Genomic DNA, 57,671 nt, shown 5'->3' with positions numbered 1-57,671 from the left:
AAGCCGGGCTTCGAGGGCAAGGGCTTCAACTGGCACTCGGACTTCGAAACCTGGCACGCCGAGGATGGCATGCCGGAGATGCGCGCGGTCAGCGCCTCGATCATCCTGACCGACAATCACCACTTCAATGGTCCGCTGATGCTGATCCCCGGTTCGCATGAAGTCTTCGTGCACTGCCTGGGCGAGACGCCGGATGACAACCACAAGTCATCCCTGCAGACCCAGAAGGTCGGTGTGCCCTCGCGCGAAGCACTGAGCGAGCTGATCGCCGAGCGTGGTATCGAAGCACCGACCGGTGCCGCCGGTGGTCTGTTGATGTTCGACTGCAACACGCTGCATGGCTCCAACGCCAACATGTCGCCGGACCCGCGCAGCAACGCCTTCTTCGTCTACAACCGCGTCGACAACGCGATGCAGGCGCCCTTTGCCGCCGCGCGTCCGCGCCCGGAATTTCTCGCGCACCGTCTCGATGGTGGCTGGGACGAACTTGAAGACTGAAGTTGAAGACTGAGCTGGAAAACTGAACTTGAATACCTGGGTTGAAGATCTGGCCTGAAGACCGAAGTGGACTGAACTGCACAACGCCGGGTTGCGCTCAGGCGGCGAAATCTCGGACGTTGGTGTGGTAGTGGCAGGCTGTCGGGGCGACGTATCATTGCGATATCTCTCATTGATCCTCCATCACGCCCCGACAGGAGTTCGGCATGCCGCTTGCTCAGCGTTTCACCCCGCGTTTCAGCGATGGTCGCGTCTTCGCTCATGACCTCGGCAAGGTGGTCTGTGTCGGCCGCAATTACGCAGCCCATGCCGCGGAGCTCGGCAATGAAGTGCCCAGCGAGCCGCTGTTGTTCATCAAGCCCGCCACCAGCGTGACACCGATGGACAAGCCATTGGCGATCTCGCGGCGGCGCGGCCAGTACCACTATGAGGCCGAGCTGGCGCTGCTGATCGGCAAGCCGCTGTGTGAAGCCAATGAAGCAGAGGCGCTGGAAGCACTGGCCGGCATGGGCCTGGCGCTGGACCTGACCCTGCGTGAGCGCCAGAGCAAGCTCAAGGCCAAGGGCCAGCCGTGGGAGCTGGCCAAGGCCTTCGATGGCAGCTGTCCGCTGTCTTCCTTCGTGGCGCTGGATGGACCACGTTGGCGTGATGCCGATGGCGAGCTGCACGATGTGGATTTCCAGGCGCTGCATTATCGCTTCGCCATCGACGGCGAGCAGCGCCAGCAGGCGGATACCAGCCTGATGCTGTTCTCCGTCGCGCGACTGCTCAGTGAAATCAGCCACAGCTTCACCCTGCTGCCCGGTGATGTGGTGCTGACCGGCACGCCGGAAGGCGTCGGCGAGCTGAATCCGGATCAGGCGCTGGCACTGGCGCTGGATGCCCCGGATGGCAGCGGCGAACTCTTGCGTGTCGAGACATGCACGCGCGGCGTGGCATGACGTATGGGGCTGATTCAGCCCTGAGCGAGTAACAGCAGCCTTGAGCGTGTTGACAGCAGCCCCGAGCGGGTTAAAAAAGAAAAGCCCCTGCCGGGTCACCGGCAGGGGCTTTTGCTGTCTGGATTTCAGCTTTTGACGCGGACTCGGCTCAGGACACCAGGCCCCAATCTCGGCAGCGTCTCAGCTCTCCAGGTAGGTGTAGCCGTCGAGACCGGCCTTCAGGTCTTCGAGCAGGTCTGCCTGTTCCAGCGCATTCAGGTTGGATGACTTGAGCTGACGCGCGAGGCGCGCGGCCAGCTGATCCGGGTCGAAGTTCACGTAGCGCAGCACCTGCGCCACGCTATCACCTTGAATGGCATGGGAAAGCTGCCACTGACCATCGTCGTCGAGGCTGGCATCCACGGAATCGGTATCGCCGAACAGGTTGTGCAGATCGCCGAGGATTTCCTGATAGGCGCCGACCATGAAGAAGCCGAGCAGCTTCTCTTCATCGGCATGCCATTCCGGCAGCGGCAGGGTGGCGTCCAGGCCCTGGTCATCCACATAGGTGTCGATGCGGCCATCGCTGTCACAGGTGATGTCCTGAATCACGCCACGACGTGTCGGCGCGCGGTCGAGACCGGTCAGCGGCAGGATCGGGAAGATCTGCTCGATGCCCCAGATGTCCGGCAGTGACTGGAACAGCGAGAAGTTGACGAACAGCTTGTCGGCCAGCTTCTCGTTGAGCTCATCGAGCACCGCGCGGTGCGAACGCTGACGCGCATCGAGACGCCCGGCCAGGCTGCGACACACGTTGGTGTAGATGGCCTCGGCCTCGGCGCGGATGGCAATGCTCGCCAGCCCCATCACGAAGCGCTCCTGCACCTGATGCTGGGCGTGCACCACGGCGTGGTAGATCTCCACCAGCTCACGCGGCTCCAGCTGACCCTCCAGTCGTGCAGCCTGGGCCCACAGCGCGGCGATCTGGGCATCGTCCTCGCGGCGTGCGGGCAGCGGCAGGTTCACGCACTCCTCGCCGATCACGTCCGTTATCAGCACCGCGTGATGGGCGGTCAGGGCGCGGCCGGATTCGGAGATGATGTGCGGGTGCGGCAAATCATGGGCATCACAGACGGCGTGGAAGGCGCCGACCACGTAGTCGGCATATTCGCGCATCGAGTAGTTGAGCGAGCAGGCGCTTTCCGAGCGGGTGCCTTCGTAGTCCACCCCCAGGCCGCCACCGACATCGACGATCTCCACGCCGGCGCCTGCTTCGTGCAGACCCTGATAGAAGCGCGCGCACTCGGCCAGACCGCGCTGGATATCGCTGATGTCCGCGATCTGGGAGCCAAGATGGAAGTGGACCAGCTTGAGGCAATCCAGCGCATCCACTTCGCGCAGACGTTCGACCAGCGCGACGATCTGGCTGGCGGTCAGGCCGAACTTGGACTTCTCGCCGCCGGTGTTCTGCCAGTTGCCCTTGCCGATGGTGGCCAGGCGCGCGCGCAGGCCGATGCGCGGGCGCACGCCCAGACGCCTGGCCTCTTCCAGCACCAGTTCCAGCTCGCTGGCCTTCTCGACCACCAGATGCACGCGGTGGCCGAGCTTCTCGCCCATCAGCGCCAGGCGCACGTATTCGCGGTCCTTGTAGCCATTGCAGACGATCACCGACGGGCCGCTGTCCGACAGCGCCAGCACGGCGAGCAGTTCCGGCTTGCTGCCGGCTTCCAGCCCGACACGCCCGCGTGAGCGCTCGCTGGTCGCCAGCAGCTCTTCGACCACGCGACGCTGCTGATTGACCTTGATCGGGTAGACGGCGGTGTAGCTGGCGCCATAGCCGCGCGCACTGATGGCGGCATCGAAGGCAGCGCACAGCTGCTCGACGCGGTCATGCAGGATATCGGCGAAGCGAACCAGCAACGGCAGGCGCAGGCCCTGGGCGCGCGCCTTGTCGATCAGCGAGATCAGTGGCAGCGCAGGCGTGCCCGGCTCGCCATGCGGGCGCACCAGTGTCAGGCCATCCTGGCCCACGTCGAAATAGCCACTGCCCCACTGGTCGATGTTGTAGGTGCGGCGTGCTTCGGCTGCAAAGGAGGTCATCGCGGTCTCCGGAGATGGACGGCGTGAAGGCAAGCCCGGCGGTGCTCAACAGATGTGGGCAGCGTCGGAGAAGACAATGACGCCCGCAGGAATGCGGGCGCTCAGAGGGCGCATTATGCCTGCTGGGGGCCAGCAGGCAATTGCTTTGACGACTCGGTCAGTACGCAAGATGCCGATCAGGCCGGTTGTGTGGCCTCGGGCAGCGGCAGAGCGCCTTCCTCGATGCGCCGACCCAGCAGCTGGCGGTATTGCGCCGGGTCCTTCGGCGTCAGGTTGTGGGCGGGCGGGTCCACGTAGACCACCAGCAGGCGTGACAGCCAATAGCGCAGCGCGGTCATGCGCAGCATGCTCGGCCACAGACGGCGTTCGTCGGCATTCATCGGGCGCTCGGCGAGATAGGCGCTGAGCAGGGCGTCATAACGCGCCTGGTCCAGACGGCCATCGTCATTGGAGCACCAGTCATTGACCAGAATCGACAGATCGAAGATCAGGTCGCCGGTGCAGCCGTTGTAGAAGTCGATGATGCCGCCGAGGCGATCGCCGTCGAACAGGGTGTTGTCGCGGAACAGGTCGCCGTGCAGCGCGCCCTGCGGCAGCTCGACACCACTGAAGACGTCTTCGCAGACATCGATCTCGTCGGCCATCAGCGCCTGGTCTTCCGGGCTCAGATACGCCAGCACCTTGTGGTGCATCGGCTTGATCCAATGCAGGTCACGGGTGTTGGGGCGGTGGCCGGTGAAGTGCTGCGAGACGGCATGCATGCGCCCCAGCGCCGCGCCGATCTCGCGGCACTGTGCCACGTTGGGCGAGACCGGCCAGCTGCCCGGCATACGCGGGAACAGCAGCGCCGGCTTGCCTGCCAGCACCTTGAGCGCCTGGCCGTCGCGGTCGTGCAGCGGGCCCGGCACCGGCAGCTTGTGGCTGGCGAGGAAGTCGAGCAGCTCGACGAAGAAAGGCAGTTCCGCATGCTCGCCCTGCTCGAACAGGGTCAGCACCATCTCGCGGCGCTCGGTGGTGACGAAGAAGGTCGAGTTCTCGGTGCCGTGCGCGACATCCTCAAGCGATGTCAGTGTGCCTGCGTCGTACTCTGCCAGAAATTCTGCGACCTGAGCGTCGCTCAGGGGGGTAAAGACTGCCATGGGTGACTCTTCTCGCCGAAATGTGTCCGCCCCGCCAGTGGCGCGCCGCCGGAGCGAAGCGGCGGCAATGCGCTGACAGGAGTTGTTGTAGGTATGCAGGAAGGATACCGCCACGCCCGGGGGCAAGCGATATGCCGCGGGCGTGACGCCTGTCGCTGCTGGTTCAGCTCTCGCGTGAACCAGATGCCGAGCTTATCACTTTTTCAATGCCCAGCCGGGTACCTTGAGCTGGTTGGCACTGGTGACGCTGGACTTGATGAAGTTGCCGTTGCCGTCACTGTCGAGCAGGAAGAAGGGCGCGCCGCCCTTGGGGATGATCTCGATGGCATAGAGATGGCCATTGACGCGGTATTCGCGCAGCTGGCGGTCATCCTGCTGACGGCTGGTGATCTGCGGCTTGGGGGTCTCGCTCTCGGCGACGGCCAGCGGCGCACTCAGGGCGGTGACGGCCAGCAGCAGCCCGGTGGCCAGCAGCGTGGGCAGGCGCAGCAGGGAATGCGGAGCAATGGAAGCAGTCGAGCGCATGACAATCCTCCTTTACACAAGCGCAGCCTGTCTCAGGTTCCGCGTGCGAAAGTTCTGTGAGCAAGGGGTCTGCAAGCAAGAGCACGATGCGTATCTGTGCAGAAGACAAGCGAATCGGCGCTGGCCTGAAACCTTGCCTGATGGGCGCAGTTTACGTCCCTTGCGGGCAGTGTGCACGACTTCCCGCCATCAATGCCGGGCGCAGAAGACACACGCGCCGAGGGTGGCGACTGTGCCTCGCCGCAGCCCTTGCGTATCATGACAGCCATAGCTGCCGAGAGGTTTTCGGCCCCGACTCTGCTTGCCCCAAGCTCACCCTTCAGCCTACGGATGCGACTGCTCATGGCCGCCACGCCGATCGTTCTCGTCGATGGATCTTCCTATCTCTATCGTGCCTTTCATGCTCTGCCGCCGCTGACCACCTCCAAGGGCCTGCCCACCGGCGCGGTGAAGGGCGTGATCAACATGCTCAAGAGCCTGATTCGCCAGTACCCGGACAGCCCCATGGCAGTGGTCTTCGATGCCAAGGGCAAGACCTTCCGCGACGACATGTACCCCGAGTACAAGGCCCAGCGTCCGCCGATGCCGGATGACCTGCGCCTGCAGGTCGAGCCGCTGCATGCCTGCGTGCGTGCCCTTGGCCTGCCACTGCTGTGCGTGGAAGGTGTCGAGGCCGATGACGTCATCGGCACCCTGGCGCGCATGGCGACCGAAGCCGGGCGTGACGCCGTCATCTCTACCGGCGACAAGGACATGGCCCAGCTGGTGAACGAGCACATCACCCTGGTCAACACCATGAAGAACGAGACGCTGGATGTGGACGGCGTCACCGAGAAGTTCGGCATTCCGCCGAACCTGATCATCGACTTCCTCGCGCTGATGGGCGACAAGGTCGACAACATCCCCGGCGTGCCGGGCGTGGGTGAGAAGACCGCGCTGGGCCTGCTGCAGGGCATGGAAGGCGGCCTCGACACCATCTACGGCGATCTCGATCGCATCAAGACGCTCAGCTTCCGTGGCGCCAAGACCCTGGCCAAGAAGATGGAAGCGCATCGTGAAGATGCCTATCTCTCCTATCGCCTCGCCACCATCAAGCTGGACTGCGAGCTGGAATATGGCCTGGATGACCTCGCCATCGCCGCGCCGGATACCGCAGCGCTGGTCGAGCTCTATCGCGAGATGGAGTTCAAGGCCTGGCTGAAGGAGCTGCTGGAAGGCGGCGACATGGCGGCCACGCCGCATGCTGACGAGAAGGACAGCGGGGTCGCCGGCAGTGACCTGTTCGGTGACAGCATCGCGCCGGTCGCTGAAAAGGCCTCAGGCAAGGGCAAGACCGCCACTGCGCCAACCCCTGATCTGGAAGCGGCGGAAGAGGGCGACGAGATGCCCGATGCGCTGCCGCCACGTGAGGAGCGCAACTACCGCGCCATCACCGAGCAGGCCGAGCTGGATGCGTGGCTCGAGCGCGTGCGCAACGCCACCTCGCTGTGCTTCGACCTCGAGACCACCAGCCTCAACTACATGGAAGCCGAGATCGTCGGCATCGGCATGGCGCTGGAAGTCGGCGAGGCCGTCTACATTCCCGTTGCCCACAGCTATCTGGATGCCCCTGCGCAGCTGGAGCGTCAGGCCGTGCTGGAAGCGCTGACGCCGATTCTCGCCGACACCGCCATCACCAAGATCGGCCAGAACCTCAAGTACGACATCGAGGTGCTGGCGCGCTATGACATCGCGGTGGCCGGCCCGCTGGCCGACACCATGCTGATGTCCTACGTGCTCAACTCCACCGCGACCCGTCACGACATGGACTCGCTGGCGCTCAAGTATCTGGGCGAGAGCACCATCAGCTTCACCGACATCGCCGGCAAGGGCGCCAAGCAGCTGACGTTCGATCAGATCGCGCTGGAAGAGGCGATGCCGTATGCCTGTGAGGATGTCGACATCACCCTGCGCCTCGCCGCGCTGCTGATGCCGCGCATCGAGAAGCTGGGACGCCTGGGCGAGGTACTGCGTGATTACGAATACCCGCTGATACCGGTGCTGGCGCGCATCGAGCGCAACGGCGTCGCGATCGACCCCGAGCGCCTGCACGCTCAGACGCGTGAGCTGACCGAGCAGATCCACGACATCGAGAAGCAGGCATTCGAGCTGGCGGGCCGCGAGTTCAACCTCTCTTCCCCCAAGCAGCTGGGCGAGATCCTCTTCGAGGAGCAGAAGCTGCCGGTCAAGAAGAAGACCCCCAAGGGTGCACCGTCCACCGCCGAAGCGGTGCTTGAGGAGCTGGCGCTGGACTACCCGCTGCCCAAGCTGATCATGCGTCATCGCGGCATGACCAAGCTCAAGAGCACCTACACCGACAAGCTGCCGCAGCTGGTCAACCCGACCACGCGCCGCCTGCACACCAGCTACCATCAGGCTGTCACCGCCACGGGCCGCCTGTCGTCGTCAGACCCGAACCTGCAGAACATTCCGGTGCGCAGTGACGAGGGCCGTCGTATCCGTCAGGCCTTCATCGCGCGCCCCGGCTATCGCATCGTCGCGGCGGATTACTCGCAGATCGAGCTGCGCATCATGGCGCACCTCTCCGGTGACAAGGGCCTGCTCTCGGCCTTCGCCGAGAATCGTGACGTGCATGCTGCCACCGCCGCGGAAGTCTTCGGCACCGAGGAAGCGAAGGTCAGCAGTGATCAGCGTCGCAGCGCCAAGGCCATCAACTTCGGGCTGATCTACGGCATGTCCGCCTGGGGCCTCTCGCGTCAGCTGGATATCGACCCCGGCCAGGCCAAGACCTACATCGAGCGCTACTTCGAGCGTTATCCGGGCGTCGCCACCTACATGGAAGACACGCGTCAGCTCGCCGCCGAGCAGGGCTACGTCGAGACCATCTTCGGCCGTCGCCTCTACCTGCCGGAAATCGGCTCGCGCAATCATGCGCGTCGTGCTGCCGCCGAGCGCACCGCCATCAACGCCCCGATGCAAGGCAGCGCCGCCGACATCATCAAGCGCGCCATGATCGACGTGGACGCCTGGCTGGCGGGCAATGACGGTGACAAGGCGTACGACGCCATGATGGTCATGCAGGTACACGATGAACTCGTCTTCGAAGTCGCCGAAGCGCAGGTCGAAGACTTCATGAAAGACGTCGCACAGCGCATGCAGAACGCCGCCTCCCTCGACGTCCCGCTGCTCGTCGAAGTCGAGCAAGGCGACAACTGGGAAGAAGCTCACTAAAATTTGATTTGATCAAGAAGCCATGACCTTCCAGCGACGCTGGAAGGTCATAATTGTTTAAATGTAAGTTATAATATCAATGTTACGAAAGGTCCTCCATAACCCCATATTACCGTACCAACAATGCCGAGCATAATCTCTATATTGGAATATCTTTTTCTTTTCTTTCTAGCTGTTCGTTTTCGAGCCTCGATATCATAACGAAAATGCACAACGTATTCTGGGTTTTCAATCTGATTGATCTTGGCTAATGATATAGTGCTGTTTTTGAACTTGTTTTCTTTCTCTATTATTTCTTCTGTTTCTTTCTCATAGCTATCTATATGGTCCCGCCAAAAAAAGCAAAGCGACAACACGATAATAAGTGATCATGATCTTTCAAACCATTGTATGTCTTTTAAGGTTATAGAGCTTATAGCGCCGAATGCGATGCAACTTAGGAATAATGTAAGCATTTTCCATTCGCGCTTATCTTTAGGCCACATAGATCACTCTCTATAATGTATCTAGTTTGTTTTTAAGTCGACTGATTTTTTTATATAGTTCATCTTTAAGTTTATGTGCATTTTTTCCATAGTGTAGCTCTTTATGGCAGTTCGGACATATCGCTATTGTATTGTCAATTGTATCTCTGCCTCCAGAAGCTAGCATTTCAACATGATGTACTTCTAGGTATGGATAGCCATCAGAGTTTTGGAATGGTGCATTTCTGCCGCAGCATTCGCATTTACCATTGGACTCTTTAAGAATATACGCGACGACTTTAGGATCTCTGTAATATTGCGTAATTGTTACTTTTTTCTCTATTGGCTTTATTTTTCCTCTAGGAGGGGGAGTTAATTCCTGAAAGGGGATTTTTGATGCTGTTAGAATAAGTTTCTCTCGATCTAGTAACATTTCTTCTATTGTTTCTTTGCTTAAGTCAATATATTTCTTTTCTGTGTTTTTAAAATGATTGTATATCCACTCGTCCGTAATTCTTTTTATATCCAGCATCTTAATATTAATCCAGCCTAAAGATGGCGAGAGTAAGGGAGCGTTTTTTTTATCACAATTTCTCCAGCGAGCTTTATGCTGCGATTCATTTTTGTTTTTAGCTTTGTTTACTTTAAATGTTTTTCTTTCGTTATTTAAATATGCAGTCTGAATTGATTTTATGGCTGTTGTGTATTTGTCTTCTAGTGGAGCTGCCTTGTAACCATGACGGTACTTTCCTTCAATTCCCTTAAAAGGTAGGAAGGGTCTCGCCGTATTTTTAGTTTTACCTTTTGCCACTGGGATCCATATGTAGTCGTCACCTTCTTGAAAGACTTTTATATGCATTTTTATACCTACCTGAATTTTAAATGAAATTTATAGCATTTTATTTGTGTTATTTGTAGCTTCTACGACCACTGGCTACGTTGATCCTTGGCGGTGGTAGGCCGATGCTGTGGGTGGTGTCCGGTTTTCCGGACGCTGGCTGCGTGATGGCGCAGCTCATAACAATCAGATCCGGCGGGTGTTGGTGGCAGCATGACGGCTACCCACGATGATCGGACACGCCAAGGGAGAGCGGTGATGGCTCAGCAGATGCCTGTATCAGGTGCGGCAGGGGAAGCGAAGGCGGCTGCCCCGCTGCGCAACGATTCACCTGCCACCTCGATTCATGTCGAGCGGGGGCGCCGCGAGTTGCTGCGTGCCGCGATGGATGCGGTGGAGGAGTGGGTGGTGGTGGTGGATGCCCAGGGCGGTATCCAGTTTCTGAATGCGCCCTATGCCGAGTTTCTGGATGTGGATGCCGACGAGGTGCTGGGACGTGATGTCAGCGAGGTGATCGAGAACACCCGCATGCACGAGGTGCTGGAGAGCGGGCGCGCGGAGCTGGCCCAACTGCAGTTGATTCGTGGCCACCACATGATTGCCCACCGTTACCCCATCTTCCGCGACGGCGAGCTGATCGGCGCCATCGGCTCGGTGCTCTATCACGACACCTGGGAATGGCGGCAGGTGAATGCTCAGGTTCAGGCGCTGGAAGCGGAGGTGGACTACTACCGTCAGGCGCTGGAATCCCCCAACGGCGCCCGCTGGCAGCTGAGTGACATCATCGGCGATTCGCCCGCGATGCGGGAGTTGGCCTGCAAGGTGCGCAAGATCGCCCCCGGCGGCGCCTCGGTGTTGATCCGTGGCGAGTCCGGCACCGGCAAGGAGCTGTATGCCCATGCGCTGCACCGCAGCTCGGCGCGTGCCAAGGGCCCCTTCATCAAGCTCAACTGCGCAGCGATTCCCGAAGCGCTGCTGGAAGCGGAGCTGTTCGGCTATGAAGAAGGCGCCTTCACTGGCGCCAAGCGTGGCGGCAAGCCCGGCAAGTTCCAGCTCGCGGATGGCGGCACGCTGTTTCTCGATGAGGTCGGTGACATGCCGCTGGCGATGCAGGCCAAGCTGCTGCGCGTGCTGCAGGACCGCGAGGTCGAGGCGGTCGGCGCGACCCGTCTGGTCAGCGTCGATGTCCGTGTCATCGCCGCGACTCACCGTCCGCTGGAAGCGCTGGTCGAGAGCGGCGAATTCCGCGAAGACCTCTTCTATCGCATCAATGTGGTGCCCTTGGAGGTACCGCCACTGCGCGAGCGCCGCGACGACCTGCCGTCCCTGGCCACGCACCTGCTGTCACGCCTGGCGCGACGCAGTGGCCGCCGCCCGCCGATGCTCTCCGAAGCCGCCCTCGAGCGCCTGTGTGCCCATCACTGGCCCGGAAATGTGCGCGAGCTGGAAAACGTGCTCGAAGCCGCCTTCTATCTGGGCGGCAGCCATATCCAACCGACCGATCTCCCGGATGCCATCGGTGCCCGGCATGGCGTTACCCATCAAAGCGACTTGTCCACACCCGCTTCAGCGCCCGAGTCGTCCACAACCGCCCGGGAACCACACACCACACCGGCCTCGCTGCGTGAGGCGATGGCCCAGGCGGAGCGCCAGCTGATCGAGGATGCGCTGCGCGCTGCCGAGGGCAATCGCACCCGTGCCGCCCGTCAGCTCGGCATCGCCAAGTCCTCGCTCTACGAGAAGCTCAACCGGCATGGGCTATTGGCCGAAGCGCCCTGATCGACAGACATTCCATCTTTCCTCCCCAATGAGTGGCCAGAGCGTCCGGAAATTCGGTCGGTGACCGGAATTCCGGATGCTTTGCGTTTCCCGTCACCTCATGGCCTGCACACCCGCGTGGGGTCTGCATTCCTCTATCGGCATATTCGACTGGAGTCGTAGACAGACTGCATGACAGCGCGCGACCTTGGTCGCAGCCTCGGCGACCGAAGTGTCCGGTTTTCCGGACGCTGTCGTGAGCCGATACTGCCGCGCAGCGCGCGGTGGGTCGGTTCTCGCGGGCCTTGTTCTCGTAGCTCTCTGAAATCATTGACGTTGTTGTGGCGTGGTCAGCCGCTTGCGTTGTCTTCGGGTAAGTTGACGTAAGCGTCATCTTGCAACGTGGTTCATGTCCAGCAAGCCACAAGCCGTACAACCAGCGAGCACAACAACAAATCAGGGAGCCGCACCATGTCGCAACACGCCACGCCGTATCAATCGACGCCGACCCGCCGCCTGCGCCTCGGAGCTGCCATTGCGGCGGCCGTGGCCACCACCACCTTGATGGCCGCCGCGCCGGCTCAGGCGGAAGGGCCGAAACAGCTCGACGTCGCCAGTACCTTCTCGACCAAGAACTTCCTCGGCGCCGGTGCCGTGCGGCTGTCAGAGGAACTCAAGAGCGCGACCGGCGGCGAGGTCGGCCTGCGCGTGCACGAACCGGGCGATCTCGTTCCGGCCTTCGAAGTCTTCAACTCCGTCTCCTCCGGTGCGGTACAGGCCGGTTGGGACTGGATGGGCTACTGGGCCGGCACGGTGCCGATCACCAACCTCTACGGCGCACTGCCGTTCGGCCCGAGCCCGGAAGCCTTCATGTCCTGGATGTGGGCCGGTGAGGGTACCGAGCTTGTGCAGGCCGCCTACGACCCCTACGGCGTGAAGGTGCTGCCGTGCTTCATCTCGCCGCAGGAAACCGGCGGCTGGTACAACAAGGAAATCAACTCGCCGGAGGACTTCAAGGGCCTGTCGATGCGCATCTCCGGCCTCGGCGCCAAGGTGCTCAACAAGCTGGGCGCTTCCACCCAGCTGGTGCCGGGCAGCGAGATCTACCTCGCGCTGGAGCGTGGCCGGGTCGATGCCACCGAGTTCTCGGTGCCGCAGGTCGATCAGGCGATGGGCTTCAATGAAGTCGCCAAGTATTACTACTTCCCGGGGTGGCACCAGAGCGCCAGCTGGTTCTCGCTGCTGATCAACCAGCAGGTGTGGGACAGCTACAGCGATGAGCGCAAGGCGCAGTTCCAGACTGCCTGCCGCGCGACCCTGCAGTGGGCGATGGCCGAAGCGCCGCCGGCTCAGGTACGTGCGATCCACGAGCTCGAGGAGAAGGGTGTCGAGGTCAAGCGCTTCCCGGAACCGGTAATGACCGCGCTGCAGGAAGCCTGGGGTGAAGTGCTGGCCGAAGAGAAGCAGACCAATCCTGACTTCGCCAAGGCCTACGATTCACTGATGAAGCACGCCGCTCTGATCGACGAATGGTACGAGCTGCAGGCCATGCCGCAGCCGATGGCCATGAAGCAGGCAGACAACGCTGACGAGGGTAGCGCCCAATGACCGACCCCCGCCTTGCGCCCTGGCGGGCACAGGGCGGGGCGGTGTGTGACGCCCTGGGCCGACCGCTGGTCGGCCTGGGGCTTTGGGTGGGTCGCCTGACCAGCTGGTTGGGTCTGGCGATCATCCTGGCCGTGCTCACCACCGTCACGCTCAACGCCCTGGGCATCAATGAAATCGCCAACTGGGGGTCGCCCGACGTGCTGCTGTTCGGCACCGCGATCACCATCAATTCCGTCACCGAGTTGCAGTGGCACCTGTTCGGTCTGCTGACGCTATTTGGTGGCACCTATGCCCTGCACAGCGATACGCATGTGCGGGTCGACCTGTTCTATCAGCGCCTCTCGCCGCGCGGACGCGCCGTGGTCGATATCCTCGGCCACCTCATCATGCTGATCCCCTTCTGCCTGCTGATCGCCTGGCTGTCCAAGCACTTCGTCACCATGTCCTACATGTCCGGCGAGAAGTCCAACTATGGCGGCCTGGTGGACCGTTATCTGATCAAGGCGATGCTGCCGACGGGGCTGGTGTTCCTCGCCCTCGGTGCGCTGGGGCAGATCTTCGAGAATCTGGCCTGCCTGTTCGACCCGGCGCGCACCCCTGAGCGCCTGAAAGACCACGAGATTGCCAGTCTGGCCGGCCTTGCGGATCAGCAGAATGCTGCGCAAGCGACAACCGACGCCACGGCACCCCAGAATCATGCAGACGGGAGCCATGACAATGCTCGCTGAATACGCCTTGCCCATCGCCATGGTGGTGGCACTTCTGATCGGTATCTTCTCCGGCTACCCGGTGGCCTTTCTGCTCGGCGGGCTGGGCATCCTGTTCGCCTTCATCGGCGACATTCCGCTGCCGTTTCTCGGCACCGTCGGCTCGCGCATCTTCGGTGGCGTGATCGAGAACTGGCTGCTGATCGCGATTCCGCTGTTCGTGTTCATGGGGTTGATGCTGGAAAGCTCCGGCGTGGCGCGCAATCTGCTGATGACGCTGCAGCGGCTGTTCGGCCGCGTGCATGGCGGTCTGGCCGTCTCGGTGGCACTGCTGGGCGTGGTGATGGCCGCGAGTACCGGCATCATCGGTGCCTCGGTGGTCATGCTGGGCCTGCTGGCGCTGCCGGTGATGCTGGGGCAGGGCTACAAGGCCGAGATGGCCTGCGGGGTCATCGCGGCCTCCGGCACCCTGGGTATCCTGATTCCGCCCTCGATCATGCTGGTGTTGATGGGCTCCATCCTGCAGATCTCGGTGGGTGCGCTGTTCAAGGCGGCGCTGATTCCGGGGCTGATGCTCGGCGCGCTCTACGTCGCCTATCTGCTGATCACCGCCAAGTTGCGCCCGGACTGGGCACCGCTGCCGGACCAGTCGCTGCTCGGCACCGACAAGACACCGCTGCCGCTGGCATTGCTGCGCGACCTGCTCGGCCCGATGGTGCTGATCGTCGCGGTGCTGGGGTCGATCATGACCGGTATCGCCACGCCCACCGAGGCCGCGGCCATCGGCGCGGGCGGCAGTCTGCTGCTGGCGCTGGTGATGGGCGGACTGTCCTTCTCCACCCTGCGCAACACGCTGCGCGATACCTCGCGGACCAGCGCGATGATCCTGTTCGTCGTCATCGGCGCGACCTGCTTCTCGGTGGTCTTCAAGCGCCTCGGCGGCGACTACCTGATCGAGGATGTCATCACCGGCACCGGCCTTGGGCCCTACGGCCTGCTGTTGCTGCTGATGGGGCTGATCTTCGTGCTCGGCTTCTTCCTCGAGTGGATCGAGATCAGCTTCGTGGTGCTGCCGCTGGTGGCGCCGGTGGTCGAGGCGCTGGACTTCGGGCTTGGGCTTTCCGGCCAGGGTCTGCTGGTGTGGTTCGCGATTCTGGTCGCCATCAACCTGCAGACGAGTTTCCTGACGCCGCCCTTCGGCTATGCGTTGTTCTATCTCAAGGGCATCACCGCCGGGCAGGTATCCATCGGCACCATCTATCGCTCGATTCTGCCCTTCGTCGGCCTGCAGCTGGCGGGTCTGACCCTGTGCATGCTGTTCCCGGCGCTGGTGCTGTGGCTGCCGGGGCTGATGCCCTGACGCACGCCACTGAGGCATCACAGGGAGGTGATGTCTGGGTGAGAAGAGCGGCACAGTACGGCGTGAGGCACGCCGGGGCGACCCGGCGGAGGTTCTATCAGGGAGAATGAGATGCTGCCACGACGCAGGGTATTGATCGCGGGGCAGGGGGAGTGGCTGGAGGCCATGGCGCGCACCTTCCTGGAAGATGGTGCCATCATCGCCCTGATGGGCACCGCGCCGGCGGACCTCGAACGCGTGCTGGATGCATTGGGCGGCGAGCAGTCGGACCGCTTCGGCCAGGTGGTCGGCGAGGGCTGCTTCGAGACACTGGTGGCGCGTCTCGGGCGCCTCGATGTGCTGGTCTGCATGCCACCTCAGGCCATGGCCGGGCAGTCGCTGGAGGCGTGTCTGGTCGCGCAGGTCGCCGGCCCCGGCGCCTTGCTCAAGGCGGCCTGTGCGCGCATGTTGCGCCACGGCGGACGCCTGCTGGCCGTGGCACCACCGCTGCCCTCGCAGCCGTCGCCGTCCTCGCAGCTGTCCTCTCGGGACCATCACGGCACTGCCATGGCACAGGCGGCGCTGAGTGAGCTGATCCAGCGGCTGGCATCACGCGCGCCGGACAAGGTACGCGCCAATCTATTGTGCCCCGAGGGCAGCCGACCGGACGCCGTGGCGGAATGCGCGCGCTTTCTGGCCGGTGGCGCCGGGCGTTCCCTCAATGGTCAGGTGCTGCACCTGAGCGACTGATCTCCTGACAGACGTTTGACAACACAAGCGGCCGTGGCATTGCCACGGCCGCTTGTTGTCGTCTGCTGGTCTGACATATGGCCAATTTGATCAAATATACGTCCAATTCCATCAATCTGCTTTGGCTGAAGTGATTAAGGTAAAGGGAGACTCAGCGTCGCACCAGCATCCGCGAGCAGGCACCTGCCCGGTAAGACAAAAGTGCCGCTCCCTCAGCCGTGGAGATCATCGAGTGCCCAGCAGACCGCATTCCGTCAGCCTGAAAGACCATGGACAACAACTGCATCTGAGCCACGCCGAGGGCGATCTGACCCTCGAGGCGCTCTGGCTGCGAGAGCGGAGTCCCGATGAGACGACACTCGATTCCCTCACCGGTCAGCGCCTGATCGAGGCGGCGGACCTGCCGCTGGACCTGAGCCTGACTCAGGCGCAGCTGGATGGCGATACGCTGTCGCTGGCCTTCAGTGACGGCCATGCGGCGAGCTTCTCGCTGGCGGCCCTGCTGGCGGAGTGTCAGCCGTGTGAGGCCTATCAGGGCATGATCTTCTGGCAGGGGAGCCTCGCCCAGCTGCCCGAGGCCGACTTCGCTGCAGCGCTGGAGGATGACGCGGCACTGCTGGACATGCTCGAGCAGTTGCAGCGCTTCGGCTTCGTGCGGGTCAGCGGCGTGCCGGACACGGAGGACGGCATGCAGGGGCTGATCCACCGTATCGGGCCGCTGCGACGCACCAACTGGGGCGGTATCGCCGATGTGAAATCCGTCGCCAATGCCTATGACCTCACGATGACCCAGCGCGGGCTGGAGCCGCATACCGACAATCCCTACCGCGACCCGATTCCGGGTTATATCTGGCTTCACTGCCTGCGCAACGCGGCCCAGGGCGGCGACAGCATGCTGGTGGATGGCTTCAGCGCGGCGGAGCACCTGCGCCGTGAAGACCCCGAGGCCTTCGCCTGCCTGACAGAGGTCAGTCCCGGCTTCCGCTACCACGACGCCACCACGCGTCTGGAGAGCGAAGGCCCGCTGATCGAGCTGGACAGCCGTGGCCAGGTCGCCCGAGTACGTTTCTCCAACCGCACCGAGCGGGTACCGGCGCTGCCCGGCGCGACCCTGCGTCGCTACTATGCTGCCCGCCAGGCGTTCTATCGCCTGATCTCCGGTGACGACTTCACGCTGCACCTCAAGCTGGCACCGGGCCAGATGCTGATCATGGACAACTATCGGCTGTTCCATGGTCGCAGCGCCTTCCAGCTGGAGGGCGGCATCCGCCATATGCGCCAGGGCTACGTGGACCGCGATTCTACCGCCAGCCGCCGTCTGCTGCTGGCCGATCAGCTCGCCGGTCAACTCGAGGGACAGCGCGACGGTCAGTTCGCCAATGAGGAGGCCAGCGCATGAGCGAACAGGCCCGCTTCCGCAGTTTCGAGGAAAGCACGCATGCCGAGTGGGCGCTGATCGATGCGCGCTTCCGGGAATATCAGTCCGATGCCTGCCGGCGTGTGCTGGAACACCTGGGGCGGCTCAAGGGCGATCACCACGGCTATCCAGTCGATCGCTACGAACATTGCCTGCAGACCGCTACCCGCGCGTTGCGTGATGGTGCCGATGAGGAGATGGTGGTCTGCGCGCTGCTGCATGACATCGGCGATGATCTGGCACCGGCCAATCATGCCGAGATCGCCGCCGGTATTCTCGAGCCCTTCATCGACCCGCTGAACACCTGGATGATTCGTCATCACGAGCTGTTCCAGGGCTATCACTACCGCGAATTCTTCGGTCAGGACCGCCACGCCCGCGAGGCACATGCCGGGCATCCCGCCTATGAGCGCACTGTGCGCTTCTGTGACGAGTGGGACCAGACCAGCTTCGATCCCGAATACGACACCCTGCCGCTGGAGCATTTCATCCCGATGCTGGAGCGCGTGATGGGACGCGCGCCCTTCGGCGGCTTGCCGGATCTGGTGCCGGAGCCAGCACTTGAGACAGCACTTGAACCAGCGCCGAGCAGGCAGGCCAGTGCTCGCTGAAGGCGCACTCCGCCGGAGGATAGAACTCTCTTGAAGCAATCTCTTGCGACGCAGCCAGCGGGGCGGCAGGGCGGAGGAGACGCAAGCACCCGACCATGACAGCGCCGCGAGCGATGGACACGCACGACGACCGCCATCCACGAAACCTTTCAGCCCCGACAACAACAAGGCCCGGCGCGACCGGAACCGACAAGGACAGACACGATGACCACCACCCCGTACCCCCTGACATGTACGACGAAGCACGGCGCCCGCCGTGGCCTGCTTGCCCTCGCGACCCTGTTGCTCAGTACGGCAAGCCTGGCAACCCCCGCCCAGGACAAGGATGACGAGCTGACGCTGATCGTGCCGCCCTGGCCCGGCGTCACCGTCAAGAGCGAGATCGTCGCCCAGATTCTCGCCCCGCTGGGTTACGACGTGGAGCGACAGGAGGTCAGCTCCACCGTCGGCTACAACACCCTGACCACCGGCGACAGTGACGCCTTCCTCGCTGGCTGGCTGCCTGCTCAGAAGGACAGTTATGACGCGGCCATGGCCGCCGGCGCGATCACCGATCTCGGCAACAACGTCACCGGCGCCCGCATGGGCTTCGCGGTGCCGGGCTATGTCTACGAGGCCGGCATCCACAGCGCTGCGGACCTTGCCGCCCACGCCGAGCGATTCGACGAGACCGTCTACTCCATCGAAAGCGGCTCCACCGTCAGCGACATGCTCAATGGAGCCATCGACGATGATGTCTATGGCCTGGGCGACTGGGATGCGATGGAGTCCTCGACGCCCGGCATGCTAAGTGAGGTGCGTGCCGCTCAGCGCGAGCAACGCTGGATCGCCTTCTACGGCTGGACACCGCACTGGATGGTGCCGGAATTCGACACCCACATCCTGGAAGATCCTGAGTCGGTGTTCGGCCCCGACAATGGCGCCAGTGACGTCAAGACCGTGGTGCGCACCGCCTACGCCGAAGCCAACCCCAACCTCGCTCGCTTCCTCGATCAGCTGGTCTTCAGCTCCGAAGAGCAGAGTGCCTTCATCCTCGACTACAGCCTCAAGGAGCGTGACCTCGATGAGGTGGCGCACGACTGGCTTGTCGCCAATCCAGATCGGCTGGCGGAGTTTCTCGCTGGCGTGACTACACGCGATGGCGAGGATGCCCTGGCTGCCGTGAAGGCCAGCCTGCAAGGCTGACGTAGCCTTGCTGCCACCTTGACGGCCTGGGCGGGAGCCGAGGGATGGCTCTCGCCCAGGTCTTGTTGCGTCCAAGGCGTGCAATCCGTGAATCACGACCCTGCTTGCCGTGCCCCTGGCGTGGAAAGTCGCAATGTGGAACGTCTCTTGCTATACAAGTGTATCAATAGTCGTTCGCTCGATTGCAGCTCGATCGCCGGTTGCACAGCCCACCGTGGCCCGTGGCGGCAAGAGAGGCGTCATCCGCGCATCATCCGTCAGGCTCGGCAGCATCACTCTGCACCAGCAGGGTGCGTCACGCCGCTATCGGCCGCACGATTGCTCATTTCACGCCAGCCACAGCCACCCACTTGTGAGTCGCTCATGACTATCTCGCCCTCGAACGTATCTCCCATGACCCGCTCGATGAATGCAGACAGTGAAGGCATCTCCCAGCCTCAGCAGGCGCGCCCGGACGGCCAGGCAAGACCCGCGCGTGCTGCCTCGAATCGGGTCGTCGTCGAAGCCAGCAACATCGTCAAGCACTACGGTGATCTGGCGGTGCTGCACGACGTGTCATTGCGCGTGAAGGAAGGCACCGTCACCACCATCATCGGCGCCAGTGGCTCCGGCAAGAGCACCTTGCTGCGCTGCATGAACCTGCTCGAGCGCCCCGACCGGGGCGAGCTGTCGATCGCCGATGAGCATGTGCGCTTCGACCGCGACAGCCGCGGCGGCCTCATCGGGCTGGATCGTCGTCAGATCCAGCGCCTGCGCTCCAAGGTCACCATGGTCTTCCAGCAGTTCAATCTGTGGCCGCACCTGACCGTGCTCGGCAATGTCACCGAGGCGCCGATGCGCGTGAAGGGCATGTCACGCCGCGAGGCGACACGCATCGCGGAGCACTATCTGGAGCGTGTCGGCATGCTGGAACGCGCCGACAGCTATCCGGCCTTTCTCTCCGGCGGCCAGCAGCAGCGGGTCGCGATTGCGCGTGCGCTGGCGATGGAGCCGCGCGTGCTGCTCTTCGATGAACCGACCTCGGCGCTGGACCCGGAGCGGGTCAGTGAAGTGCTCGGCGTCATCCGCAGCCTCGCCGATGAGGGCCGCACCATGCTGATGGTGACCCACGAGATGGCCTTCGCCAGAGAAGTCTCCGATCAGATCGTGTTTCTCGATGAGGGCAGGGTAGGCGTGGCCGGAAGTCCCGAGGAGGTCTTCGAGCAGACCGAGCACGAGCGCTGCCGCCGCTTCATTGCACCGGCGGCCTGAGCCCGCCTGCAACACCCCGTCATGGACCTCCCCGCCATGACGTAGATGGACCCACAACAACAGCCAGGAGATGGCCTGATGACCTTGATGAACGACGCTGGATTCGCTGCCAATACCCCTTCACTGACCGCACGCGGGACGCGTTCTGACTCTGTTTCCACTTCTGTTTCCACTTCTGCTTCCACCTCTGCGCTGCGCAAGCTGGCCGGTGCATTGATGATGGGGGGACTGACGCTGGGCGCCGCTCAGGTGCATGCCGCCGACACCCTCAAGGTCGGTATCTCCGCCGAACCTTACCCGCCCTTTACCTACACCTCTGCCAGCGGTGAGTGGACCGGCTTCGAGGTCGAGCTGGCCGAGGCGATCTGTGACGCCATGCAGCGTGAATGCGAGATCACCCCGACCGGCTGGAGCGGCATCATTCCTTCGCTGAAGGCCGGTCGCATCGACATGATCATGAATTCGATGACCATCACCAAGGCCCGCGAGAAGGTCATCGACTTCAGCATCCCCTACTACAACTCGCCGGGTGCCTACGTGGCCGCCAAGGATCTCGAGCTCGAGATTCCGGACGGCCTCGACGGCAAGATTCTCGGTACCCAGGCGGCGACCACCCATGCCAACTTCGCCCGTAGAGCGCTGCGCAGCACCGGCGTCGATGTGCGTCTCTATGATCAGCAGGAGCAGGTCAACAGTGACCTGCTGTCCGGGCGCGTGGACGTGATTCTGGCCGACGAGATCGCCATGAGCGCACTGGTCAAGCGTGACGAGGCCAGCAACTTCGAGATCAAGGCGACCACGCCTCAGCACGAGGCCTACGGCATCGGGGCCGGTATCGGGGTACGCAAGGAAGATGGCGCGCTGAAAGAGGCACTCGATGGCGCCATCCACCAGGTCTACGCGGACGGCACCTGCACGGCGCTCTCGAACAAGTACTTCGATACCGACGTCTGCCTGGGCTGATCCTGCGCGTGCTGGCCGAACGGCCGAGATCGCCCGGTCAGCACGCCTCGCGTATCGCAGCCGCCATTTCCTCTTGATACGAGAAGGACGCTGATCATGTCCCAGTTCGCCCAGGAAGGGCTCGCCGATTGGGCGGCCCCGATACTCGCCGGTGCTGTCACCACTCTGCAGATCGCCTTCGCCGCCTATGCCATCGGCTTGCTGCTCGGACTGGTGGGGGCGGCATCACGACTCAGCCCCTGGGCGCCGCTGCGCGCGCTGGCCACCAGCTATTCGACGGCCGTGCGCGCGGTGCCGGAGTTGCTGTTGATCATCCTGCTGTATTACGGCGGCTCCCAGGCGCTTACCGCCCTGATGAATGCGCTGGGTGTCGCGGGCAAGGTCGAGATCAGCGGCTTCGTCACTGCCGTCGGTGTACTGGCCTTCGTGCAGGGCGCCTACATGACCGAAGTCTTCCGCGGCGCCATCCTGGCCATCCCCAAGGGTCAGCTGGAAGCGGCCGATGCCTACGGCTTCTCGCCCATGGCGCGCTTTCGCTACATCACGCTGCCGGGCATGTTGCCCAATGCACTGCCGGGCATGTCCAACCTGTGGCTGATCCTGATCAAGGACACCGCCCTGATCAGCGTCATCGGCTTCAGCGAGCTGTTCTTCACCGTGCAGCAGGCGGCCGCCAGCTCGCGCGCCTATTTCCTGTTCTACAGCGTGGCGGGGCTGCTTTATCTGCTGATGACCCTGACCTCGAGCGCCGCGTTCAGTCGTCTGGAACGCTACGTGCGCCGCGGCGAGCCCGATATTTCAGCCCAGGAGGCGTGACATGGATTTCAGCTGGTTATCGGACCCCTACTATCAGGAGTCGCTGTGGACGGGGCTGATCAACACCCTGGTACTGCTGGTGGTATCGGCCGTGCTCGGCTTCACGCTGGCGGTCGGCATGGCGATGGCGCGCATCAAGGGTCCCAGGCCTCTTGCCTGGCTGGCCAGCGGCGTCTCCATCGTGATGCGTGGTACGCCGCTGCTGGTGCAGCTGTTCTTCTTCTATTACGGCATCGGCCGGCTGCTGGAAGGCATTCCCGGTATTCGCGAGAGCATGTTCTGGGGAATCCTGCGTGATCCGTTCTTCTACGCCACCCTGACCTTCACCCTCTCGGTGGGCGCCTACACCGGTGAGGTGCTGCGCGGGGCGCTGCTCAGCGTGCCGCCGGGCGAGCGGGAAGCGGGGCGCGCCTTCGGCATGGGGCCGTTCCAGGTCTTCAGTCGCCTGTGGCTGCCGCGCGCCATCCAGCTGTGCCTGCCGACCCTGACCGGCGAAATGATCCTGCTGCTCAAGTCCGTGCCGCTGGTCTCGACGATCGCCATGATGGACCTGCTGCAGGTCGCCAACATCATTCGCGACGAGAACTTCCTCACCTACGAACCGCTGCTGTTCATTGGCGCCATCTATCTCGTGCTGACCATCCTGCTGACCCTGTGTCTGCGCCAGGTCGAACTCAACTTCCCTGGCGTGCGCGCCCAGGCCCGCAGCGGCGGGTGGTTGGCGCGCCTGCGCCAGCCCAGACCCGCCTGAGGTCACTCGCCTGGCGGCCATCGCTGGTTTCCTGCCAGGTATCTCTCCTGCGCGTGCCTGTTCACGCCTGCACACGAAAACGCCGAGTCAGTCGATTCGGCGTTTTCGTGTGCTTTCTTCGGAGTGCACTTCTGGTCACTCGCATACTTACCTGTATGGGCATCCACGCCGGCTGCACAGCGTGAAGGCATCGCCCTGATTGCATAGGGAATCAAATTGGCGCTGATTTGATGCGATATGGAATCACCTCTAGACCATCGGCGTAGCGACCTTGGGAGGGGGTCTGAAAATAATGCCAGCAATATCAGCAGGTTGTAAGGCGAATGGAGCTGGCATGGCGCTTGCTATCCACAGTGACAAGAGACGCGGTCAGCGGATTCATCTCGTCACTCACCAAAGGATATCGCCATGAGTATCGCCAGCTTCAAATCTGCCAATCGTCTGATCACCGGGCAACAAGCCTCGACCCGCCTTGCCGAGGAGGTCGTGCGACTGGGCATGCATTCGCCGATGCTGGTCACCGACCCTGGTGTACTGGGGTCCGGAACACTGGAGCCGATCAAGGCTCAGTTGGATGACCTCAAGGCCAGAGGACACCTGACGGACTATCGCATCTTCAGTGATGTCAGCGCCGAGCCTGAAGTGCATATCGTCGAGGACTGCATGAGCAGCTACCGCGAGGGAGGCTGCGATGGCCTGATCGCGGTAGGGGGTGGCAGTGCGATGGATATCGCCAAGTGCGTGGCGGTGTATGCGACCCATGATGGTGACCTCGAGAGTCTGTTTGGCGAGAACAAGGCGCGTGTCCGCGGTGCACCACTTGTCGCCATGCCGACGACATCAGGCACCGGGTCCGAGGTGACCAACATCGGAATCCTGTCTGATACCGAAGCGAGGATGAAGAAAGGCATCGTCAATGATTACTTGCTGCCGGATGTCGCCATCGTTGCCCCGGAGCTGACGGTGAGCTGCCCCCGTCATGTCACTGCTGCCAGCGGTGTCGATGCGCTCGTCCACGCCATCGAAGCCTATCTTTCCAATTTCGCCACGCCGATCACTGATGCACTGGCCATCAAGGCCATGCGCCTGATCATCAAGGCCTTGCCCAAGGCCTATGCCAATCCTGCCGACCTCAAGGCGCGTGAAGACATGGCGACCGGCAGTCTGCTGGCCGGGATGGCATTCGGCAATGCCGGTGTCGGGGCGGTGCACGCCCTGGCCTATCCGCTGGGAGGGCGCTACCACCTGCCACATGGGGTAACCAATGCACTGCTGTTGCCCCACGTGATGCGCTGGAATGCACTGGCTTGTGTCGAGCGCTTCCGGGACATTGCGGAGGCCCTCGATACCCCACATCGCAAGCTCAAGGATGAAGCGACTGCCGAACTGGTCGTCGAGCGACTGCATACGCTATGTCGTGATGTGGACATCCCCGGCGGCCTGCGTCATTTCGACATCCCCGAAGAGGACATTCCCTCTCTTGCGGCAGATGCCTTCAAGGTCGAACGCCTGCTGCGCAACAATCCACGTCAGCTCAGCCAGGCCGATATCGAGAGTATCTATCGCGCGGCCTACTGAAGCGCTGAATCTTCTTTCTGAACACCATCTCCACCAAGGGTGCAGATGCATAACGATAACAACAGGAACGCCATCATGAGTCACTGGAAAACCCGCCAGCCCGGTGAGGAAAGCCCCTACTTCGCGCTGGGGCCCTTCAAGATCCGTCTTCCCTTCCTGCACTACCGTTTCGAACTGCCCGACTACCTGCAAGGGTTGTTGATGTGCGCGGTGGATCTCGCCGCCATCCCGTTGATGACGGAGCTCCTGGGCATGCCGTTCGAGGCCGCACTGGCCATCGTGATGCTCAATGGTCTGCTGTATCTGGTTCACCACCTGCTGGGCGACCCGGTCATCCCCGGCTGGATCACACCGGCCATTCCACTGTTGATGGCCTATGTGGCGACCTTCCCGGAGGGGGAGACGCGGGTGCATGCCTTGATCGCCTTCCAGCTGATGCTCGGGATACTGGCCATCGTGCTCGGGCGAACGGGGCTGGCCAGCAAGGTGGTCAACATGATCCCCTCGGCGATCAAGGCTGGCATCATCATGGGGGCTGGGTTGGCCGCAATCAGCGTGGTCTTCAAGGAAGGCGGGCGCTTCGACACCTATCCCATCACCATCAGCATCGCGGTGGGTCTGGCGTTCTACATCATCTTCTCGCGTCATTTCGCCAAGCTGAAGACCACGAATCCGTTCTGGAGCAATCTCGGCAAGCTGGGCATCTTCCCGATCATCCTGCTGGCGATCGTCGTTGCTCCGCTGGTGGGCGAGGCCGCATGGCCGGATGTGCAGTGGGGCTTCAGCCAACCTGATTTCGTGACCATGTTCAGCCAGTACACTGTCTTCGGTGTCGGCTTGCCGCCGCTGGCGATGTTCCTGACGGCGCTGCCGACCGTGCTGGCTGCCTATATCGTGCTGTTCGGCGATGTTCTGCAGTCCAAGGCACTGGTCGAGGAGGCTGATGAATCGCGCCCCGACGAGAAGATCGACTACAACGCCAACCGTGCGCACATGATCTTCGGCGGGCGCAATACCCTGATGAGTCTCTTCGGCCCGGACGTCACCATGTGTGGCCCGCTGTGGGCTGCCATGCAGGTGGTGGTGGTCGAACGCTACAAGGAAGGCAAGCAGGCGATGCATTCGCTGTTCGGCGGCTCGGGCTCATTCCGCTGGGGTACCAATACCGGGCTACTGCTGTTGCCCATCGTCAGTCTGGTCCAGCCCATCCTGGGGATAGCATTGGCGCTGACGTTGTTGATCCAGGGCTATGTCAGCGTGCGATTGGGCATTCTGGAAGCGCGTAGTCAGCGCGACCTGGGCATTGCCGGGGTGATCGCTGCCGTACTGGTCATCAAGGGGGCTGCCTGGGCCTTCGGGATCGGCATTGCGCTGTGCCTGCTGATCTACGGCAAGCGCTTCTTCTCCGGCGAGATCGATGAGACCTTCAGTCGTGATATCGGCAAGTCGGATATCGCGCCGGCCGACAGCAAGACGGCAAGCCTGTCCTCGACAGGTGCCGCCTCGACAGACTCCCCGACGTCCTCGCATTGACGTATCGTGACCCCATGTCCCCCCGCCGCCTGAGTGCGCGGGGGTTTCTGCCGGGGGAGTCGTCAATGCAGAACGTGGAGCAGGATCTCAGGCTGGAAGCAGCGTTGGCGATGCTGGAGCGCCAATCATTGGAGGCCGTCAAGGTCATCGATACACGTGGTGAGGTGATCGGTGTCTTGACGCGTCAGGAGGTGGAGTCCGCCGCGGAACTCAAGGAACGCCTCGCGCTCTCCAGGCAGCGGGGCAGCGCCACCGGGAGGAATGCCACGGAGGCTGGCGCCGGTCCGGCGTCTGATCTGCTGGCTCAGGTGCCGACCCAGCGTCTGCTGGATGCCCTGCATGACGGTGTCTACATCACCGATGGGCGCGGCGTGACCGTCGCCATCAATCAGGCCTATGAGCGTATTACCGGGCTCAAGCGCAGTGACGTGCTGGGGCATCATATGCAGGAGCTGGTGCGCCGAGGGTATATCTCCAAGTCGGTGTCATTGGAGGTCATCCGTGACGGCAAGCCCGTCACCCTCGTGCAGAGTCTGCGCGATGGCCGCAAGATTCTGGTCAGCGGCCTGCCGATGCTGGCCCACGACGGGACCTTGAGCCACGTGGTCACCAGCGTGCGCGATATCACCGAGCTGCTGCGCGCCAAGCATGCGCAGGAGCAGCTGCGTCAACTGCACTCCCTGCATGACACCTACAGCGTCAGCTCCGGGACGGATGAACAGTCGCTGGAACTGGTGACCAGTGACGCCACTGCCGACTGTTTCGCGTTGGCGGAACGCGTGGCTGCCACTGATGTGAAGGTGCTGATCCAGGGCGAGACGGGCACGGGCAAGACGCTGCTGGCCCGCTATCTTCACGAGCACAGCACGCGTGCCGAGGGGGTATTCCTTGAGCTCAACTGTGCTGCATTGCCGGAAGGGCTGCTGGAAGCTGAGCTGTTCGGCTATGCGCCCGGCGCCTTCACCGGGGCAAACGCACGTGGCAAGCAGGGGCTTCTGGACGTCGCCAATGGTGGCACGCTCTTCCTGGACGAGATCGGTGATCTGCCGCTGTCATTGCAGGCCAAGTTGTTGAAGGTCGTCGAGGAGCAGCGTTTCATGCCTGTCGGCGGGACAGAGCTTCGGCACACCAACGTCCGTCTGCTGACCGCCTCGCATCATGATCTGGCTGCTCGGGTGAAGGAGGGGTGCTTCCGGGAAGACCTCTACTATCGCCTGAGTGTCGTGCCCATCACGCTGCCACCATTGCGTGAGCGGCGCAGCGAAGTGATTCCGCTGCTGCAGCATTATCTCCGCCATTTCTGTCAGCGTCATGCTCTGGTCCGGCGCCTTGATCCTGAAGTGCTCGAGCTATTGGGCGGCCATGCATGGCCCGGTAATATCCGTGAGTTGATCAATCTGGTGGAGCGCCTCGTGGTGACCACCAGCGGCGAAGTGATCACATCCGATGTCCTGCCGGCAGAGTATCTTGCGGCGCATGCCAGTTCAGGGTGGGAGGATTCGATGATACCCGACGTGATGACCGCCCCGGGGGATGGCACACCGGAGCGCACGCTGAAGGAACATACCGAAGCTCTGGAGCGGCGCTTGATCGAGCAGGCCCTGGAGAAGCACCGCACCACTCGCGCTGCGGCGGCATCACTGGGAATCAACCAGTCGACGCTGGTCAAGAAGATGCAGAAGTTCACCCACACGCCCTGAAGCCGGCAGTGCTGCCCGGGCCTTGGCTCATCCTCGCCCCTCTCTTTTCGCCTCTTCAATACTCCCTCGAAGAGCGTGTCACCGTTTTTCTTTCATGGCTTGTTCCTCAGGCACCGAAACCTGCCAGAAAGACGCGCACGCAGCGTCTGACATGTGGGCGGAGTTGTTCGGGGCTTGCGGTGTCGGGTGGGCAGCCGAGCAGGGCGTCGACATGCAACGGGTTGAGCAGCATGCCGGTGAGCAGGTTGGCGGCGGCCAGCGGTTCCTGGCCGAGGCCGGTGGGCGGCAGGTGGCCCTGGGCGACCTGACGCGACAGGTAGCCTGCCAGGCGTTGTCGGGTCAGCTTGGGGCCGTTGTCGAGGAACAGCTTGCCGAGCTGCGGATTGCGGCCGCTCTCGAAGGCGAGGCCACGGAACAGGCGGATCAGCTCGGGCGCGAGGGCCAGCGCCAGCATCGCCATGCCGAAGTCTTCCAGCGCTTCCTCGACACTGCGTGTCTCGTTGGCTTCGTGGTCCATCACCGACCACACCGTCTGCGCCTCCTGCTGCATCACGGCCAGAAACAGGCCGTCCTTGTTGCCGAAATTACGATACAGCGTTGCCAGTGATCCGCCAGCCTGCCGGGCGATCTCATTGATGCTTGTCGCGGCAAAGCCGTGTTCGAGGAAGTGTTCACGCGCGACTTCCAGCTGGCGTTTGCGGCGTGCTTCCCCGCGCGGTGAGGCGCGAGTCACGGTGCTTCCCGAGTCAGGGCCGTTCTCTGATGAGGGCGAATCAGTCATGTGAGTGTCCTGTCTGTGATCCGGGAACCGCCTGAAACAGGCAAGGTTGCGATATTGCGAACGAGAGACGCTGTCTGTCGAAACTGTCGGGGCTGCCTCAAGTAAGTGTAGTATTTATTACACTTTGTGGCGATGCAAGATGACTGCCGTGGCCTGGGCGCTCGCAAGCGCCGTGGCGGCCTCATCCGCAGCGTCGGACAGATTACACGCCTGTCCCCGACAGGCAGCAAGAGAGAGTCACCGAATGAACAAGGCTGGCAAGGGTGTCGTGGCACTCATCGTGGTGGCGGGCGTGATCGCTGGCGGAGTGATGGGGGTCGAATGGTGGCAGGTCGGGCGCTTCATGCAGGAGACCGACAACGCCTATGTGCGTACCGACAGCGTCGCGGTGCGCTCCGAGATCACCGCGCGGGTGACGCGCATGCTGGTGCATGACAACCAGCCGGTGAAGAATGGGCAGCTGCTGGTGCAGCTGGATGACGAAGATGCCAAGGCCAATCTGGACCAGGCCAGTGCCGCGCTGGACAACGCCCGCACCGGGGAAGTCCAGGCCGAGCGTCAGCTGGACCTGCAGGGCGCGAAGATCGACGAAGCCAAGGCAGCGCTGGCCTCGGCCAAGGCCGAACGCGATCAGGCGGCGTTGCATCTCAAGCGCTCCAGGAGTCTGGAGAGCCGTAGCTACGCCTCGCGTCAGACCTATGAAGATGATCAGGTCACCCTGCGCACCGCCGAGGCCAAGGTGGCGCAGCAGAACGCTGCACTGGCGTCCGCGCGTCAGCAGCTGGAGGTCTACAAGGCGCAGCTGGAGTCGGCGCGTGCCCAGGTGGTGTCGGCGGCGGCGGATCTCGCCTACGCGCGCCACCAGCTGGAGAAGACCTCGATCTACGCGCCGCAGGATGGCGTGGTCGGCAATCGCAGTGTCGAGGTGGGCACCATGGCCAGCGCCTCGCTGACCCTGATGCAGCTGGTGCCGGTGAAAAGCGCCTATGTGGTGGCCAACTACAAGGAAACCCAGACCGAGCGCATGCGCGTCGGTCAGCCGGTCAGTCTCGAGGTGGATGCCTACCCGGATATCGAGTTCGAGGGCGTGGTGGATAGCCTGGCGCCGGCGACCGGCACCGAGTTCAGCCTGCTGCCGACCGACAACGCCACCGGCAACTTCAACAAGATCGTCCAGCGCGTGCCGGTGCGCATTCGCCTGACCGGCCCTGTGGATGCGCTGCCGCGTCTGCGTGCTGGCCTGTCGGTCATCCCCAGTGTCGATACGCGTGAACTGCCGGACACCGGCACCTATGCCGTCGATACCCTCTCCAGGGACGTCATCGCGCCCGATGCCGCGCAGGTCGCCAGCGCTGATCGCGGAGCGCAGTAAGCATGACCGAGACGACCCAGTCCTCGGCCCAGCCCCCGAGACAGACCCCGAGACCGCCCCCCGCGGGCACCGCCAGTGACATGCCGACGCGCCGCCAGCAGATCGGCTTCGTGGCCGCGGTGTTCGGCATGTTCATGGCGATTCTGGATATCCAGATCGTGTCCAGCTCGCTCAACGAGCTGCAGGCGGGCCTGGCCGCCAGTCAGGACCAGATCTCCTGGGTGCAGACCAGCTATCTGATCGCCGAGATCGTGATGATACCGCTCTCCGGCATGCTGGCCCGCATCTTCTCGACGCGGCTGGTACTGACCGTCTCGGCGCTGGGCTTCACGCTGGCGAGTCTGGGCTGTGCGCTCTCGACCTCGCTGGAGGCCCTGATCGTGCTGCGCGCGGTCCAGGGCTTCATGGGCGGGGCGATGATTCCGCTGACCCAGGCGGCCAGCTTCTCGATCTTCCCGCGGCGCATGATGGGTAGCATCCAGGCGGTGATCGGCCTGGTGGCGACCATGGCGCCCTCCATCGGGCCGTCCGTCGGCGGCTACATCACCGAATACATGAGCTGGCATTGGCTGTTCCTGGTCAACCTGGTGCCGGGCCTCATCGTGGCGACACTGGTGTGGCGCAATCTGGAGATCGACAGCGGCGACCGCGGCCTGCTCAGCCGTCTGGATACGCCGGGACTGGTGCTGATGGCGGTCTTTCTCGGCAGCCTCGAATTCGTGCTCGAGGAGGGGCCCGGCGATGACTGGTTCGCCAGTTCGCTGATCCTGTTCTGGAGTGTGGTGTGCACGGCGTCGGCGATCGGCTTCTTCTGGCGCGTGCTGACGACCCGCAATCCCATCGTCGACCTGCGGGTATTCAAGGACCGCAACTTCGGGCTGGGGGCGATCATCGGCTTCTGGATCGGCGTGGTGCTCTATGGGCTGGTTTATCTGGTGCCGCTGTTTCTCGGTTCGATCTCCGGCTTCTCCAGCGTGCAGATCGGGCAGGTGATGTTCGTCAGCGGCGTGGTGATGTTCCTGATGGCGCCGGTGGCGGGCAAGCTTTCCGACCGCATCGACCTGCGCCTGATGCTGTGCATCGGCCTGGTGCTGACCGGTCTCGGCACCGGCATGAACGTGCACCTGACCTCGGACTCGGGCTTCGATGACTTCTTCTGGCCGCAGGTGATCCGCGGCGCGGGCCAGATCATGGTGCTGCTGTCGGTCTCCCGGCTGGCGATGGGGCGTCTGGCGCCCCACGAGATAGGCAACGGCAGTGGCCTGTTCAACGTGATGCGCAACCTGGGCGGCGCGGTGGGGCTGGCGCTGATCGACACCCTCCGTGAGCTGCGTGAGGACTATCACTGGAACCAGATGATCGGGGCCATCGACCAGAGCCGTCAGGTGGTGATCGACCAGCTGGCAAGCTACCAGTCGACCTTCGCGGGGCTGGCTGATCCCTGGCAGGCCGGTGTGCAGATGATCGCCCAGCGCATCAGCATCCAGGCCGAGGTGCTGGCCTTCGACAATATCTTCCTGTGGCTGGGCGCGGTCTATGTGCTCGGCAGCGTGGCGGCCTTCCTGTTCCGTCGACCGGAAAACCCTGCCAGCAAGGCGGATGCCAGCGAAAGTGGCGAACAGGGCCCAGCGCACTGATGGTGCCTTGAAGGCTCCTTGATCGAACTTCGAGAAAACGCCGCATGTCGCTGAAACACGAAGACCCGCCAATCGGCGGGTTTTCGTGTTTCAAACCTTGGTGTGTCAGGCCATGAGCCTCTGTCAGTCAGCCAGCATTCAGCCAGCAGGGCGTCACCAGCCCCAGAACATCAGATACCAGATGCCCAGCGCGGGCAGGCAGGCCAGCGCGACACTCGCGGTGCCGACCAGCCGTGCAGCGTTGCCGGCGAGCAGGCCGCCGTTGCACTGCTCACCGGTAATGCGCCAGGCCAGCCGCAGCCCCCACAGGCAGGCCAGCACCAGCAGGGTGGCGCGCAGATCATTGGCCCAGCTGAGATTGATGCCGTCGCCGCGCAGCAGCGTCATGGTGGTGGCGGAGAGGCCGAGAAACACGCCCAGCCCGCCCAGCGGAATCAGACTCAGCGAGAGATGCCACAGGCGTGACAGCGTCGCCTTGCCCCCCATCAGCCAGTTGCCCAGCAGCAGCGGCAGGCTGGTGAGCGCGCCCAGCAGGCCGCCACCGACCACGATCCACAGCGTGATCAGGCTGCCATCGAGCAGGTTGAAGACATCGTTGTGCTCGGGGTAGTTGGTCAGGATCCAGGTGGGCAGGGTAGTGGTCAGCGGCCACATCAGATCGTGCTCGATCAGCCAGACCGCCAGCTGCTGCTTGAGCGCGACGAACCACGGGCTGGCGCTCCAGCTGAAGGCACCGATGGCGATGCCGAGCAGGCCGAACACCAGCACCGAGTAGTGGGTGAAGCGCACCGGCTGCGGCGGCTCGACCAGCTCTACCCCCGGCGCACGCCACTCCAGTTGCATCGCGTCCTTGTAGCCGCTGCAGCGTCCGCAGACATGGCAGTCACCGGCGCTGTCGAGCTGCTTGAGCGGAATCAGCGGCGCGCAGTCAGGGGCATGCATGCGTACGGCGTTGCCCTGGCGGACAGCCTGATTGTGGGCGTTCCAGCGGGCCTGGTCGGTACGGAAGTGGGTCGGTGACAGGCGCGCCAGCAGATTGAAGACGCCATTCACCGGACACAGCTGACGGCACCAGACGCGCGTGCCCTTGCCGTAGATCAGCCCGACGATGATCGCGGCCACCGTCGAGCCCCCCAGTACCACCAGCGCGCCCAGCGGGTACTGATAGACGCTGGCCAGCTGACCATAGAGCGTGGTGCCGAGGAAGGCCACGAAGGGCCAGCCGCCCCAGCGCATCCAGCCGGGAATCGGTCGGCCGAGGCCGATGCGGCTGGCGGCTTCGGTCAGGGTGCCTTCGGGGCAGAAGACACCGCACCACACGCGCCCCATCAGCACCATGCTGATCAGCACGAAAGGCCACCACAGCCCCCAGAACACGAACTCGGCGAACACCGTCAGGTTGGTGAGGATATGCGCCTGGTAATCCGGCAGCGGCAACAGGGCCGGCACCACCAGCAGAAAGGCATAGATGCCGACCACCAGCCATTGCACCAGCTGGATCAGACCGCGCCGCTGCTGCATCGCCTGACCGAAGCGCGCGATGCGCGTGGCCTGACGGCCAGGCGAGGTGCCGCCATCACTGGCGATGAGGTTGGCGATGTCGCCGTGGGGACTGGAACCGCAATTGGCCATGGCTGTCGTTTCTCCTGGCTGGCAGATCGCGTGAACAGGGCTCAGCTGCGCGCGCGGGCAGTGAGCTGACGGCGCTGGTCGACGCGCTCCCTCTTGCGCTGACGCTTCATGAGGCTTGCGACGATGACCCAGTAGCCGAGATAGCCGACTACCATCGTCGCGGCAGGCCAGGCGCGATAGCCGGCGAAGGTCGCCAGCAGTCCGCCGAGGCCGCTGCCATCATCGAGCAGCCAGCTGGAATCCCACAGCGGATCGAGGCCTGCCGGCAGATAGCCGAGGCCGATCAGCTGTTCGAGGCCCGACATCAAGAGCGACGCCGCCAGCAACAACAAAAGGATTTCGGTCACGCGGAAGAACAGCTTCCACGAGAACAGGCGTGAACCGAGCTGCAGTGCCATGAAGGTCGCCACCGCGAGGGCGAAGCCGAGGCCTGCGGCGAGCGCGAAGCTGGCGATGCTGCCGGACTGCAGGCTGGCGGCGCCCATGCCGTAGAGGAAGACGACGGTTTCCGCGCCTTCACGTGCCACGGCGATGGCGACCAGCGTCGCCACGCCCCAGTAACTGCCGGAGGAGACGGCGCTGGCCAGGCCGCTCTCGAGTTCTGCCTTGAGCGTGCGCCCCTTGGTGCGCATCCACAGCACCATCTGGGTGATCAACAGGCAGGCGGTCAATACCAGTACGGCCTGGAAGACCTCCTGCGCGGTGCCGGTCAGCCAGGTGTCGGCACCCATCAGCGCTGCCCCCATCAGGCCGGCCAGCACCAGACCGGCGACGACCCCGCCCCACAGGTAGCGCAGGCCCGCACGGGTGCCGGACTGCACCAGCCAGGCGTGCATGATGCCGATGACGAGAATGGCTTCGACGCTTTCACGCCAGACGATAAACAGGATCTGATCAAACATGCGGACTCTCTTCTACTGACGTTCGGTGCGCGCCATCGATGACGAAAAAGGCGTCATTGGCACAGGGTGGCCGAGCTTATTCGGCGACGACCTTGCCACGCGCGTCCGGCAGGTGGAAATCATCGAAGAAGTCATAGCTGCCCGCGCGCAGCGGATGGATGACGACGAACGACTTCACGCCCGGCGCCAGCACCTTCTCCTTGCGCAGGGAGTTGCTCTCGAATTCGGCCGGCGTATTGCCCGCGTTGTGCAGCTGGATGACGAACTTTTTGCCCGCCTTGACCTCAAGGACCTCAGGGATGAGCTTGCCGTTGTCGAGGGTCAGGTCGTAGGACGGCATGTCGCCGGCGGCTGCCGGCCGAGGCAGCAGGGCCACGAGCAAAAGGGCGACGAGCAACCTGGTGAGCGCGGGCAGCAGGGCGCTTGCCCGAGGGGGTAGGCGACAGGGCAGGCGAGAGGGCAAGAAAGCGGTCAGGCGCATGGGACACTCCGGACGATGAGGAAAAGCGCACACTGACACCAGTACAAGGCGCTGGCGGTAGAGCGACCAATGGCCGCGAGTGCAGGTCAGCACAGGCGGCCATCGAAGGAGCAAGCGGCAAAGGCCGCCTCACGGAATGCAGACATTCAGGGGCATGCAGAAAGGGCAGAGCGGCGCTCAGTAGCCGCCTTTCTTGCCGACGCCGGCATAGACGAAGTCATAGTCGGTGGTGATGGTCTGCGGCCACTCGGCGACGCCGGTTTCCTTGTCGATATGACGCGGCATGTCCGGATGCTGGATCTCGAAGGTCAGGTGGTACTTGCCCGGGCCATCCAGCTTGACGTTCTTGCCGTAGTGGGTGCCGTCATTGGCGATCATCGGCACCAGCTCGCCTTCGATCGGCGTCTCGCCACCCTGCTTGGTCAGGGTGTAGTGAATGCCGAGATAGGGAATCCAGTCGCCCGGCGCGAAGCCGTTGTCGTTTTCCATCAGCGCGTGGATATCGGCTTCCAGGTGGATATCGGCCTGGTTGGCCGGCAGCTTGCCGGCCGGGGCCATCACCACCGGCTGCAGGTAGACGGCAGCGATTTCCATGCCGCCTTCCTTGACCGGCGTGCCGATCGGGTATTCCAGTGCCGAGGCCTGACCCGCCACGAACGTTGCCGCCAGGCTCAGGGCGAGCAGGCAAGGCTTGAGCGCGCGGGGCAGAGCAGTGGTGAGGGAGTGACGCTGTGGCATCGGGGGGACTCGCAATGATGGGAAGTGGAGCTTCATTATCCCGATAAGCCTAAATATAACTATTCTCATCCCTGCGCCGCTTGCGTTGCTCATCTTGCAACGGGACGTTGTGTGAATATGAGCTTGTTCTCAAGTAACGAGGGCGGGTGACAGACCGGGCGGCAGCGCCGGGCAGATCGCGGCTTTCTTGCAACAGCCTCACGATTGCCACACGGCTGCCTCGCGAGTTTCTCGCGCCATCCGGTCTGCCCATCTGGTCTGACGCGCTGCCATGCGGCATGCTGCGCGACATGACGATTCCTCCTTCAGATTCTCCTGCTTGCATTGACCTGCCCGCCCTCGAGGCGTGGTGCCGAGCGCTGCATCAACATCTGCTCGCGCGGCGCCAGCGTGCCTGCCTGTGGATCAGTGGCGATGACCCCTCCGGCGCCGCGCAGGCACTCTGCGAGCTATGGCCAGCGCGTGAGGCTGCCCCGTTGTGGCTGGGCACAGGTGAAGCCTTGTCGACAGCGGTCGCGCCGCCGGTGCGTGCGCTGACGATGGCCAAGGCTGCCACCCAGCTGGGCGGTGAGCAGTCACTGGTCATCTTCGATGCGGCGCAGCCGGCGACTGGCTTCAACCCTGATGCCTTCGGTGCCGTTACCGGTACCCTGAAAGCGGGTGGCCTGCTGGTACTGATGACACCTGCCACCTGGGCCGCGACAGACCCAGCGCCAGCGCCGGATGGCGATCACATGCGCCTGGCCCACTGGCCCTTCGAGCGTGAACAGCTGACGGCGCGCTATCTGTCGCGATTGGCACGCCGCCTCTCATCCCACGCCAATGTGCTGCACTGGCCACAGGGCGGACACTTGCCTGCGCCGTCGCTGGATAGCGGCAATCAGGCAGCACGATCAGACGCCATCGCCGACAGCGATTGCCTGACGCAGGACCAGGCCGCCAGCGTGGCTGCGCTGGAGGCTCTGGCACCTGCGCGACCCGTGGTGGTCAGTGCCGATCGCGGGCGTGGCAAGAGTGGCGCGCTGGGCATCGCGGCGGCGCGCTGTCTGGCAGCGGGACAGGATGTCTGGCTGACGGCACCGCGCCCTGCGGCGGTCAGCGCGATCTTCGAACGCCTGGCGGCCCTGCTGCCCCGAGGGCAGCGCGAGGGCAATGTCTTTCGCTTGCCGGCTGGACAGGCGGACGACGACACGGCTTCCGGCAGCGAGCTGCGTTTTCTGGCACCGGATGCCATCGAGGCGGCTCGCCTTGCCTGTCACGATGAGCTACTGCCGCGGCTGTTCGTCGATGAAGCTGCCGCCATCCCCACCCCCTTGCTGAAAGGCTATCTGGCGAATTTTCCGCGCATCGCCTTCGCCACCACCGTGCATGGCTATGAAGGCACCGGGCGCGGCTTCCAGCTGCGGTTTCGCCATCATCTCGAGCGCCAGTGTCCCGGCTGGCAGGCGCTGGAGATGACGACGCCCGTGCGCTGGGCGCCCGGCGATCCGCTGGAAGCATTGACCGATGATCTGCTGCTGCTCTCGGCGCAGCCGCCGGAGCTTCCTGAGCTGCCTGAGCCATGCGCGAAGAATGCTCAGCAGTGGCTGGAGGGCTGCGACATTGTCGTACTGGAGCGTGATGCATTGGCGCGTGATGAGGCGGCGTTGCGGCAGCTGTTCGGCCTGCTGGTGCAGGCGCATTACCGCACTGCACCGGCGGACCTGCGCCAGCTGCTCGACACGCCGGGGCTCACGCTGATGGCGATTCGTCAGCGCGATGACACGACTGGGCGTGATGCCTGGCTGGGGGTGGTGGCCGCCGTCGAGGAGGGCGGCTTCCCGACGCCCCTGGCGCATGACATCTGGTGCGGCAAGCGGCGTCCGCGTGGGCACCTGCTGGCACAGTCGCTGGCGGCGCATGCAGGCCACCAGAGCGCCGCTGAAGCCCGCTGGTGGCGGGTGCTGCGCATCGCGGTGCATCCCGCACTGTGGCGGCGTGGTCAGGGCGCGCGCCTGCTCAAGGCGCTCGAGCAGCAGGCACTGGCAGCAGGTGTCACGCGACTCGGCACCAGCTTCGGGGCCGAGGCCGATCTGGTCGCCTTCTGGCAGGCGCAGGGCTTCGTGCCGCTGCGCATGGGCCTCAAGCGCGATGCCGCCAGTGGCGAGCACGCGGTGATGATGGGCAAGGCCATCGGCGAGAGCGGGAGTGATGCATCAGCGCCGCAAGACCAATTGACGCAGGATGCCTTGCTCGGGGCGCTGCAACAGGACTTCCAGCGTCTGCTGCCCAGCCTGCTCAAGCATGAGCTGCACGCCTTGCCGCCCGTCTTGGCCGACAGGCTGCGGCAGCGAGGAAGTGAAACTGACCTGGCCATGCTGACGCCAGCCGCATGCGCGCAGCGACTGGACTGGTATTGCCGTGGTGGCGGGGGGCTGGCACTGGTGCGGCCGTGGCTCGAGACAGTACTCGAGGCCAGTGAGCCTTCACGACTCGATGAGCCTTCACGACTCGATGAAGCGTCACGTCACGGACTGGTGCTGGCACTGGGCGGACAGGATGCGCCTGCCTTCGTCAGCTGGGCCGAGGGGCAGGGCATCGTGGGCCGCAAGGCGCGCGATCGCTGGTGCCGTGCATCCGTCGGGCACCTGATCGAAAAGAGCGATTGATTAGCGCATCAGGCAAGGGCAGCGCGGCCGGTCGCGGCTCAGAGGCCCGGAATGCCGATCGGGCCGGGCATGTCAGGAATCGGCGAGCAGCCACTCAGCATCAGCAGGCCGGCAGTGGCGGAGATGGCGGTCAGCAGCAATAGTCGGCGAGGCATAAAGTCTCCGATGAGGGTGGGGAATGGCATGTATCTGTCAGCAGTATCATGATTGTCATCCTTGCATATTCGAAGTCGCTGATCGATAGGTGTCGACAACCACTAGCCACGCCCGTCCGCTGTTCCGTATGCTCGCTGATGACAAGAACAGGAATCTTCGCCATGAATGAGCATATCGATACGTTGGACCCCGCCATCCTCTGGCGTCATTTCCGCACTCTGTGCAATATCCCGCGCCCTTCCGGGCATGAAGCCGCGCTGGTGGCCTATCTGATCGACTGGGCCGAAGCGCGTGGTCTCGCCCATGATCGCGATGCTTTCGGCAACCTGCGTCTGCGCAAGCCCGCCACGCCAGGCCACGAGAGCGCAGCGGGCATCGTGCTGCAGGGCCATCTCGACATGGTCGCCCAGGCGGCCAGCGACAGTGATCACGACTTCACGCGTGATTCCCTCGATACCTATCTGGAAGATGGCTGGCTCAAGGCACGCGGCACCACTCTGGGGGCCGACAACGGTCTCGGCGTCGCGGCGGCGCTGGCCGTTCTCGAAGATGACAGTCTCGTGCACGGTCCGCTGGAAGCGCTGTTCACTCTCGAGGAGGAAACCTCGATGGGCGGCGCGTTGAATCTGGCCGAGAACTGGCTGGAAGGGCGCTACCTGCTCAACCTGGATTCGGAAGACCGCGGGCAGGTCTATATCGGCTGTGCCGGTGGCGCGGATATCAATGTCGCCCACGAGTTTGCCACCTCATCCCTGAAGGATGCCGAAGCGGAGCTGGAGCTGACCATCAGTGGCCTTGTCGGTGGCCACTCCGGACTCGATATCCATCGTGGCCGCGGCAATGCCAATCGCCTGATGTCACGCGCGCTGGTCGCGCTGGCCGAGTTCAAGCCGCGTCTGGTCAGCTGGTCTGGCGGTACGCTGCGCAATGCCTTGCCGCGTGAGGCCACGGTCGGCGTGGTGATCTATGACGAGCGCGTCGCCGCCGCGCGCCAGCGCCTGGCGGACTTCGAGGCCCAGATACGCGACGAGCTGCGCGAGACGGACCCGGATGTCTCGCTCAGCGTGACCCGCGGCAACGCCGAGAACGCGCTGTCCGTCGAGGACACCCAGCGACTGGTCGCGGTGCTGGATGCTGCGCCCTACGGGGTCGAGCGCATGAGTGCAGCGGTGGAAGGCGTGGTGGAAACCTCCAACAACCTCGGCGTGGTGCAGCTGCGCGAGGGGCGCTTCCATCTCTGCGCGCTGGTGCGCTCGCTGCGCGATGATGCCGTGACCATGATGGAGCAACGCATTCGTGGGCTCTTTGCGCTGATCGGCGCGACCACCGTGGCCGAGAATGCCTATCCAGGCTGGCAGCCGGCGCCGGATGCGCAGCTGCTGGCGCGCTTCTGCAGCCTGCACGAGAGCGTCACTGGCCGCGCGCCGGAGATCAAGGTCATCCATGCCGGGCTCGAGTGCGGCATCCTCGGGGCCAAGTATCCCCAGCTCGAGATGATCTCCTTCGGGCCGCTGATCCGCGGTGCTCACTCGCCCAGCGAGCGGGTCGAGGTCGAGTCGGTCGGTGAATTCTGGCAGGTGCTCAAGGGACTGATCACGGAACTGGCCGAGCCTGCCAGGGCCGCTTGAGCAATTCTCAGGCAAGACGCATCACGTAGACGAACGACGCCCCCGCAGGCCAGCCTGCTGGGGCGTCGTCATGTCTGGGCATCAGGCGCTGGCCTGGCCTGGCCTGATGAGAGTGCGCGGCTTCAGTTGATATTGATGCGGATCGCCGGAATGCCGATGCTCACGCCGTTATGGTAGCGGCGGATAGCATGCCGACCTGAGTCATGGTTCCGGTAGTAGTAAGGGCGGTAGCGGTCGTGCTCATGGCGGCCATGCTGATAGTAGCGGCGCTTGGGAACATGGCGGCGGATATCTTGACGAAAGTGCTGCCGGGAATGCTGGCGCGAGTGATGGCGCTCCACGCGCGGCTCGTCGAACATCCTGAGGTGGCGGCGCTTGATCGCCTCGTGGCGACTCTGCGGCGTGCTGTGGCGCTCGCCGTGTTGGCCCTGTGCGCGATGGCGATCATCCGCGGCGACCAGCGTCGGCGTGGCGAACATCAGCGTCAGTCCCAGCAGCAGGGAGGGCAGCAGAGAGGCAAGGGCTGTGGTCAAGGTCGAGATATGCATGGGGCGGTCTCCCGTATGGTCGGTCAGTCACCCAAGAGGATCCTTGTCGTCAGAATATCGTGTCGCAGCGCCTTTTACGAAAGGCGTTCGCTAATGTCTCCGTGCGTCGCTCGGTGTGTAGTCGTGGTACTGAGTTGTCCAGATTGCGTTGCCTGTAGCGTAAGTGATTGCTCGCAATAGGGTTCTGAGATGCACGGCTGCACAATGGCCAACGAACCTTGGAGATGAGTGGTTCAGCCAGTGCTGCGAGGACACTTCACTTCTGCCACCAAGGCACCGGATTGCGCCCTTGAGACAACGAAAACGCCCCTGCCGAAGTGGCAGGGGCGTCTGTCGGTTCAAGCTTCAGAGCGTGCGGCTCTCTGGCTTGCGAATCTCTGGCTTGCGGATCTCTGGCTTGCGGATCTCTGGCTTGCGGATCTCTGGCTTGCGGATCTCTGGCTTGCGGATCTCTGACTTGCGACCTCAGGCGTGCTGATGCTGGTGCTTGCCTTCGGCCAGTTCCTCGAGCAGCTTGGCGTTGAACGCATCAAGATCTGCAGGCTTGCGGCTGGTGACCAGCGCGCTGTCACACACCACTTCGCTGTCCTGCCACTCGGCACCGGCGTTCTTCAGGTCCTGTGCGACGGAGGGGAAGGAGGTCATCTGACGGCCTTCGACGACACCGGCATCGATCAGGATCCATGGCGCGTGACAGATGGCGGCGACCGGCTTGTGGGCCTGGAAGAAGCTGCGCACGAAGCTCAGTGCGCTCTCGTCCTGACGCAGGGTATCCGGATTGAACAGGCCGCCCGGCAGCACCAGGCCGTGATAGTCGTGTTCGCTGGCATCGCTGAGTGGGGTGTCGACCTGATACTTCTCGCCCCAGTCGGTTTCGGCCCAGGCGCGAATGCCGTCTTTCTCCGGCGAGACGATGTCTACCTCGACGCCTGCCTCCTGCAGTGCGGCGCGCGGCACCGCGAGCTCGGATTCCTCGAAGCCATGGGTCGCGAGAATGGCCACGCGCTTACCTTGCAGTTTTTGACGTGTCTGCTGATCGGTCTGCTGTGTCATGCGAATCTCCTTTCCGTGCTTCGGCTCTTGCGAGCGTGCTGGGCAGAGAAGGGGAGAATTCTGCTCTCGGCGTGCGCCACTCATCGCAGTGGGCGCCGCTCGATGATGGCAGGCAATCCCCGTCCTTTCGTGCCCTGACACTCAAGACATGGATGCGCGATACTGACTTTCAAGGGGGTGACCCCGCTGCGTTTTCACAGGCCATGGAGTGCCCGATGTCGCTGCTTTCTGAATCATCCGCCGTGATGTGGTTGCTGGTCGGCGTGCTGTTGATGCTGTCGTTGATCCTGGGGCTGGGCTGGCGGCGAACCCGCGAGCAGCTCCGTGCGCTGCAGGAGAGCAGTGAGGAGGAGCAGCAATCGATGCAGCAGACGTGGCAGGCCTCGCTGGAGGAGTCGCGTGAGCGTCAGCAACAGGCCGAGCAGCGGGCGGCCCTGGTCGAGCAGCGTGCCGCGCTGGATGGGCAGCAGGCGGAGCAACAGCAACGCTATCTGAGCCAGTCGCTGGAGGAGGCGCGCCAGGCACGCGATGCCCTGACGGAGCAACTCGCCACGCTGCGCGAATCGCTGCAGGGGCGCCTGGATGAACAGTCACGCGCCTTGAGTGAGCAGCAGACGCTGGCACGCAGCCTGACCCGCCAGCAGGAAGTGCTGGAGGCGCAGCTGCTGGAGCGCGAAGAGCGTCTCGAGACACTGACCGAGCGCTACGCCGAGCTGCGCGAGACCCATGCCTCGCTGGTGACGCGTCAGCGTCAGGAGGCCAGCCATCACGAGCAGCAGCTGGCGTTGCTCAATGAGTCGCGCGAGCGCCTGAGTCAGGAGTTCGAGCAGCTGGCGGGCAAGGTATTCGAGGAGCGCCAGCAGCGCTTCACCGCCGCCAGTGGCGCCCAGCTCGAGCAGTTGCTCAAGCCGTTTCGTGAGCAGGTCGGCGACTTCCGTCAGCGCCTCGAGCAGCTGCATGGCGAGGAGGTGCGTGAGCGCACCAGCCTCAAGAGTCAGCTCGACCAGCTGGCGGGGCTCAACCGCCAGATCACCGAGGAAGCGGCCAACCTGTCGCGGGCGCTCAAGGGCGACAGCAAGATGCAGGGCAACTGGGGCGAGATGATTCTTGAGACCGTGCTGGAGCGCTCCGGCCTGCGTGATGGCATCGAGTTCAAGCGCGAGGTGTCATTCACCGGCGAGGGGGGGCGCCAGCGTCCGGATGCCATCGTCTACCTGCCGGACAACAAGCATCTGATCATCGATGCCAAGGTCTCCTTGACCGCCTACACCGAGTACGTCAACGCCGAGGATGACGTGACGCGAGCACGCGCACTGCGCGCGCATCTGTCCTCGGTGCGCGGCCATGTCACCGGGCTTGCGCGGCGCAATTATCCCGCCATCGAGGGGCTGGGATCGCCGGACTTCGTGTTCCTGTTCCTGCCGATGGAGCCGGCCTTCGCGCTGGCCTTCGAACACGATGACAGCCTGTTCCAGGACGCCTTCACCCAGGGGGTGGTGATGGTGACGCCGACCACCTTGCTGGCCAGCCTGCGCACCGTGGCGAGTCTGTGGAGTCTGGAGCGCCAGAACGACAATGCGCGTGTGATCGGCGAGCGCGCCGGAGCACTGCTCGACAAGTTCCGTGGCCTCGCCGAATCCCTCGAGGAACTCGGCACACAGCTGGGGCGCACGCGTGAGGCGCATGATACCGCCATGAAGCGGCTGGCCAGCGGGCGCGGCAACCTGATCAACCGTGCCGAGGAGCTGCTGGAGCTCGGCGCGCGCATGAAGAAGCCGCTACCGGAGTCGCTGGTGCGCCAGTCGCGTGACACCTTGCATCAACCCGAGCAGTCACTGGATCAGCCATCGACATCCGCGCCGCCGGCGCTAGATCGCCAGCCCGCGCCCGAGCCCGAACCGCCTGCCAGCGAAGAAGCGGCAGCCAGTGAAGGCCGGGGTGTCACCGGAGCGCCGGACGACGGGTTGTCGGACGCTGAGTCGCCGGACGCCGGGTCGCCGGGCGCCGAAGCCTCGGGTGCCGAAGCACTGGATGCCGAGGCAGGCCAGGCGTCTGCGTCGCTCTCGCGCTGGGAGCTCATGGAGCGCAAGTGGCAGGGCGATAGCTGATCGCCTTCATCGGCGACAGCTCGGCAGACAGCCGTTGTGTCAGCCCCTCAGACAGCAGATGACAGTCAACGCCAGCGGCCCCTGCATGGGGCCGCTGGCGTTTTTGCATGGCGAGGTCAACGCAAGCGCGGAGTATCGTCTCCGCATGCGGTGAGGGGAGTGTGGTCTGCGCGATATTGTCGAGTCGCGACAATAATTTCGATCTTTTCTGCATCCATCTTCCCAAGCCCCCCGTAAGTTGGATTGAGCCCGCAGCGCAGGGGCGAAAGTGATAGATAAATAACGTTTGGCTCATTAAAGAGCATTTTCTCAGGAGATGTGCCCATGTCTACCAAGACAAACAAGTCCGCCAAGACCGTTTTTGCCCTGGCTTCCGCGCTCGGAACCGCTGTCGCTCTGTCTACTGCTGTCGTCTCCCTCCCGGCCCACGCGGCGGGCATGGAAAAGTGCTACGGCGTGTCGCTGGCCGGTGAGAATGACTGCGCCGCTGGCCCGGGCACTTCGTGTGCCGGGACTTCGACCGTCGATTATCAGGGCAATGCCTGGAAGCTGGTGCCGGAAGGCACCTGCACCTCCATCGAGACGCCCAATGGCACCGGCAGCCTGGAAGAGATCAAGTAAGCATCACGCGTCGGGCTGGCTCGGTTTTCCCCGAGTACCCCCGAACTTGACGTCCGGTGGCCTGGCATCACGCCACCGGATGTCCACTGCCTCGAGAGGTCTTCATGCACCAGCCATTCCCTCCCTCCGGCAGTCCGGATTTCGGTGCGGCCTGTCCCTCACTCGACGAGATGGCCGTCGGCATCAGTCTCAAGGCGCAGCATGTGCGTGAGCTGATGTCGTCGCGACCGGCACTGGGGTTTCTCGAGATTCATGCCGAGAACTACATGGGCGCCGGCGGGGCCCCCCATGCCCGGCTGGATGCGCTGCAGGAGTATCCTCTCTCGATTCATGGTGTCGGCCTGTCGCTGGCATCGGAGCGCCCGCTGGATGCCACGCATCTGGCGCGCCTCAGGACGCTCTGCGAGCGTCACCCGCCCACCAGCGTGTCAGAACATCTGGCCTGGGCCGGCCATAGCGGCCACTTCTACAACGACCTGCTGCCGGTACCGCTGACGGACGCGATGCTGGCACGGGTCAGCGATAACCTGATGCAGTTGCAGGACACCCTGGGCCGTCAGGTATTGATCGAGAATCCCGCCCACTATCTGCGTTTCGATGCGCGCGAGCTGGGATCGGAACTGATTCCCGAGACGCATTTCCTCACTCGCCTGGTCGAGCGCAGTGGCTGCGGTCTGTTGATCGACGTCAACAATGTCTTCGTCTCGGCGCACAACATCGGTATCGATCCCGCGGCCTGGCTGGAGTCCATTCCGGCCCGCGCCGTCGGGGAGATCCATCTGGCGGGGCATGGCGAGGACACGCGTGAGGGCCTGCTGATCGACAATCATGGCGCACCGGTCTGTGATGAGGTCTGGGAGCTGTATGCCGACTTCATCAATCGCATCGGGCCGCGTCCGACCCTGATTGAGTGGGATACCCAGGTGCCGGCGCTGGAGGTCTTGCTGGGGCAGACCACGCGCGCTCAGGCGTTGCTGTACAGCACACGGGCGCAGCAGCTGACGCGCTCCGGCATGGAGGGCGCCCGATGAGCTCTCTCGAGCGGCATGCCAGCGCTGAGCGCCAGCCCGACTGGCAGCGCGCCTTCATCGAGGCACTCACTAAGCCCGATGCCGCGCTGCCCGGTATCGAGGCAGGCCATCAGCAGCGCCTCGATGTCTATCGCAACAATGTCTGGGCCAGCCTGATCAGTGCGTTGGAAGAGGCCTACCCGGTGACCCGACAGGTGGTGGGCGAGCGCTTCTTTGCGGCCCTGGCCCATGATCATTCTCGCCAGCATCTGCCACGCTCACCGCTGATGATGGAGTACGGGGCCGGGCTTGCCGAAACCCTGCACGCGACCCTGACCACATTGGTCGAGACGCGTCAGGTGTCGGCCGCTCAGCTGCCGTTCTATGCGGTGGACCTGGCACGCTTCGAGGCCGCTCGTCTGGTGGCCTATCACGCGGCGGACGCCGAGGCCCTGGTGCCGACACAGCTGGCGGGGTTGCCGCCTGAGGCAGTGATGGAACTCAGGTTCTCGGCGCACCCCGCAGCATGCCTGCTGCGCCTGGAACATGCGGTGCTCGAGATCTGGCAGCGCCATCAGCATGCCGGCGCGACGCTTGAAGGGCTGGATATCGCACGACCGGAGCAGGTGTTGATCACGCGCCCGGCGCTGGAGGTGCAGGTCGCGGTGCTGTGTGAGGCCGCTGCCTTGCTGCTCGAGCTGCTGCTGGCGGGGGAGACGCTGGCGGACGCGGCAGCGCGGCTCGCGGACGCGCACCCCGAGCAGGAACTGGGGCCGCTGCTGGCCCCCCTGCTGGCAAGTGGTGCCTTTCGCGCGCCGACCTGATTCTGCTCGGTAGCTTCCTGCTCTGTTCCATCCTGCACGGTTCTATCCTGCACGGTTCTTTTCCGCTCGACCCTTCGCGCCCTGGCGCACTCTTGAGGAGTTCTCATCATGAGCCTTGAATCATCAACGACGCCTGCGGTTCGGACCGGTGTGGCGGGGCAGGCCCTGAAAGTGTTCGTCTGGCTGGAAAACCTGCGCATGGATGCGGTACTGATCCTGATGCGTATCGTGGTCGGTGCCGTGTTCTTCATGTCGGCGCAGACCAAGGTCGACGGTTTCTCGATCAAGGACAGCACCTTCTTCCTGTTCGAGCACGAATACGCCTTGCCGCTGGTCTCGCCGATACTGGCCGCGTGGCTTGCGACCATCGCCGAGCACCTCTTCCCGCTGATGCTGTGGCTGGGGCTGGGGACGCGCTTCGCGGCGCTGGGGCTGGCCCTCATGACGCTGACCATCCAGCTGTTCGTCTATCCCCATGCCTGGGTGACCCACGGTCTGTGGCTCTCCAGCCTGCTGGTGCTGGTGCTGCAAGGCCCGGGACGCCTGTCGCTCGATCGGCTGATTCGCTCACGCATCGTCTGAGGCCGTCCTTCGGCTGTGCCGTCCGGTGAGCCATATGTCAGTCACACAAACGCAAGACGGAGACCTCGGGGTCTCCGTCTTGCGTTGTGTTGCCGCTACCTGTCCGCTGGCGTTCGAAGCGCTCAGGCCGGTTCGTCGGCGAGCTGGTGCTCGATCTCGGCACGCACCATCTCGACGCTGGCGGCATCGATGTAGCCGTTGGCATGCGCGTGGTGCGCCATGTCGAGGCTATTGGTGCTCAACAGCATCACGCAGCCGAGAGCGGCCAGCTCCTCGCCAAGCTGGTCCAGTTCGGCCTTGCGCGAGTCCGAATCGCCTATCTGGCGGATGTAGATCGCGCAGATGCGACCGGGATAGCGGCGCACGACTTCGGCGTAGACCTCCGGGTCATGCTGGCCGCTGTCGCCGATGAGCAGAAACTGCATCTCGTCATACAGGCCGAGCATCTTCTCGATCAGCGCCTGCTTGTGGTCTTCGGAGCGTCTGGGCAGCGGGCGTTGCAGGGTCAGCCCCCACTCGCGCAGGAACAGGATCGGCCCGACCGGGATGCGATTGTGCTGGAAGAAGACTTCCAGCATCTCGTAGATGCTCCACGGACCACGCGACACATAGAGCAGCGGGCGCTGCTGCTGGCCGTCATCACCCTCATGGAGCGCCTGATAGAGCGCGGCCACGCCGGGGAAGGCGGTGCGGCGTTCGGCAGACTCGATGAACAGGCGATAAAGCATCTTGAGCTTGTTGGCGACACCGGTGTACATCACGGTGTCGTCGATATCGCTGATCACCCCGAGGCGCGTACTGATGGGGGGGAGATAGACCTGTGCCTCGCCCTCCACCGGGGGCTGCTTTGGCGGACACGCCGTGATGCGGGCGGTATGCCATTGGCCCTGGTGCTCCAGTGGCGCATCGAGCGGCAGATGCACACTGAAGTAGCCATCGCGGTCGGTAATGGCGGTGGTGCGGTTGTCCCCCAGCGCGACCTCTACCTCGACGCCGCTCTTGCCCCAGCGCAGCATGCGGCGGCCGACATCCATCAGGTCGCGCCCGGCACCGGGGGCCAGCTGGCTGCGTGAGCCTGGCTGGCGGAAGATGCGCCCCATCAGAAAGGCTTCGCTGTGCGAGCCGTAGCCACGATAGGCGTGAATGACATAGCCATCCTTGCCCTGGGCGTGGCGCATGGGCTTGGCAGCCACATGCAGCAGCTTGCGTAGCAGACGTGTCAGCGGCAGTGACATGCAACCCTCCTGGTCGGTATTTGGCGGGCCTTCATGGCCACATGACAACGCCGCCTTCCGAGTCCCGCGTGTGCAGGGTCGAAAGGCGGCGTTCACACTGCGCGAATGCCTCGCGGCCCAGTGTCAGTCAAATACAGCGTCAGGCAGCAGTATCAGAGATCCGCGCTGCCATGTCCTGGCGCTGCATTGGCTTGAGCGCTTACTCGCCCAGGTAGGCGGACAGCATCCACACGGTCTTTTCCTGCTCGCGGATGTAGTCACCGACCAGTGAGGCGGTGCCTTCATCATCGGCGTCAGACGCGACGGACATGATCTCGCGCTGCAGTTCGATCAGAGACTTGTAACCGGTCAGCAGGCCCTTGATGCAAGCCGTGCCGTCGCTGACATGGGTGTCTTCCTTGATGGTGGCGACACGTGCGTAGTCACTGTAGGCGTGCAGCGGCTCGTGACCCAGGGTCAGGATACGCTCGGCGATCTCGTCGACCTTGGTCAGCAGGTCGGTGTAGGTTTCCTCGAACTTCACGTGCAGCTCGAAGAACTGGTTGCCCTTCACGTTCCAGTGGTAGCCACGGGCATTCATATAGAAGGTCTGGTAGTTGGCCAGCAGGATGTTGAGGTGCTCGGCCAGCTGAGTGGCGCTGGCAGTGTGCAGGCCGATGGCATTGGTATCGTTGGACATGAAGACTCTCCTGAAAAATGTGAAGTGAACGGCATTGTGGGGAAAGTGGAGATGCAGGTGGCGAGCCGTGCTGCCAGTATGCCACCAGTGTAGAGGCTGGTCGGGATGCAGGGTAACGAATTCACTGTATCGCCCTCATCGGCCGCCCCTATCGTCGCCGGCGCACCACCCTCAAGCCGTAGATGAATGCTTGGAAAGAGATGTGGTGCGCGCACGCGGTTTTCAAGGTCGCACACGGATATTGCAGCCAATGTCGTCAGCTCGGACATTCTGATTTCGGCCACATACGCAAAGGCCCCGCACGGGGCGGGGCCTTTGCGACAGCCATGTCATCAGCTGTCATCACTTCTGCAACGCTCAGGCGTCAGTTGCGCGCCATGTGCAGGAAGTGCATGTGCTTCTCGTACTGGTCCAGCACGTCGCCGATCACCTGCTCCTTGGTGTAACCCATGACGTCATAGGTCTGGCCACCTTCACGCAGGAAGACCTCGGCGCGGTAATGACGTTCCACGTCGCTGGTGCCCTTGCGCTTGACGTTGCGCAGCGCGAAGGCCGGTGCTGCGTATTCGCGCACCCGCACACCGTAGACGAAGTCGACTTCCTCGCCGTGGCTGACCTGCAGATAGCTGCGGTCTTCCTCGTCATTGACGCGAGTATCCAGGCCCTGGGCCTCGAATTCCTTCGCGACATCCGCCAGTGCCGGCGTGACGGTGTTGATCAGGTATTGCTCGACGTTCTTCTGACGCGGCGTCTCGACCAGGGTCTGGACGCGCTTCTGCCAGCTGCGTGCGCCACCGGCGGTGTGCCCCGGCGTGTTGCTCAGGTGCTGCATGGAGCGTTGCTTGACGCCCTCGAGACGCAGTGCCTTGAGCAGGCCATAGCAGACGAACATCAGGATGATCGCGAACGGCAGGGCAGAGGCCAGTGAGGCGGTCTGCAGTGCACCCAGGCCACCTGCCATCAGCAGCGCCACGGCGACGAAACCTTCGGAGAAGGCCCAGAAGACACGCTGCCAGACAGGAGATTCGTCACCTTCCTTGGAGGTCAGCATGTCGATGACCAGCGAGCCGGAATCCGAGGAGGTGACGAAGAAGGTCACTACCAGCAGGGTGGCCAGCATGGAGGTGATGCTGCCGAACGGGAAGAGCTCCAGGAACTTGAACAGCGCCACGGAAGCATCGGCGGAGACCGCTTCCGCCAGGTTGCCTGCGGTATCGGTGAGCAGCATGTGCAGGGCGCTGTCGCCGAAGAAGGTCAGCCACAGGAAGGTGAAGCCCATCGGCACGAACAGCACGCCGTAGACGAACTCACGGATGGTGCGGCCACGCGAGACGCGCGCGATGAACATGCCCACGAACGGGGACCACGCGATCCACCAGCCCCAGTAGAAGAGGGTCCAGCCACCCAGCCACTTGGACGGGCCATCTTCCGGGATATAGGCGAACATGTTGAAGGTCTTGTCGACCACTTCGCTGAGATAGCCACCGATGTTCTGGATCAGCGTCTGCAGCAGGAAGATGGTCGGACCAACGCACAGCACGAACAGCATCAGCGCCAGTGCCAAGCCAAGGTTCAGCTCGGAGAGACGACGGATGCCGCCGTCCAGGCCCATGACCACGGAAACGGTCGCCAGACAGGTGATGATGGCGATCAGGATGATCTGGGTGGTCAGGTCATTGTCGATATCGAACAGGTAATGCAGACCGGAGCTGACCTGCAGCACGCCCAGGCCCAGCGAGGTCGCGACCCCGAACATGGTGCCGAAGACGGCGAAGATATCGACGGCATGGCCGATCGGGCCATGGATGCGCTTGCCGATCAGCGGATACAGCGCAGAGCTGATGCGCAGCGGCAGGTTATGGCGGAAGCTGAAGTAGGCCAGTGCCAGCGCCACCACGGCATAGACGCCCCAGGCGTGGATGCCCCAGTGGAAGAAGGTGGTCTTCATGGCCTCACGGGCGGCCTCGACGGTGCCGGCATCGCCGACCGGAGGCGCAGTGAAGTGGAAGACAGGCTCGGCAACGCCATAGAACATCAAGCCGATGCCCATGCCCGCGGAGAACAGCATCGCGAACCAGGAGCCGTAGCTGAAGTCCGGCTCGGAATGGTCTGGCCCCAGCTTGATGTCGCCATAGCTCGAGAAGGCGAGACCCAGCGTGAAGATCACGAACAGGCCCATGGCCAGCAGGTAGAACCAGCCGACGGTGTCGATGATCCAGGTCTGGACATGACCGAAGGCGGTCTGCGCGGTATCCGGCATGGCGACCGTAAAGATCACGAACGCCAGAATCACGGCGGCGGAGCCGAAGAAGACTGGCGGATTGATCTTGGCGACCGTGGGCTGGTCGGCATTTTCTGACATAAATTTCTCTCCCTGATTGCCTATTCGTCGATAATGGTAACTTATTGAACCTGTAGCGTCGTGAGTTGTCCGCGCGATATCGTTTCCATATGTAACCAGTGTTGCGCGCGATGACCGGCGGTTTGCGCACCGAGCGAGTGGCACTGGTAGTACTGGCGTTGCGTGATCGTCGTGTGAAATGGCAATGCCAGTGCGGCCTTGTCACGGATTGTCGGGTGCTGGATACGGTAGGCGCTGGCATGGCTGGAGGCTAAGATGAGGTTTCCTGCATCCAGGGTATCCCGCTGTCTTGATACCATAATTATGCAGAAACCCTACAAGACTTATGTGTCAGTCTAGTGCCTCTGGTGTGTCTCATGGTGTGAAAATCATGATGTCGCGTCGACTCAAATGGCTGACCGGAGACGTTCGCATGCTCCATCGACTTTCCGAATTTCCCGCGCGGCCGGACCTGGCTGACACGTCAGCACGCTCGCGACTGCCGCGCATGACATTGCTCGCAGTGGGGCTGGTGCTGCTGAGCGGTTGCTCGGCCCTTTCCGGCAAGGACCCGCTGGCCGCGAATGACAGCGCTGGCCTGCCCGAGGCCTGCATCTTCCCGCGTCAGGGCGATGCCAATCAGTGGTTGCGTGCCGCGGCGCAGGTCGTGGAAGCCCGTGGTTACAAGATCCGCGAGAGTGAACAGGCGCTGGGCGTGGTGACGGGTGAGCGCAAGGTGGACCAGCCGGGCCTGGGTGCGATCGACGGGCCCTTCGGCTCGCGCATCGGCTTCTCGGTGGGCTATGGCGTCGCGGCAGGCAACGATTTCGGCGTGGGCGTCGGCCATGACACCTTCCGTGATGACCCGATCAGCTTCGAGCGCATTTCGCTGGTCGCGCCGGACGAGCGCGTGCGCGTGATCCGCGATGAGCAGGTCATCAATCAGGGTGGCTACGTCATCGATGCCCGTCCTCACAATGACAGCGACAGCTGCCGCCAGATCGAGCGTCAGCTGCAGGCCGCGCTGGCGGGTCGTGATCCACGGGAGGTTCGCTGATGGTCATGTGCAAGGTATCTCCACGCTCTCTGTGGCAACGTCTGGGGCTCGCGACGCTGCTCGCCGGTCTGCTGGTACTGGGTGGCTGCATGAATCAGCCGACCCATGCGCCGGACTCACGCACCGCGGTGATCGCCCCCAACAGTGGCACCCTGAGCTCCCGGCAGGTCTTCGTCACCCTGCTGACGACGCTGGCGGAGCGTGGCTTCATCATCGAGCGGGCAGACCCGGACCTCGAGCGTCTCGATGCCAGCTACGCTGCCCGGCCGCCGCTGGCGCTGGAAGCCTGGGTGAGCGAGGTCAACGGCCAGATTCGTCTCAGCGTGAGCGGTGACAGCAATGGCGCCGATATCGCGCCGGGCCGCCTCGACAACCTGCTGGTGGAGGTCGCCGTGACCCTGAATGCGCGCACCGTGCCGGTGATCGGCGCGCCGTGACTGCTCCGCACATGACAACTCCACGAGGTGGCCCCCAGCGTCGCCTCACTGGCCTTGTGCAGCACCTTGCAGGCAGGCAGAGCCGGAGCCCGGGCGAGCCCGCGCTCGCGCGGTGTGACTGCCCATGACGCTGAGTGCGCTGCGCCGTCGGCGTCTGGCCTGGCTGGCGCTCTCGGCCAGCCTGCTGGTCGGGCTGATGGCCTTGTTTGCTCTCTGGCACTGGGAGTTGGCGCGCAGCGAGCGTGATGCCCGCCAGCACGCCGCGACTCGTCTGAATTTCTACGCCAGCACCCTGAATGCCGAGTTGTCGCGCTTCCAGTGGCTGCCGGAATTGCTGGCACGCCAGGCCCGTGTGCGCATCGCCCTCGGCGAGCAGGGCGTTCCACCTGCGGCAACGGCGCCTGTGATCCCCTCAGATCAGCCCGATGCCGCCAGCGCCGTCGCTTCCCTAGGTTCGAGCAGTGACCTCAACCAGCATCTGCGGCGTGTCGCGCGCGCCTCCGGCGCGGCGGCCATCTTCCTGACCGACCGCGACGGCATGACCGTGGCCGCGAGCAACTTCGATCAGCCAGACAGTTTCGTCGGCTATCGCTACGACTATCGCCCCTATTTCATCGATGCCCTGGCGCGCGGGCGCGGTGAATTCTTCGCCGTCGGCAATACCACCGGGCGTCCCGGCTATTTCGTCTCGGCGCCGGTGCTGGCGGCCGAGGGCCAGCCGCTGGGCGTCATGGTGGTCAAGGTCTCGCTGGAAGCGCTGGAGGATACCTGGCGCCAGGCGGGAGAGACGGTGCTGCTCGCCGATGCCAATCGCATCGTGCTGCTGGCCTCGCGGCGTAACTGGAAATATCGCGCGCTGGAGGCGATCGAGCCGCAGGCGCTGGACAGCATTCGGGCGCAGCAGCAGTTCCGCGGAGCGCCGCTGACACCGCTGTCGCGGGAGTTGGAGGACGGTAGCCTGGTGCTGGGTGACAACCACGAGCTGGCGGCGTCGAAGATCGTGCCGCTGCCGACGGCGGCGATGGGCCAACGCTATCTGGATGAGTCGCTGGCCAGCGGGCCGCTGGGCTGGCAGCTGCATTTTCTGATGCCGCTGCGGCCACTTTATATTCAGGCGCGCAATGTGGTGCTGGTCGGGCTCGCCGTGATTCTGGGGCTGGCGATGATGGCACTGTGGATGCGCGAGCGTCAGGCGCGCCTGGGGCTGATTCGGCGTGAAGCGGTGATGATGCGCGAGATCAACGAGCGCCTCGAGGAGCGGGTCGCCCAGCGCTCGCGCGAACTCGAGGCCACGCGTGATGAGCTGGTGCAGGCCGGCAAGCTGGCCGCACTGGGCACCATGGCGGCCGGTATCGCCCATGAGCTCAATCAGCCGCTGGTCGGCATTCGCACCTACGCTGCCAGCGGCGGCAAACTGCTGGCGCGGGGCATCGCCTCCGCCGCAACGCGCCCCGAGTTGACCGCACGTGCCGCCGAATCCGCCGCCAGCAACTTCACGCGCATCAGTGAGCTGTCCGAGCGCCTGGCGGACATGATTCGCCAGTTGCGGGTCTTCGTGCGTCCGGCCAGTCAGCAGGCACCCGTTGCCCTGGCGCTGGCGCCACGCATCGACTTCGCACTGGAATTGCTCGCCGAGCGAGTCACCGCCCTCGATCTGACGGTGGAGCGGGAGGCGCTGCCCCGGGACGTCATCGTGATGGGCGAACAGGTGCGTCTCGAGCAGTTGCTGACCAACCTGATCCGCAATGCGCTCGATGCGCTGGAAGGGGAGCAGAAAGCGCAGCAGGCCGGTCAGCAGAGCGACGAGCCTGACGATGGCCGCGCGGCCCCGAGATTGCGCCTCAGTTGGCAGGCCTGGCCGTCAGTGGCCAGTCTTGAGGGGCAGCCGGGCGGATGTCTGCGTATCGAGGACAATGGCCCCGGCATCGACCCTGCGCTGCGTGCCACGCTGTTCGATCCCTTCACCACCACACGTGAGGTCGGTGAAGGCATGGGGATGGGGCTGTTTCTGAGTTATGGCCTGGCGCGCGACCTCGGTGGCCAGCTGCGTCTGGCCGATGGCTCTGCGCTGGGCGGCGCCTGCTTCGAATTGTGGCTACGTACGCCGGCGTCCGAAGCGGAGCACGCCACTGACGACACTCCACGGCAAGGCAGCGGGCAGCAATCCGTGACATGACGGGGTATTCGCACGAATGACAGGCTATACGCACGACAGCGCTGGCTTCGAGGGCGCAGAGGAGTTTGCCGCCACGGGCCTGGACCCGGCAGAGCTGCGCCTGCAGCAGGACAGCGATCTGACCCGCGAGGCCCCGATATGGCTGGTGGATGACGACCCGGCGGTGCGTGAATCCCTCACCCAGTGGCTGGAACTGGCCGAGATCCACCTGCGCTGCTTCTCGCGCGCCGAGGCGCTGCTGGAAGCCTTGGCTGCCGCCGAGCCGGTCAGCGTGGTGATCAGTGATATTCGCATGCCGGGCATGGATGGCCTGACGCTGTTGGCGCGGCTTGCGCTGCAGGCACCGGAGCTGCCGGTGCTGATGATGACCGGCCACGGCGATGTCGCCACGGCCGTTGCCGCGATGCAGGCCGGCGCGCGCGATTTCATCGAGAAGCCGTTTGACCCCGAAGCACTGGAGCTCAAGCTGCGTCAGGCGCTGGCGGGGCGGCGTCTGAGTGATGAAAACCAACGCCTGCGCCGCCGCTTGAGCGTGCGCGGCCTCAGTGGTCTGCTGCGTGGCGAGAGTCGTCAGATTCGCCAGCTGCGTGAGCGATTGCTTGAATTGCGCGGACATCCGGCGCGTGTCTGGATCAGCGGCGAGACGGGCAGCGGGCGCAGCACTCTGGCGCTGGCGCTGGCCGAGCATGCGCCGCCTGCTGAGGCATCGCTCTCATCTACCGCCATGCCGACGGCGGCGACGGCCTTGCTGGCGCGAGTGGAATGCGCCCCCCTGTCGCAAGCCAGGGCAGAGGGCGCGGAGGCACTGGCGAGCGCGATCGAGGATGCACTCGCGGCATGTCCTGCAGCCAATACCTTGCTGCTGCATGAGGTGGACCAACTGAGTGGCGCGCAATGGCAGTGGCTGGACGGCTGGATCGCCACTCGTGAGGACGGCGCCCGCCAGGCGCCGCGGCTGGTGTGCAGCGCGCTGTGCAGCGTGGGTGACTTGATGGCAAGCGGGCCTCTGACTCGCACCCTGGGGCATGCGCTGGCCGAGATCGAACTGACGACACCCGCCCTGCGCGAGCGGCGCGAGGATATCCCGTTGCTGATGGCGCACTTCAGCCGTCAGGCCGCCGAGGTGCACGAGGTGGAGGCGCAACCCTTCGCCAGCGGTGAGCTGGCTGCATTGATGGCGGCGGACTGGCCGGGCAATCTCTGGCAGCTGCGCCAGGCCGCCAGTCGCCGTGTGGTGCTGGGGGAATTGTCCACGACGCGACAGCCATCCGCGCCGGGCAATGCCTCAGCAAAGGAGAATGCAGATGAGGCCGGCAATGGTGGGAGCGACGAGGCGCTGGCGAGCAGCGAGGACCAGGGGCTGGCGGCACAGGTGGCGATGTTCGAGTCGACCTTGATTCGCGCCGCCCTGACCCGCGCACGCGGCAACATCGCTCAGGTGCTGGAGGAGCTGGCACTGCCGCGGCGCACGCTCAATCTCAAGATGCACAAGTACGGACTGCGCCGTGAAGACTTTCGTCATGGTCATGAGGATCCGGCGAACTGACCATCACCACTGCTTGTCGAAGGTGTCCTCGGGCTGCGTCGGGGTGCCGCCCGTCTGGTCATGAAGTAACATCCTGCCAAATCTTTCCTGTCGTCCCCGTGACGTTCTGCCGGAGTTTCTCGATGTCTGTTGCTGTTCATCGCCTGGTGGCGGCGCTGTCGTCCGCGCTGGCGCGTTTCCCATCTCGTCATGGCCTGCGCCCCGTAGCCTGGCTGACGCCGTTGCTGATGCTGGGCACCCTGGTCGTCAGTCAGCCTGCCGCCGCCCACCCGCACGGCTGGGTCGACCTGCGAGTGACGTTGCGTCTCGATGACCAGGGGCGGGCCGTCGCGATGCGCCAGTATTGGCTGCTCGACCCCTTCTACAGCCTGACGCTGCGTCAGGAGCTGTCCGCACTTGAGGACGATACCAGCATGGAGCAGCGTCTCGATGTGCTGGGCAGCGAGATTCTGGCCAATCTGTCGCAGTTCGATTACTACACCCATGTCACCCTGGACGGCGAGCCCGTGGCGCTTGGCAAGGCGACGCGCCAGACCACCTGGCTCAAGGGCGAGCGTGTCGCCTTCCAGATGGAGCTGCCGCTGGCCGAGCCGGTCGCGATGGCTGGCCACACCCTCAGTTATCGCATCTACGATCCCACCTATTACATCGAGATACTGCATGACCCGGACGCCATCGCCGTGCAGCAAGGACTGGTGGTGAGCGGGCTGGAAGGGCAGGGCTCGGCGCTGAGCTGCACGCCGGGAATCTCGCCGGCCGACCCGGACCCGTCCAAGGTCGCCGAGGCCTCGATGCTGGATATCAACGCCACTGCTCCGATGGATCTCGGCCAGTACTTCGCCGAAGTCGGCAGTGTCAGCTGTGAGGTGGCTGATGAGCAGTGAGCCGAAGGACACCAGCGGGCTTGGCGATATCAAGAGCCTCAAGGGCATGCGCGATGGCCTGCTGAAGCCGGCCACGTCGCGAGGGCGGCGCCTGGCCGGTTGGCTGGCGGTCGGCTGCGGGCTGCTCGTGCTGGGCATGGCGCTCTGGCCAGGCCTGGTGCAGGGCTGGGGCGAGGCGCTGGGGTGGGTCTTCGCCGAGCAATCACGTTTCCAGCGCTCGCTGGGGCGAGCGATGAGCGAGCTTGCCGCGCATCCGGGCACCCCCTGGGCGCTGATCGGGCTGTCCTTCGCCTATGGCGTGCTGCATGCCGCGGGCCCCGGGCATGGCAAGGTCGTCATCAGTACGCTGCTGGTCAGTCAGCCCATCGTTCGGCGCCGCGCGCTGTGGCTGTCACTGCTGGCGGCCTTGCTGCAGGGCGTCAGTGCACTGGTGCTGGTCGGCCTCGGGGCGGGGCTGCTCGACTGGGCGGGGCGCGATGTGCTCGGGCAGGTCGAGAAGGTCACCTTGCTCAGTCATCTCGGGGTGCTGGTACTGGGGGGGCTGTTGCTGTGGCGCGCCGCGCGTTCCTTGTGGCGCGCGCTCAGCGCCCGGGCTGTCTCAAGCCCGGTTTCAGGCACGACCAAGCCAGAGGCGTCAGCGATGCAGGGGCTGGCGTTCGAGCCGTCGCCTGGCCACGACCACTCACATTCTCACTCTCACTCTCACTCTCACGGCCATGTTCATTCACATGGACATGACTGCGGTTGCGGTCATGCGCATGGCGTGACGGCGGAGCAGGCCAGTGGCGACTGGCGCACCATGGGCATGGCGGTGCTGGCGATCGGCCTGCGGCCGTGTTCCGGCGCGATTCTGGTCTTGCTGGCCGCGCTGGCGCTGAATATGGTCGGCAGCGGGGTACTGGCGGTGCTGGCG

Annotated in this window: 47 protein-coding genes (2 of these 47 only partly in view); 33 read left to right on the top strand and 14 right to left on the bottom strand. The window is 63.8% G+C overall.

Annotated features, from left to right (window positions below; all coding sequences use genetic code 11):
* Together thpD and QQF40_RS04780 are read left to right on the top strand one after the other, a co-directional pair.
* Window positions 1-498: the final stretch of an ectoine hydroxylase gene (gene thpD / locus QQF40_RS04785; protein ID WP_352230716.1), read on the top strand. It extends 609 nt beyond the left edge of the window; the window shows 498 of its 1,107 coding nt (coding positions 610-1,107); the start codon falls outside the window, past its left edge; its stop codon occupies window positions 496-498.
* Between the two features lie 206 nt (window positions 499-704).
* A complete protein-coding gene (locus QQF40_RS04780) occupies window positions 705-1,439 on the top strand; it encodes a fumarylacetoacetate hydrolase family protein (RefSeq protein WP_285460596.1) in 735 nt (244 codons plus the stop codon).
* A 180-nt stretch (window positions 1,440-1,619) separates the two neighbouring features.
* Here QQF40_RS04780 and speA read toward each other — a convergent pair whose 3' ends face one another.
* The 3 genes from speA to QQF40_RS04765 form a co-directional block, all read right to left on the bottom strand.
* Window positions 1,620-3,518 (bottom strand): biosynthetic arginine decarboxylase, encoded by a 1,899-nt coding sequence (gene speA, locus QQF40_RS04775; RefSeq protein ID WP_285460595.1) that lies wholly within the window; start codon window positions 3,516-3,518, stop codon window positions 1,620-1,622.
* A gap of 176 nt (window positions 3,519-3,694) precedes the next feature.
* Window positions 3,695-4,657: a homoserine kinase gene (locus tag QQF40_RS04770; protein WP_285460594.1), complete on the bottom strand. Its 963-nt coding sequence runs from the start codon at window positions 4,655-4,657 to the stop codon at window positions 3,695-3,697.
* Between the two features lie 195 nt (window positions 4,658-4,852).
* Window positions 4,853-5,182, bottom strand: coding sequence for a DUF2782 domain-containing protein (locus QQF40_RS04765; RefSeq protein ID WP_175090680.1), 330 nt, complete (start codon window positions 5,180-5,182; stop codon window positions 4,853-4,855).
* A gap of 342 nt (window positions 5,183-5,524) precedes the next feature.
* Here QQF40_RS04765 and polA point away from each other — a divergent pair, with 342 nt between their 5' ends.
* The gene (gene polA / locus QQF40_RS04760) at window positions 5,525-8,413 is read left to right on the top strand and encodes a DNA polymerase I (protein WP_285460593.1); all 2,889 of its coding nucleotides are present in this window, start codon (window positions 5,525-5,527) and stop codon (window positions 8,411-8,413) included.
* A 495-nt stretch (window positions 8,414-8,908) separates the two neighbouring features.
* On the opposite strand, the gene QQF40_RS04755 is transcribed toward polA, so the two are convergent.
* The gene (locus QQF40_RS04755) at window positions 8,909-9,736 is read right to left on the bottom strand and encodes an HNH endonuclease (protein ID WP_285460592.1); all 828 of its coding nucleotides are present in this window, start codon (window positions 9,734-9,736) and stop codon (window positions 8,909-8,911) included.
* Between the two features lie 237 nt (window positions 9,737-9,973).
* Between QQF40_RS04755 and QQF40_RS04750 the strand changes: the two genes are divergently transcribed.
* The 15 genes from QQF40_RS04750 to QQF40_RS04680 all read left to right on the top strand — a co-directional run bounded on the left by QQF40_RS04750 (window position 9,974) and on the right by QQF40_RS04680 (window position 27,682).
* Window positions 9,974-11,494, top strand: a complete 1,521-nt coding sequence (locus QQF40_RS04750; protein ID WP_285460591.1) for a sigma-54 interaction domain-containing protein — start codon at window positions 9,974-9,976, stop codon at window positions 11,492-11,494.
* Between the two features lie 450 nt (window positions 11,495-11,944).
* Window positions 11,945-13,081, top strand: a complete 1,137-nt coding sequence (locus QQF40_RS04745; protein ID WP_225996532.1) for a TRAP transporter substrate-binding protein — start codon at window positions 11,945-11,947, stop codon at window positions 13,079-13,081.
* Window positions 13,078-13,809: a TRAP transporter small permease subunit gene (locus QQF40_RS04740; RefSeq protein WP_107335668.1), complete on the top strand. Its 732-nt coding sequence runs from the start codon at window positions 13,078-13,080 to the stop codon at window positions 13,807-13,809. The genes QQF40_RS04745 and QQF40_RS04740 overlap by 4 nt, the downstream gene beginning before the upstream one ends.
* On the top strand, window positions 13,799-15,148 hold the full coding sequence (locus tag QQF40_RS04735) for a TRAP transporter large permease (protein ID WP_175090066.1): 1,350 nt from the start codon (window positions 13,799-13,801) through the stop codon (window positions 15,146-15,148). Before QQF40_RS04740 ends, QQF40_RS04735 begins: the two co-directional genes overlap by 11 nt.
* A gap of 111 nt (window positions 15,149-15,259) precedes the next feature.
* Window positions 15,260-15,877 carry an SDR family NAD(P)-dependent oxidoreductase gene (locus tag QQF40_RS04730; protein ID WP_175090065.1) on the top strand — a complete coding sequence of 206 codons (618 nt, stop codon included), beginning with the start codon at window positions 15,260-15,262 and terminating at the stop codon, window positions 15,875-15,877.
* 232 nt (window positions 15,878-16,109) lie between these two features.
* Window positions 16,110-17,276, top strand: coding sequence for a 2-trimethylaminoethylphosphonate dioxygenase (tmpA, locus tag QQF40_RS04725; RefSeq protein WP_502871416.1), 1,167 nt, complete (start codon window positions 16,110-16,112; stop codon window positions 17,274-17,276).
* Window positions 17,273-17,905 carry an HD domain-containing protein gene (locus QQF40_RS04720; protein WP_175090064.1) on the top strand — a complete coding sequence of 211 codons (633 nt, stop codon included), beginning with the start codon at window positions 17,273-17,275 and terminating at the stop codon, window positions 17,903-17,905. The genes tmpA and QQF40_RS04720 overlap by 4 nt, the downstream gene beginning before the upstream one ends.
* Window positions 17,906-18,109: 204 nt before the next feature.
* Complete coding sequence (locus QQF40_RS04715) at window positions 18,110-19,090, top strand: ABC transporter substrate-binding protein (RefSeq protein WP_175090063.1); 981 nt, start codon at window positions 18,110-18,112, stop codon at window positions 19,088-19,090.
* 405 nt (window positions 19,091-19,495) lie between these two features.
* Complete coding sequence (locus QQF40_RS04710) at window positions 19,496-20,341, top strand: amino acid ABC transporter ATP-binding protein (RefSeq protein ID WP_175090085.1); 846 nt, start codon at window positions 19,496-19,498, stop codon at window positions 20,339-20,341.
* A gap of 78 nt (window positions 20,342-20,419) precedes the next feature.
* Window positions 20,420-21,304, top strand: coding sequence for a transporter substrate-binding domain-containing protein (locus QQF40_RS04705; protein WP_285460590.1), 885 nt, complete (start codon window positions 20,420-20,422; stop codon window positions 21,302-21,304).
* A 96-nt stretch (window positions 21,305-21,400) separates the two neighbouring features.
* A complete protein-coding gene (locus QQF40_RS04700) occupies window positions 21,401-22,120 on the top strand; it encodes an ABC transporter permease (protein WP_043333243.1) in 720 nt (239 codons plus the stop codon).
* 1 nt (window position 22,121) lies between these two features.
* Window positions 22,122-22,871 carry an ABC transporter permease gene (locus QQF40_RS04695; protein WP_285460589.1) on the top strand — a complete coding sequence of 250 codons (750 nt, stop codon included), beginning with the start codon at window positions 22,122-22,124 and terminating at the stop codon, window positions 22,869-22,871.
* Between the two features lie 408 nt (window positions 22,872-23,279).
* Window positions 23,280-24,449 (top strand): iron-containing alcohol dehydrogenase, encoded by a 1,170-nt coding sequence (locus QQF40_RS04690; protein WP_175090061.1) that lies wholly within the window; start codon window positions 23,280-23,282, stop codon window positions 24,447-24,449.
* Between the two features lie 75 nt (window positions 24,450-24,524).
* Window positions 24,525-25,982: a hypothetical protein gene (locus QQF40_RS04685; RefSeq protein ID WP_285460588.1), complete on the top strand. Its 1,458-nt coding sequence runs from the start codon at window positions 24,525-24,527 to the stop codon at window positions 25,980-25,982.
* Window positions 25,983-26,047: 65 nt separating this feature from the next.
* The gene (locus QQF40_RS04680; protein ID WP_285460587.1) at window positions 26,048-27,682 is read left to right on the top strand and encodes a sigma 54-interacting transcriptional regulator; all 1,635 of its coding nucleotides are present in this window, start codon (window positions 26,048-26,050) and stop codon (window positions 27,680-27,682) included.
* 106 nt (window positions 27,683-27,788) lie between these two features.
* Here QQF40_RS04680 and QQF40_RS04675 read toward each other — a convergent pair whose 3' ends face one another.
* Entirely contained in the window at window positions 27,789-28,463 is a 675-nt protein-coding gene (locus QQF40_RS04675; protein WP_175090058.1) for a TetR/AcrR family transcriptional regulator, read from the bottom strand.
* Between the two features lie 244 nt (window positions 28,464-28,707).
* Between QQF40_RS04675 and QQF40_RS04670 the strand changes: the two genes are divergently transcribed.
* Window positions 28,708-29,835 (top strand): HlyD family secretion protein, encoded by a 1,128-nt coding sequence (locus tag QQF40_RS04670; RefSeq protein ID WP_285460586.1) that lies wholly within the window; start codon window positions 28,708-28,710, stop codon window positions 29,833-29,835.
* A gap of 2 nt (window positions 29,836-29,837) precedes the next feature.
* Window positions 29,838-31,472 carry a DHA2 family efflux MFS transporter permease subunit gene (locus QQF40_RS04665; protein WP_285460585.1) on the top strand — a complete coding sequence of 545 codons (1,635 nt, stop codon included), beginning with the start codon at window positions 29,838-29,840 and terminating at the stop codon, window positions 31,470-31,472.
* Between the two features lie 153 nt (window positions 31,473-31,625).
* On the opposite strand, the gene QQF40_RS04660 is transcribed toward QQF40_RS04665, so the two are convergent.
* The 4 genes from QQF40_RS04660 to QQF40_RS04645 form a co-directional block, all read right to left on the bottom strand.
* Window positions 31,626-33,104 carry a 4Fe-4S binding protein gene (locus tag QQF40_RS04660; protein WP_175090056.1) on the bottom strand — a complete coding sequence of 493 codons (1,479 nt, stop codon included), beginning with the start codon at window positions 33,102-33,104 and terminating at the stop codon, window positions 31,626-31,628.
* 41 nt (window positions 33,105-33,145) lie between these two features.
* A complete protein-coding gene (locus tag QQF40_RS04655; RefSeq protein WP_175090055.1) occupies window positions 33,146-34,006 on the bottom strand; it encodes an FTR1 family iron permease in 861 nt (286 codons plus the stop codon).
* Window positions 34,007-34,082: 76 nt separating this feature from the next.
* The gene (locus tag QQF40_RS04650; RefSeq protein ID WP_285460584.1) at window positions 34,083-34,487 is read right to left on the bottom strand and encodes a cupredoxin domain-containing protein; all 405 of its coding nucleotides are present in this window, start codon (window positions 34,485-34,487) and stop codon (window positions 34,083-34,085) included.
* Window positions 34,488-34,664: 177 nt separating this feature from the next.
* Window positions 34,665-35,225, bottom strand: a complete 561-nt coding sequence (locus QQF40_RS04645) for an iron transporter (RefSeq protein ID WP_285460583.1) — start codon at window positions 35,223-35,225, stop codon at window positions 34,665-34,667.
* 290 nt (window positions 35,226-35,515) lie between these two features.
* Here QQF40_RS04645 and QQF40_RS04640 point away from each other — a divergent pair, with 290 nt between their 5' ends.
* Window positions 35,516-37,873, top strand: a complete 2,358-nt coding sequence (locus QQF40_RS04640) for a tRNA(Met) cytidine acetyltransferase TmcA (RefSeq protein ID WP_285460582.1) — start codon at window positions 35,516-35,518, stop codon at window positions 37,871-37,873.
* Window positions 37,874-38,190: 317 nt separating this feature from the next.
* A complete protein-coding gene (locus QQF40_RS04635; RefSeq protein ID WP_175090051.1) occupies window positions 38,191-39,657 on the top strand; it encodes an aminoacyl-histidine dipeptidase in 1,467 nt (488 codons plus the stop codon).
* Between the two features lie 122 nt (window positions 39,658-39,779).
* On the opposite strand, the gene QQF40_RS04630 is transcribed toward QQF40_RS04635, so the two are convergent.
* Window positions 39,780-40,205 (bottom strand): hypothetical protein, encoded by a 426-nt coding sequence (locus tag QQF40_RS04630; protein ID WP_175090050.1) that lies wholly within the window; start codon window positions 40,203-40,205, stop codon window positions 39,780-39,782.
* A gap of 465 nt (window positions 40,206-40,670) precedes the next feature.
* Entirely contained in the window at window positions 40,671-41,258 is a 588-nt protein-coding gene (locus tag QQF40_RS04625; RefSeq protein WP_285460581.1) for a type 1 glutamine amidotransferase domain-containing protein, read from the bottom strand.
* A gap of 215 nt (window positions 41,259-41,473) precedes the next feature.
* On the opposite strand from QQF40_RS04625, the gene QQF40_RS04620 reads away from it, so the two are divergent.
* From QQF40_RS04620 to QQF40_RS04600, 5 genes are all read left to right on the top strand, one after another.
* A complete protein-coding gene (locus tag QQF40_RS04620; RefSeq protein WP_285460580.1) occupies window positions 41,474-43,366 on the top strand; it encodes a DNA recombination protein RmuC in 1,893 nt (630 codons plus the stop codon).
* 324 nt (window positions 43,367-43,690) lie between these two features.
* Window positions 43,691-43,987, top strand: coding sequence for a BufA1 family periplasmic bufferin-type metallophore (locus tag QQF40_RS04615; RefSeq protein ID WP_175090049.1), 297 nt, complete (start codon window positions 43,691-43,693; stop codon window positions 43,985-43,987).
* A gap of 104 nt (window positions 43,988-44,091) precedes the next feature.
* On the top strand, window positions 44,092-45,018 hold the full coding sequence (gene bufB / locus QQF40_RS04610) for an MNIO family bufferin maturase (protein ID WP_285460579.1): 927 nt from the start codon (window positions 44,092-44,094) through the stop codon (window positions 45,016-45,018).
* Window positions 45,015-45,821, top strand: a complete 807-nt coding sequence (locus tag QQF40_RS04605; protein WP_285460578.1) for an HvfC/BufC N-terminal domain-containing protein — start codon at window positions 45,015-45,017, stop codon at window positions 45,819-45,821. The genes bufB and QQF40_RS04605 overlap by 4 nt, the downstream gene beginning before the upstream one ends.
* A 108-nt stretch (window positions 45,822-45,929) precedes the next feature.
* Window positions 45,930-46,403: a DoxX family protein gene (locus tag QQF40_RS04600; RefSeq protein ID WP_285460577.1), complete on the top strand. Its 474-nt coding sequence runs from the start codon at window positions 45,930-45,932 to the stop codon at window positions 46,401-46,403.
* A 122-nt stretch (window positions 46,404-46,525) separates the two neighbouring features.
* Here QQF40_RS04600 and QQF40_RS04595 read toward each other — a convergent pair whose 3' ends face one another.
* From QQF40_RS04595 to QQF40_RS04585, 3 genes are all read right to left on the bottom strand, one after another.
* Complete coding sequence (locus QQF40_RS04595) at window positions 46,526-47,638, bottom strand: App1 family protein phosphatidate phosphatase (protein WP_175090046.1); 1,113 nt, start codon at window positions 47,636-47,638, stop codon at window positions 46,526-46,528.
* A gap of 199 nt (window positions 47,639-47,837) precedes the next feature.
* Entirely contained in the window at window positions 47,838-48,317 is a 480-nt protein-coding gene (locus QQF40_RS04590; RefSeq protein ID WP_166019656.1) for a Dps family protein, read from the bottom strand.
* Window positions 48,318-48,681: 364 nt separating this feature from the next.
* On the bottom strand, window positions 48,682-50,679 hold the full coding sequence (locus QQF40_RS04585; protein WP_285460576.1) for a BCCT family transporter: 1,998 nt from the start codon (window positions 50,677-50,679) through the stop codon (window positions 48,682-48,684).
* A 412-nt stretch (window positions 50,680-51,091) separates the two neighbouring features.
* On the opposite strand from QQF40_RS04585, the gene QQF40_RS04580 reads away from it, so the two are divergent.
* The 6 genes from QQF40_RS04580 to QQF40_RS04555 all read left to right on the top strand — a co-directional run.
* Window positions 51,092-51,715, top strand: coding sequence for a hypothetical protein (locus QQF40_RS04580; protein WP_175090044.1), 624 nt, complete (start codon window positions 51,092-51,094; stop codon window positions 51,713-51,715).
* On the top strand, window positions 51,715-52,152 hold the full coding sequence (locus QQF40_RS04575; RefSeq protein ID WP_285460575.1) for a hypothetical protein: 438 nt from the start codon (window positions 51,715-51,717) through the stop codon (window positions 52,150-52,152). Before QQF40_RS04580 ends, QQF40_RS04575 begins: the two co-directional genes overlap by 1 nt.
* A 124-nt stretch (window positions 52,153-52,276) precedes the next feature.
* Window positions 52,277-54,328: a sensor histidine kinase gene (locus QQF40_RS04570; protein WP_285460574.1), complete on the top strand. Its 2,052-nt coding sequence runs from the start codon at window positions 52,277-52,279 to the stop codon at window positions 54,326-54,328.
* A 16-nt stretch (window positions 54,329-54,344) separates the two neighbouring features.
* Window positions 54,345-55,874 (top strand): sigma-54-dependent transcriptional regulator, encoded by a 1,530-nt coding sequence (locus tag QQF40_RS04565; protein WP_175090041.1) that lies wholly within the window; start codon window positions 54,345-54,347, stop codon window positions 55,872-55,874.
* Between the two features lie 122 nt (window positions 55,875-55,996).
* A complete protein-coding gene (locus QQF40_RS04560) occupies window positions 55,997-56,758 on the top strand; it encodes a DUF1007 family protein (protein WP_175090040.1) in 762 nt (253 codons plus the stop codon).
* On the top strand, window positions 56,748-57,671 hold the 5' portion of the coding sequence (locus tag QQF40_RS04555) for a nickel/cobalt transporter (protein ID WP_285460573.1). Its footprint extends 333 nt past the window's final position; the window shows 924 of its 1,257 coding nt (coding positions 1-924); its start codon is at window positions 56,748-56,750; its stop codon lies off the right edge, out of view. Before QQF40_RS04560 ends, QQF40_RS04555 begins: the two co-directional genes overlap by 11 nt.

Origin of the sequence: Cobetia sp. LC6, from assembly GCF_030264805.1 — a bacterium.
In the GTDB taxonomy this organism is placed as follows: domain Bacteria; phylum Pseudomonadota; class Gammaproteobacteria; order Pseudomonadales; family Halomonadaceae; genus Cobetia.
The sequence above is the reverse complement of the archived record's forward strand: the minus strand, read 5'-3'. Positions and strand labels throughout refer to the sequence as shown.

Coding starts and splice junctions, on each gene's coding strand:
- QQF40_RS04560 (WP_175090040.1), top strand. CDS start 55,997: ATGTCTGTTGCTGTTCATCGCCTGGTGGCGGCGCTGTCGTCCGCGCTG.
- QQF40_RS04620 (WP_285460580.1), top strand. CDS start 41,474: ATGTCGCTGCTTTCTGAATCATCCGCCGTGATGTGGTTGCTGGTCGGC.
- QQF40_RS04625 (WP_285460581.1), bottom strand. CDS start 41,258: ATGACACAGCAGACCGATCAGCAGACACGTCAAAAACTGCAAGGTAAG.
- QQF40_RS04765 (WP_175090680.1), bottom strand. CDS start 5,182: ATGCGCTCGACTGCTTCCATTGCTCCGCATTCCCTGCTGCGCCTGCCC.
- QQF40_RS04780 (WP_285460596.1), top strand. CDS start 705: ATGCCGCTTGCTCAGCGTTTCACCCCGCGTTTCAGCGATGGTCGCGTC.
- QQF40_RS04720 (WP_175090064.1), top strand. CDS start 17,273: ATGAGCGAACAGGCCCGCTTCCGCAGTTTCGAGGAAAGCACGCATGCC.
- QQF40_RS04770 (WP_285460594.1), bottom strand. CDS start 4,657: ATGGCAGTCTTTACCCCCCTGAGCGACGCTCAGGTCGCAGAATTTCTG.
- QQF40_RS04710 (WP_175090085.1), top strand. CDS start 19,496: ATGAATGCAGACAGTGAAGGCATCTCCCAGCCTCAGCAGGCGCGCCCG.
- QQF40_RS04670 (WP_285460586.1), top strand. CDS start 28,708: ATGAACAAGGCTGGCAAGGGTGTCGTGGCACTCATCGTGGTGGCGGGC.
- polA (WP_285460593.1), top strand. CDS start 5,525: ATGGCCGCCACGCCGATCGTTCTCGTCGATGGATCTTCCTATCTCTAT.
- QQF40_RS04740 (WP_107335668.1), top strand. CDS start 13,078: ATGACCGACCCCCGCCTTGCGCCCTGGCGGGCACAGGGCGGGGCGGTG.
- QQF40_RS04600 (WP_285460577.1), top strand. CDS start 45,930: ATGAGCCTTGAATCATCAACGACGCCTGCGGTTCGGACCGGTGTGGCG.
- QQF40_RS04570 (WP_285460574.1), top strand. CDS start 52,277: ATGACGCTGAGTGCGCTGCGCCGTCGGCGTCTGGCCTGGCTGGCGCTC.
- QQF40_RS04680 (WP_285460587.1), top strand. CDS start 26,048: ATGCAGAACGTGGAGCAGGATCTCAGGCTGGAAGCAGCGTTGGCGATG.
- QQF40_RS04705 (WP_285460590.1), top strand. CDS start 20,420: ATGACCTTGATGAACGACGCTGGATTCGCTGCCAATACCCCTTCACTG.
- QQF40_RS04690 (WP_175090061.1), top strand. CDS start 23,280: ATGAGTATCGCCAGCTTCAAATCTGCCAATCGTCTGATCACCGGGCAA.
- QQF40_RS04735 (WP_175090066.1), top strand. CDS start 13,799: ATGCTCGCTGAATACGCCTTGCCCATCGCCATGGTGGTGGCACTTCTG.
- QQF40_RS04595 (WP_175090046.1), bottom strand. CDS start 47,638: ATGTCACTGCCGCTGACACGTCTGCTACGCAAGCTGCTGCATGTGGCT.
- QQF40_RS04660 (WP_175090056.1), bottom strand. CDS start 33,104: ATGGCCAATTGCGGTTCCAGTCCCCACGGCGACATCGCCAACCTCATC.
- QQF40_RS04745 (WP_225996532.1), top strand. CDS start 11,945: ATGTCGCAACACGCCACGCCGTATCAATCGACGCCGACCCGCCGCCTG.
- QQF40_RS04590 (WP_166019656.1), bottom strand. CDS start 48,317: ATGTCCAACGATACCAATGCCATCGGCCTGCACACTGCCAGCGCCACT.
- QQF40_RS04650 (WP_285460584.1), bottom strand. CDS start 34,487: ATGCGCCTGACCGCTTTCTTGCCCTCTCGCCTGCCCTGTCGCCTACCC.
- speA (WP_285460595.1), bottom strand. CDS start 3,518: ATGACCTCCTTTGCAGCCGAAGCACGCCGCACCTACAACATCGACCAG.
- QQF40_RS04605 (WP_285460578.1), top strand. CDS start 45,015: ATGAGCTCTCTCGAGCGGCATGCCAGCGCTGAGCGCCAGCCCGACTGG.
- QQF40_RS04700 (WP_043333243.1), top strand. CDS start 21,401: ATGTCCCAGTTCGCCCAGGAAGGGCTCGCCGATTGGGCGGCCCCGATA.
- QQF40_RS04575 (WP_285460575.1), top strand. CDS start 51,715: ATGGTCATGTGCAAGGTATCTCCACGCTCTCTGTGGCAACGTCTGGGG.
- QQF40_RS04675 (WP_175090058.1), bottom strand. CDS start 28,463: ATGACTGATTCGCCCTCATCAGAGAACGGCCCTGACTCGGGAAGCACC.
- QQF40_RS04715 (WP_175090063.1), top strand. CDS start 18,110: ATGACCACCACCCCGTACCCCCTGACATGTACGACGAAGCACGGCGCC.
- QQF40_RS04665 (WP_285460585.1), top strand. CDS start 29,838: ATGACCGAGACGACCCAGTCCTCGGCCCAGCCCCCGAGACAGACCCCG.
- QQF40_RS04655 (WP_175090055.1), bottom strand. CDS start 34,006: ATGTTTGATCAGATCCTGTTTATCGTCTGGCGTGAAAGCGTCGAAGCC.
- QQF40_RS04695 (WP_285460589.1), top strand. CDS start 22,122: ATGGATTTCAGCTGGTTATCGGACCCCTACTATCAGGAGTCGCTGTGG.
- QQF40_RS04615 (WP_175090049.1), top strand. CDS start 43,691: ATGTCTACCAAGACAAACAAGTCCGCCAAGACCGTTTTTGCCCTGGCT.
- QQF40_RS04565 (WP_175090041.1), top strand. CDS start 54,345: ATGACAGGCTATACGCACGACAGCGCTGGCTTCGAGGGCGCAGAGGAG.
- QQF40_RS04635 (WP_175090051.1), top strand. CDS start 38,191: ATGAATGAGCATATCGATACGTTGGACCCCGCCATCCTCTGGCGTCAT.
- bufB (WP_285460579.1), top strand. CDS start 44,092: ATGCACCAGCCATTCCCTCCCTCCGGCAGTCCGGATTTCGGTGCGGCC.
- QQF40_RS04750 (WP_285460591.1), top strand. CDS start 9,974: ATGGCTCAGCAGATGCCTGTATCAGGTGCGGCAGGGGAAGCGAAGGCG.
- QQF40_RS04645 (WP_285460583.1), bottom strand. CDS start 35,225: ATGCCACAGCGTCACTCCCTCACCACTGCTCTGCCCCGCGCGCTCAAG.
- QQF40_RS04585 (WP_285460576.1), bottom strand. CDS start 50,679: ATGTCAGAAAATGCCGACCAGCCCACGGTCGCCAAGATCAATCCGCCA.
- QQF40_RS04630 (WP_175090050.1), bottom strand. CDS start 40,205: ATGCATATCTCGACCTTGACCACAGCCCTTGCCTCTCTGCTGCCCTCC.
- QQF40_RS04640 (WP_285460582.1), top strand. CDS start 35,516: ATGACGATTCCTCCTTCAGATTCTCCTGCTTGCATTGACCTGCCCGCC.
- QQF40_RS04755 (WP_285460592.1), bottom strand. CDS start 9,736: ATGCATATAAAAGTCTTTCAAGAAGGTGACGACTACATATGGATCCCA.
- QQF40_RS04580 (WP_175090044.1), top strand. CDS start 51,092: ATGCTCCATCGACTTTCCGAATTTCCCGCGCGGCCGGACCTGGCTGAC.
- QQF40_RS04685 (WP_285460588.1), top strand. CDS start 24,525: ATGAGTCACTGGAAAACCCGCCAGCCCGGTGAGGAAAGCCCCTACTTC.
- QQF40_RS04730 (WP_175090065.1), top strand. CDS start 15,260: ATGCTGCCACGACGCAGGGTATTGATCGCGGGGCAGGGGGAGTGGCTG.